The sequence below is a fragment of the Pseudomonas sp. GW531-T4 genome, assembly GCF_017349615.1.
GTDB lineage: Bacteria > Pseudomonadota > Gammaproteobacteria > Pseudomonadales > Pseudomonadaceae > Aquipseudomonas > Aquipseudomonas chlororaphis_I.
Genome location: NZ_JACMZT010000010.1, coordinates 1 through 54,311, shown reverse-complemented (window position 1 = coordinate 54,311; position 54,311 = coordinate 1). Strand labels below are relative to the sequence as shown.

Below are 54,311 nucleotides of genomic sequence, written 5' to 3'. Positions count from 1 at the left end.
CGTGGAGCAAGAAGCGTGGCAGATATTGATCGTCGAGGACGATCAGCGACTGGCCGAGTTGACCTGTGAATACCTGCAGAGCAACGGACTGCGCGTCGCCATCGAGGGCAATGGCGCCCTGGCTGCGGCGCGGATCATTGCCGAACAACCCGACCTGGTGATCCTCGATCTGATGCTGCCCGGCGAGGATGGCCTGAGCATCTGCCGCAAGGTCCGCGATCGTTACGACGGGCCGATCCTGATGCTGACCGCGCGCACCGACGACATGGACCAGGTGCTGGGGCTGGACACCGGCGCCGACGATTACGTGTGCAAGCCGGTCCGTCCGCGTCTGTTGCTGGCCAGGATCCAGGCCCTGTTGCGGCGCAGCGAACCCGTGGACGGCGCCGCGCCGGAGAAATCCCGGCGCCTGCAATTCGGCCCGCTGGTGGTGGACAGCGCCTTGCGCGAAGCCTGGTTGCACGATGCCGGTATCGAGTTGACCAGCGCCGAGTTCGACCTGCTCTGGCTGCTGGTGGCCAACGCCGGGCGCATTCTGTCCCGCGAGGAAATCTTCACCGCCCTGCGCGGCATCGGCTATGACGGCCAGGACCGTTCCATCGATGTGCGCATCTCCCGGATCCGCCCGAAAATCGGCGACGACCCGGAACACCCGCGGCTGATCAAGACCATCCGCAGCAAGGGTTATCTGTTCGTCCCCGAAGCCGCTGCCGACCTGTCGTCGTGAACTCCATATTTCTGCGCATCTACGGCGGCATGTGCGCCGCGCTGATTCTGGTGGCGCTGTTGGGCGTGCTGGCGCTGCACCTGCTCAATCAGGTGCGCAGCGAGCAATACCGCGAGCGCCTGGCCCACGGCACGTTTTCGCTGATGGCCGACAACCTGCAACCGATGAGCGAAATCGAGCGCCGCCGCGCCCTGGCGGTATGGGAGCGCTTGTTGGGCATTCCGCTGACCCTGCAAACCTTCACCCAGACCGGCCTCGACCTCGGGCAGCGCAACCGCGTGCTGCGCGGCCAGGCCCTGGTGGAGCAGACCGGGCCTTACGCGGCGCGGGTCTATCGCCTGGTCAGCGAGCGGGAACAACTGCTGCTGACCGGTGAGGTGCAGCAGATCAGCGAACAGCTGGCGCGGGCGACTATCTATCTGCTGGCCGACGAATTGGTGCGCTTTCCAGTGGCCGAGCAGCCAGAGCGCCTGGCGGCGTTGAAAAAGGACAAGGGCTTTGGCTTCGACATGCACCTGGTCACCCAGGACGACGCGGACATGGACGAGGACCAGCGTCGCCGGGTTGCCGAGGGCGATACGGTGATGGCCCTGGGCAAGGGCGGCGATTCGATCCGCGTGTTCGCGGGCATGGTAGGCACGCCCTGGGTCCTGGAAATCGGCCCGCTGTACCAGATGAATCCCTACCCACCGCAGTGGCTGGTGTTGATCGCGGTGCTGGGCCTGAGCCTGATCGGCCTGATCGTCTATTTATTGGTGCGCCAGCTGGAGCGACGTTTGCGTGGCCTGGAATCGGCGGCCACGCGCATTGCCAAGGGCAGCCTGGAGGCCCGGGTGCCGGCCGGTGGCGCCGACTCGGTGGGGCGGCTGGCGGCGGCCTTCAACGGCATGGCCGAGCACTTGCAGCGCTTGCTGGCGATCCAGCGCGAGCTGGTGCGCGCGGTCTCCCACGAGTTGCGCACACCGGTGGCGCGCCTGCGCTTCGGCCTGGAAATGATCGGCTCGGCGACCACTCCCCAGGCCCGGGACAAATACATGGAGGGCATGGACAACGATATCCAGGACCTCGACCGGCTGGTGGACGAAATGCTCACCTATGCGCGGCTGGAGCAGGGTTCGCCGGCGCTGAACTTCCAGCGTATCGACCTGGATGCCCTGATCAACCAGGTGATCAGCGAGCTGGCGCCGTTGCGTGCGCAGGTCAAGGTGCAGCGCGGCTCATGCCTGTCCGCGGCGGATTGCGATGGCGCCTGGGTCGAGGCCGAGCCGCGCTACCTGCATCGGGCGTTGCAGAACCTGGTGAGCAACGCCATGCGTCACGCCGAGTCGCAGGTGCTGGTCAGTTACCAGGTGGGGCAGATGCGCTGTCGGGTCGACGTCGAGGACGATGGCCCGGGGGTTCCGGAAAGCGCCTGGGAGCGGATATTCACCCCGTTCCTGCGCCTGGATGACAGCCGCACCCGCGCTTCGGGCGGTCACGGCCTGGGCTTGTCGATCGTGCGGCGGATCATTCACTGGCATGACGGCCGCGCGTTGATCAGCAGGAGCAAGACCCTCGGCGGCGCCTGCTTCAGCCTGAGCTGGCCACGGCACCAGGATAAAGGTTGAGGGCCTGCGCTCAGGTTCGTCCGGGCATCAAGCCCGGATGCTGACCAGGCTCAGCAGTTGCCCGTCCTGCAGGGCGAATTGCGCGTCCAGTTCACTGCCACTGCGCCATTCGCTGGACAGGTCGGTCAGCAGGCGCAGACGGATCTGGCCGCTGGCTGTCCACTCCAGCACTTCGGCGTGTTCGAAATAGAAGCGTTGCTGGACGATCGGGTACAGCGCCTTGAACAGGCTTTCCTTCACCGAAAAGGTCAGGGTGACCCAGAGCGCCAGTTGCTCGCGCGGGGCGGCCGCCATGCGCTGCATTTCGGCCGGGATAAGGATTTCCCCCGCCAGGCGTTCCGCCCGTTCAATGTTGAGCAGGTTCTCCAGGTCCATGCCCAGCCCGCGCCAATGCTCCTTGCGCGCGACGATCGCCGCGGCACGCCCGGTGCTGTGGGTGATCGAGCCACTGATGTGCGCCGGCCAGACCGGCGCCCGGTCCTCGCCGATCGGCGGAATGCAGTCCAGGCCGTCCAGGCGTTGCAGGGCGGCGCGGGCGCAGAAGCGACCGGCGAGAAACTCGGCCTGCCGTTTCGCCACCGAACGTTGAATGCTCGCGGGCGGCTCGATGGCGCTGAGCTGGAAGTCGTCGCTGGCCAGGCGCGAGGCATCGAAATGGGTGCCGAGCAGGACGGTGTCCGGCAGGGCGTCGGGCAGCGGCCACTGGTCGTCGAGTGGGGTGCAGCAGGCGGGGAGGGTAGGGATGAGATTCATGCCAGGCATTTTGCCGGGTTGTAAGGCCGGAGGGTAGCCTGGCAACCGTCGGCCTTGAGGCCGCTGTCCCGGGAGTTGAGGCCCCCGGGGCGGTCGGTGCGGGATCAGTTGAACAGTTTCTTGAAGAGCGCCTGCATGTCCGCCCACGAGCGTTCATCGGCGGCCTTGTTGTAGCCGATGTCCAGCCCGCCATGTTCGCCGTGGCTCATGCGGTCGGCATCCGGATTGCTGAAGCTGTGCTTGGCGCCCTCGAGGTTGACGAACTGGTAGTCGGCGCCGGCCTTGTCCATTTCTGCCTTGAAGGCGCTGACGTTATCGGCGGTGACCATGCTGTCGAGGGCGCCGTGTTCAACGAGAATCTTCGCCTTGACGCTGCCGGGGGTGGCTGGGGTGTTGGTGACCAGGGCGCCATGGAAGCTCACCACCCCGAGCAGGGGCAGGCCCTGGCGCGCCGCGTCCAGCACCACCTTGCCGCCGAAGCAGTAGCCGATCGCGGCCAGCTTGTCCGGGTCGGTCTGCGGTTGTTTCTTCAGCAGGTCGAGCCCGGCCTTGAAGCGTGCGCTGGCGGCGGCACTGTCTTTGGAGGCGGCCTGCATGAAGGCCATGGCGTCTTTCGGGTGCTCGGTGTGCTTGCCGTCGCCGTACATATCGATGGACAGGGCGCTGTAGCCCAGGGCTGCAAGGTCCCGGGCCCGGCGTTTGGCGTAGTCGTTCAGGCCCCACCATTCATGCACCACCACTACCCCTGGGCGTGGCCCTTTCAGCGCGTCGTCATAGGCGTAGTAGCCGATGAGCCGGGTACCGTCGGGGCTCTGGTAGGGGATTTCCTGGGTCTTGATGGCCGCCTGGCTCATTGCGCAGAAGGTCAACAACAAGCAAGCAAAAAGCGCGCGCATAGTCCGTTCTCCTTTAAAAGACTGCCAGACAGCCTAGTCGATTTGATTCAGCCGAGGTTCAGAGTGTGTTCAGGGGGAGTTCAGGGCGGGGTCGGTAGTCTGGCCCCGTACCCAAAAACACATAGCGAATGAGGAAATACCCCCATGACTACTTTCAAGAAGATGATCCTGGCCTTCACTGTTCTCGGCGCCAGCGCTGTCGTCCAGGCCGCCGACAGCAACTTCGCCAGCCTTACCTACGGCCAGACCAGCGACAAGGTGAAGAAGTCCAGTCTGCTCAACAGCAACCTGAACAACCCGAACGCCGACGGTGTGATCGGCAAGGACAACACCTGGGGCGTGCGCCTGGGTCAGCAGAATGACCAGCACCGCTACTACGCCACCTACGACAATGTCTCCGGTTCCCACAATGGCATTAAACTGCGCCAGGAAAACCTGCTCGGCAGCTACGATGTGTTCCTGCCAGTGACCAGCAGCACCAAGCTGTTCGGCGGCGGCACCGCGGGCCTGACCAAGCTGACCCAGGATTCCCCAGGCTTCAGCCGCGACAGCGATATCGGTTACGCCGTCGGCGTGCAGGCCGGTGTCCTGCAGCAGGTTTCACAGAACACTTCGGTCGAACTGGGTTACCGTTACCTGCGCAGCAATGCCAGCACCGAGATGAGCGAGCGCAGTGGCAGCAAGCAGGGTTCGCTGAGCCTGACCAGCAGCGCCCAGACGTACCTGTCGGCCAACTACGCTTTCTAAAATACCGTCCTGGTTCTGACCGCGCCGGATCTGCCAAGGTAGGATCCGGCGTTGCCATATATACGATCAGGGCGCCTGAGCGCCCTTGGAGATGTCGAATTTTGCCTGGGAGAGCTGCATGAAACTGCTCGTCGTTGAAGATGAGGCGCTGCTGCGCCATCACTTGCAAACCCGCCTCACGGACAGCGGCCATGTGGTCGAGTCCGTGGCCAATGCCGAGGAGGCGCTGTATCAGACCGAGCAGTTCAACCATGATCTGGCGGTGATCGACCTGGGCCTGCCGGGCATGGGCGGGCTGGACCTGATCCGCCAGCTGCGCTCAAGGGGCAAGGCATTTCCGATCCTGATCCTGACGGCTCGCGGCAACTGGCAGGACAAGGTCGAAGGGCTGGCCGCCGGCGCCGACGACTATGTGGTCAAGCCCTTCCAGTTCGAGGAACTGGACGCGCGCCTGAATGCCCTGCTGCGCCGCTCCAGCGGGTTCACCCAGTCGACCATCATCGCTGGTCCGCTGCTGCTCGACCTGAATCGCAAGCAGGCCTCGCTCGACGAACAGCCGCTGGCGCTGACCGCCTACGAATACCGGATTCTCGAGTACCTCATGCGCCACCATCAGCAGGTGGTGGCCAAGGACCGCTTGATGGAGCAGCTGTACCCGGACGATGACGAGCGCGATCCGAACGTGATCGAGGTGCTGGTCGGCCGCCTGCGGCGCAAGCTGGAAGGCCCTTCGGGCTTCAAGCCCATCGATACCGTGCGTGGCCTGGGTTATCTGTTCAACGAGCGCTGCCGATGATTCGATCGTTACGCCTGCGCCTGATGCTGGCGGCCACGACGCTGGCGGTGCTGTTCATGCTGGCGTTGTTGCCGGCCATGCAAGGCGCGTTCAGCCTGGCGCTGCAGGATTCCATCGAGCAGCGCCTGGCCTCCGATGTGACCACGCTGATCTCGGCGGCCCGGGTCGAGAACAATCACCTGCAAATGCCGGCGCAACTGCCGGACGAGCGTTTCAACCTGACCGACAGCCGTCTGCTGGGCTACATCTATGACCGGGAGGGGCGGCTAGTCTGGCGTTCCAAGGCGACCCAGGAAGAGAACATCAACTACAAGCCGCGTTATGACGGCCGCGGCAATGAGTTCGCGCGTATCCGCGAGGCCAACGGCCAGGAGTTTTTCGTCTACGACGTCGAGGTCAAGCTGCTCGGCGGTAAGAGCGCGGCGTTCAGCATCGTCGCCTTGCAGCCGGTGCGTGAGTACCAGCTGACCCTGGAAGGGGTGCGGGAAAACCTCTACCTCGGTTTCGGCGCCGCGTTGCTGGTGCTCCTGGCGCTGCTCTGGCTCGGCCTGACCTGGGGCCTGCAGGCCTTGCGCCGGCTGAGCCAGGAGCTGGACGAAATCGAAAGCGGCACCCGGGAAAGCCTCAGTGAAGAACACCCGCGCGAGCTGTTGCGCCTGACCGGTTCGTTGAACCGCCTGTTGCACAGCGAGCGCGAGCAACGCAGCCGTTATCGCGATTCCCTGGACGACCTGGCCCACAGCCTGAAAACCCCGCTGACGGTGTTGCAAGGGGTCAGCGAGGACATGGCCCTGCGCCCCCAGGATCGCGAACAGGCCTGGGTGCTGCAGACTCAGATCGAACGCATGAGCCAGCAGATCAGCTACCAGTTGCAGCGCGCCAGCCTGCGCAAGAGCGGCCTGGTGCGTCATCAGGTGCGTCTGCGTCCGGTGCTGAAAAGCCTGTGCGACACCCTGGACAAGGTCTATCGCGACAAACAGGTGCGGGTATCGTTCGATCTGCCGGAGCGCTGCTATGTGCCGATCGAACATGGGGCCTTGCTCGAGCTGCTGGGCAACCTGCTGGAGAACGCCTACCGCCTGTGTTTGAGCGAAGTGCGCATCAGTGTCCGCCAAGACCTTCACGGCGCGCAGTTGTGTGTCGAGGACGACGGGCCGGGTGTGCCGCCGGACCAGCGGGCGCGGATTCTCCAGCGTGGTGAACGGCTGGATCGCCAGCATCCGGGGCAGGGGATCGGCCTGGCGGTGGTCAAGGACATCATCGACAGCTACGGCGCGCAGCTGACCCTTGGCGATTCCGCCCTGGGCGGGGCGGCGTTCCGCATTCACTTCCCGGCGATCTGAGCGGCGCGCTCAGGTTTCCTGGGCGCGGTAGGCGCCCGGCGTCAGCCCGGTCCACTTCTTGAACGCGCGGTGAAAGGCCGAGGGCTCGGAAAAGCCGGTCTGCTCGGCGATCTGTTGCAATGACAGGTCGGCCCGACGCAGATGGTAGATGGCGATATCGCGCCGCAACTGATCCTTCAATTCCTGAAAGCTCGTGCCTTCTTCGCGCAAATGCCGGCGCAGAGTCTGCGGGCTGATGTGCAGGTGCTGGGCGATGCTTTCCAGGTCCGGCCAATGGTTGCTGTCGCGGCTGAGCAGGCGGCGCAGCTGGCTGCTCAGGCTGTCGCCGTCATCCGGGCGGGCCAGCAGGTCGGCGGGGGAGCGCTCGAGAAAGTGCTTGAGGGTTCGTTCGTCCTGCAGCAGCGGCATGCTCAGGTAGCGGCTGTGGAACAACAGGCTGCTGCAGTCGCGGGAAAACACCAGGGGGCAGGGGAACAGCAGGTCGTACTCGTTGCCATGCTCGGGTTTCGGGTAGCTGAAACAGGCCTGTTCGAGGCGGATGCGCTGGCCGATCAGCCAACTGCCGAGGCGATGCCAGATCACCAGCAGGCTCTCGCTGAGAAAGTGGTCCGGGTCCCACAGCCCAGCGTCGTCCAGGCTCAGGCGGGTCATTTCCCCTTCGCGCGTCAGGCTCAGCCGCGGCGCCTGGGGGAACAGGCTATAAAACAGCAGGCCGCGCTGCAGGGCCTTCTCCAGGTTGCTGCAGTGGATCAGGGCGTGGCACATCATGGCGAAGGTGCCGCGCTTGCTCGGGCCGTCGCCGAACCCCAGGTACTCGTCATCGAGGACTTGCCAGAGCTGTTGCAGCAGGCTGGCGAACTGCTCGGGGGCGATACGGGCCTTGGGTTCGTTCAGCAATTCGAGGCTGATGCCCAGGGTCTGCAGCAACTCCGAATAGTCGTAGCCCCGTCGGCGGGCCCCGCCCAGGGCGGCGCGGGCGAAATGACTGGCGATAGTGCGTTCGCGCATGAAGGTTGATCCGTCCATTAAGTGGCGGATGTTAACAGCCGCCAGCGACCGGACAAGGCGGATATCCGCCAAATTGTAGGACGAGGGCCGGATGATGGGCGGAAATCCGCCACTTCGTGTGGGACGAGGAGCGCGAAGGGCGAGAGCAAACCCTGATGTCCAAAGGCCTTCAGGTTTTTTGGGCAAGCTGGCACGGGCTTTGCGATAGCGAGCGAGGAGAAGGGAGCAGCGAAAGGTGTTCCCCGCAGCTCTACACAACAAATCCCTCCAGTGCAGGAGGGTTCGCACTTTAGGCGTCGTGTGCATCGATGGATGGTGTGCAACGGTGCTCTTGAGGAACTTTGCAATGACGACTCGTCAGCCACTGTACAAATCCCTGTATTTCCAGGTGATCGTTGCCATCGCCATCGGCATCCTGCTCGGTCACTTCTACCCGCAGACCGGTGTGGCCCTCAAGCCCCTGGGTGACGGGTTCATCAAACTGATCAAGATGGTCATCGCGCCCATCATCTTCTGTACCGTCGTCAGTGGTATCGCTGGCATGCAGAACATGAAATCGGTGGGCAAGACCGGTGGCTACGCGCTGCTGTACTTCGAAATCGTTTCGACCATCGCCCTGCTGATCGGCCTGGTCGTGGTCAACGTCGTGCAGCCGGGCAACGGCATGCACATCGATGTGTCGACCCTGGATGCCTCGAAAGTGGCGGCCTACGTCACCGCCGGCAAGGACCAGAGCATCGTCGGCTTCATCCTCAACGTCATTCCGAACACCATCGTCGGCGCCTTCGCCAACGGCGACATCCTGCAAGTGCTGATGTTCTCGGTGATCTTCGGTTTCGCCCTGCACCGCCTGGGTGCCTACGGCAAGCCGGTGCTGGACTTCATCGATCGCTTCGCCCACGTGATGTTCAACATCATCAACATGATCATGAAGCTCGCGCCGATCGGTGCGCTGGGTGCCATGGCCTTCACCATCGGCGCCTACGGCGTGGGTTCGCTGGTGCAGCTGGGCCAGCTGATGATCTGCTTCTACATCACCTGCGTGCTGTTCGTGCTGGTGGTGCTGGGTGCCATCTGCCGCGCCCACGGTTTCAGCGTGCTGAAGCTGATCCGCTACATCCGTGAAGAGCTGCTGATCGTACTGGGTACTTCCTCGTCGGAATCGGCCCTGCCACGCATGTTGATCAAGATGGAACGCCTGGGCGCGAAGAAATCGGTAGTGGGTCTGGTGATCCCGACCGGTTACTCCTTCAACCTCGACGGTACCTCGATCTACCTGACCATGGCGGCCGTGTTCATCGCCCAGGCGACCGACACCCACATGGACATCACTCACCAGATCACCCTGCTGCTGGTGCTGCTGCTGTCCTCCAAAGGTGCTGCGGGCGTGACCGGTAGCGGCTTCATCGTGCTGGCGGCAACCCTGTCGGCCGTGGGTCACCTGCCGGTGGCCGGCCTGGCGCTGATCCTGGGTATCGACCGCTTCATGTCCGAAGCCCGTGCGCTGACCAACCTGGTGGGTAACGCGGTAGCCACCGTAGTGGTCGCCAAGTGGGTCAAGGAGCTGGACGAAGATCAGCTGCAGGCCGAGCTGGCTTCCGGTGGCCGTGCTATCAGCGACACCCGCGAAGAAGACGACCTGGGCGTTGCCGAAGGCCCGACCCCGACGACCGTGAAGTAACTTCACCGCGTTGATGAAAAACCCGCTCCGGCGGGTTTTTTCATGCCCGGCGTTTGAGCGCAACGGTCAGCCCGGGTGGCGCTTGCGGTGATTGCCGGGCCTTGAGGCGCTGCCTACTCTGTGGGCAATCAATCGGCAAGGGAGAGTGTTCATGCAAGGGCCACTGGCGTCACTCAAGGTACTGGATTTCTCCACGCTGCTGCCGGGGCCGTTCGCCTCCTTGCTGCTGGCGGACATGGGCGCCGAGGTGCTGCGCATCGAATCGCCGACCCGCATGGACCTGCTGCGGGTGCTGCCGCCCCACGATCAGGGCGTTTCCGCCAGCCATGCCTACCTCAATCGCAATAAACGCAGCCTGGCGCTGGACCTCAAGCAGCCCGAGGCGCTGGAGGTGATCCGCCAACTGGTGCTGGAGTACGACATCGTGCTGGAGCAGTTCCGCCCCGGGGTGATGGAGCGCCTGGGGCTGGGCTACGAGGCGTTGAAGGCGATCAACCCGAAGCTGATCTATATCTCGATCACCGGTTACGGCCAGACCGGCCCGTATCGGGAGCGCGCCGGCCACGACATCAATTACCTGGCCCTGGCGGGCCTGGCCAGCTACACCGGGCGCAAGGACAATGGACCGCTGCCCCTGGGCATCCAGGCGGCGGACATCGCCGGAGGTTCGCTGCATGGGGTCATCGGCCTGCTGGCGGCAGTGATTGCCCGCCAGCACAGCGGCCTGGGGCAGCACCTGGACGTGAGCATGACCGATTGTGTGTTCAGCCTGAATGCCATGGCCGGGGCCGGCTACCTGGCGTGCGGGATCGAGCCCGCGGCGGAGCAGCAGGTGCTCAATGGCGGCAGCTTCTATGACTATTACCGCAGTCGGGATGGTCGCTGGCTGTCGGTGGGCAGCCTGGAACCGCCGTTCATGCAGGCGCTGTGCAAGGCCCTGGGGCGTCCGGAACTGGCGGCCCAGGGGCTGTCACCGCAGCCGGAGCAACAGCAGGCGCTCAAGCAGGCCTTGCAGGTCGAGTTCGAGAAACACGATTTTGCCGAGCTCTGCGAATTGTTTGCCGGGGTCGATGCCTGCGTCGAACCGGTGCTGGGCCTGGCGGAGGCGGTGGTGCATCCGCAGTTGCAGGCGCGGCAGCTGGTCAGCCAGGTGCCGCGTGGCGATGGCAGCTACCAGGCGCAGATGGCCTGTCCGTTGAAGTTTTCCCAGGGGCTGCCGGAGCCGCGGCATATCGGGGCGGCGCTGGGGGCGCATAGCGACCAGGTGCTGACCGAGCTGGGTTACAGCACGCAGCGCATCGCTGAGCTACGCCAGGGCCGGGTCATCCTGTAGGGCCGGGTTCACTCCACCCGCATCTCGCCGCTGAACACCAGGGTGTGCCGGCAACGCCGGCACAGATAACGCCGGCCCTGGGCGACCAGGCGGTGGCGCTGGGCGGAAAACGGGAAATCGTTGTCGCAGGGGCAGCGATAGATGTAGCGCGTCACGCTGCGACGCTGGATCTCGTAGGTGTGGCAGCGATTGGGCGGCAGTTCGTACACCCCGCGCATGATCAGTTGCCATTCTTCGCCGTGGGGCTGGATGCGCTCGCCGAACAGTTGGTGGGCGATCAGGTGCGCGACTTCATGGGCCACGGTCTGCTTGAGGAAGTCTTCGGTGTTTTCCCGGTACAGCTGCGGGTTGAAGCGCAGCAGGTTCTCGTGCAGGTGGGCGACACCGGCTTTCTGGCCACGCAACTTGAGGCTGACCACCGGGCGTTTGAAAGGTCGTTTGAAAAAGGATTCAGCGAGTTGGAAACAGTCTTCGACGCGGGTATTGAGTTGCTCGGGCATGCTTAACGGCTCTCCAGAGCGGGTGAGTATGCCGCAAAGCTGATGCATTCCGAATCGTCCAGGCGCCGAATGGTCGTTGCGCAGATTAGAAGGCCGCCTTGCGGCGGCCTGTGTTGGCAGATTGTGTTTGTTTTTTGAGCAGCGTCAGTTGGTGTAAACGGGGCCGACGCCAAGACCCCAGACGATCACGGTGAACGCCATGATCGCGACCAGCACCACCAGCCCAACGGCCAGTACGGAGCTTGAGAACAGGAAACCTTCGTCCGATGGAATGTTCATGAAGGTCGGCAACCCGACATACAGCAGGTAAACGGTGTAACTGATGGCGGCCGTGCCGACGATCATGCCGAGCCACATGTGCGGATACAGCGCCGCCAGGCCGCCGATGAACAGCGGCGTCGCCGTGTAGGTGGCAAATGCGATGCAGCGTGCAAGGCTCGGGCTGGCGTCGTAGGTGCGAGCCATCCAGTGGACGAAGGCGCCCATGACCGCGACCCCGCCGAGCATCGCCAGGTACGACATGATGGTCATCCACAGCGCGCTTTCCATGGTCAGCATGACCGGCGCTCGATTACCAATGACCCAACCGACCTGGGTGGTGCCGATAAAGGCCGAAATCGCTGGAATCGCCGCGAGAATCAGCGTGTGGGTGAGGTACATGTGGCTGATGCTTTCCTCTTCGTCGCCACGTATTTCTCGCCATTCCTGATCGGGGTGGGTGAAGAGTCCCACGACATGATGAATCATAGTCAGTCACTCCTTTGTTATTGCCATCGCCCCCCAACGGAGCGCCTACGGGCCAGTGGCCAAGTAAGTAAAGGTCTGAATATGTGTGCGACCTTATGTCGCAGTATAGAAAGGACTGCCTTGCAAAAGGCGCAGGCGTTAGAGCAAATCGCGCTGTCGACGCAGCTGGTAATCGCATTCGGTGATTTGATCGGTCGACTGGCGCCCGGCGCTTCGCCCGCGCGCGGTTTTTGCGTAAAATGACCGGCTTTTCGTCACACACCGCGGATTTCAAGCGCCATGGGCACTCTTACGGTCAACCAGAACAAACTGCAGAAACGCTTGCGCCGCCAGGCCGGGGAAGCGGTCGCCGACTTCAACATGATCGAAGACGGCGACAAGGTCATGGTCTGCCTGTCCGGCGGCAAGGACAGCTACACCATGCTCGACGTGCTGATGCACCTGCAGAAGGTTGCACCGATCAAGTTCGAGATCGTCGCCGTGAACATGGACCAGAAGCAGCCCGGGTTCCCCGAGCACGTGCTGCCGGCCTACCTCGAGACACTGGGTGTGGAGTACCACATCGTCGAGAAGGACACCTACTCGGTGGTCAAGGAACTGATCCCGGAAGGCAAGACCACCTGCTCGCTGTGCTCGCGCCTGCGTCGCGGCACCCTGTACACCTTCGCCGACGAGATCGGCGCGACCAAGATGGCCCTGGGACACCATCGCGACGACATCGTCGAGACCTTCTTCCTCAACATGTTCTACAACGGCTCGCTCAAGGCCATGCCGCCCAAGCTGCGGGCCGACGACGGGCGCAACGTGGTAATCCGCCCGCTGGCCTATTGCAGCGAGAAGGACATCCAGGCCTATTCCGACCTCAAGCAGTTCCCGATCATCCCGTGCAACCTCTGCGGCTCCCAGGAAAACCTGCAGCGCCAGGTGGTCAAGGAAATGCTCCAGGAATGGGAACGCAAGACCCCGGGCCGTACCGAAAGCATTTTCCGCGGCCTGCAGAACGTGGTGCCGTCGCAGCTGGCGGACCGTAACCTGTTCGACTTCACCAGCCTGAAGATCGATGAAACCGCGGCCTCGCGTTTCGTCAATGTGGTGAACCTCTGAGTCGTTTCGCGGCTCTGTATCGTGGAATCACGGCGCTCCTCTGAGCGCCGTTTCTTTATCGTCATTAGGAGAGGGCATGCGCGATTACAAGTGGCTGCACGAATACTGTCTGAACCGTTTCGGTTCGGCGGCCGAGCTGGAAGCCCATCTGCCGGTGCCGAAAACCCCGGCGCAATTGCGCAAGATCAGCGATGACCGTTATCTCTCGACCCTGGCCCTGCGGGTGTTTCGCGCCGGCTTGAAGCACAGCCTGGTGGACGCCAAGTGGCCGGCTTTCGAAGAAGTGTTCTTTGGTTTCGACCCGGAGAAAGTGGTGCTGATGGGCGCCGAGCACCTCGAGCGGCTGATGCAGGACACGCGGATCATTCGCCACCTGGGCAAGCTCAAGAGCGTGCCGCGCAACGCGCAGATGGTGCTCGACGTGGAAAAGGAGAAGGGCAGCTTTGGCGCCTTGATCGCCGACTGGCCGGTGACCGACATCGTCGGCCTGTGGAAGTACCTGGCCAAGCACGGTCACCAGTTGGGCGGCCTGTCGGCCCCGCGCTTTCTGCGGATGGTCGGCAAGGACACCTTCGTGCCGACCTATGACGTGGTGGCGGCGCTGAATGCGCAGCAGATCATCGACAAGGTGCCCAGCAGCCTCAAGGACCTGGCCACCGTGCAGGGCGCCTTCAACCAGTGGCACGCCGAAAGTGGCCGGCCGCTGTGCCAGATCTCGATGATGTTGGCCTATACGGTCAACCACTGATTCGGGGTTGATCTCATCGCGGGCAAGCCTCGCTCCTACAGAAGCATGCGGTTTTCTGTAGGAGCGAGGCTTGCCCGCGATGGCGTACCGTCAGGCGGCGCTGACCTCGCCTTCGCCCGCCAGCTTGCGGTTGAGCTGGAAGCGCCAGCGCACATAGAGCAGGGCCGAGCAGAACACCGCCAGGCTGGCGAGCATTTCCAGGACGCCGAACAGCTGGCGGTTCGGATCGTAGGCGGCCAGCGCGCCCTTGATGAAATACAGGTTCACCACAAAGCACATCCACGAATGCCCGCGCGCGCTGCCCACCAGCATGCCCGGCGCCATCAGCAGCAGCGGTACCAGTTCGATCAGCAGGATCACCCAGGGCCGGGCGCCGTGCAGGTCGGCGACGAACAGGTAGTAACCGCAGAGCAGGCCGACCAGGCCGAAAAAGCAGATCAGGCTCAGCACTCGGGTGATGCGTACGCGCGGCTCCAGCCATTCGATGGCCGGCAGGATCTTCGGCTTTTTAGCCACGGCTGCTCTCCAGTTGCAGGGCCGTCTTGGCCAGGCGCAGGCCCAGGGCGCGGCAGAGGGCGACCTCGTGCTCGTTCAGCGGGCTCTTGCCGTCGGCGCCGGCATGGTGGCTGGCCCCGTAAGGCGTGCCGCCGCCACGGGTTTCCAGCAGGGCCGATTCGCTGTAGGGCAGGCCGGTGATCAGCATGCCGTGGTGCAGCAGCGGCAGCATCATCGACAGCAGGGTGGTTTCCTGGCCGCCGTGCAGGCTGGCGGTGGAGGTGAACACCCCGGCCGGCTTGCCCACCAGGGCGCCGGTCAGCCATAGGTTGCTGGTGCCGTCGAGGAAATACTTCAGCGGCGCGGCCATGTTGCCGAAGCGCGTCGGACTGCCTAAAGCCAGGCCGGAGCAGTGCTTCAGGTCATCGAGGCTGGCATACAGCGCGCCGTCTTCCGGGATGCTCGGGGCCACGGCCTCGCAGTCGGCGGATATCGCCGGCACGGTGCGCAGGCGCGCCTCCATGCCACCTTGTTCGATACCCCGGGCGATCTGCCGGGCCATCTCGGTGGTCGAGCCGTTGCGGCTGTAGTAGAGAACCAGGATGTACGGCGTACTCAAGGCAGGATCTCCAGTACGTTCTCTGGCGGCCGGCCGATGATGGCCTTGTCGCCGACTTCGAGAATCGGCCGTTCCATGAGTTTCGGGTGCGCGGCGATGGCGGCGATCAGCTGCGCTTCGCTCAGGCTGGCGTCGGCCAGGTTGAGGCTCTTGTACTCGTCTTCGCCGGTGCGCAGCAGCTGGCGGGCGCCGATCCCGAGCTTGCCCAGCAGGCTTTGCAGCTGGGCGGCATCGAGCGGGGTTTCCAGGTAGCGGACCACGGTCGGGGTCAGGCCACGGGCTTCCAGCAGTTCCAGCGCACCGCGGGATTTCGAGCAGCGCGGGTTGTGATAAAGCGTCAGATCGGTCATGGGCGGGTCGCATCTTGCGTAAGGTGGCGGCTATTCTACCTGTGCGACGGGCAGTCCTGAACCTTGCGAGGCGATGGGTCGCACGAGAAAGCGGGTTTGAGTGGTTTTTTTCAATACAAGGATCAAGGCATGGCAAGGCAACTGGCAGCGGCATTGGCGATCATCGGCACCTTGTTGCTGAGCGGCTGCGGTAACGATTACGGGGTCGATCAATATGGCCGGCAAGTCGCCGCCGAGCGCGTGGACAAGCAGTGGCTGGTGCTCAATTACTGGGCCGAATGGTGTGGGCCGTGCCGCACCGAGATCCCCGAACTCAATGCATTGGCCGAAGGGCTCAAGGGCCAGCCGGTGAGTGTGCTGGGGGTCAATTTCGATAACGTCCAGGGCGAAGAGCTGAAAAGCGCCAGTGAAAAACTGGGCATCAAGTTCACCGTGCTGGCGCAGAACCCGGCGGAGATTTTCGATTTGCCACGCAGCGAAGGGTTGCCGGTGACCTACATCATCGATGACCAGGGCAAGGTGCGTGAGCAACTGATGGGCGAGCAGACCGCGGCGGGCGTGATGGCGAAGCTGGAAGCCCTGCGCGGGCATTGATCCGTAGCCGCTGCCGCAGGCTGCGAACGGCTAGCAAGGCCGTTGCGATCTCGGGATCGCTGAAGGCCTGCGGACCTTATCGCAGCCTGCGGCAGCGGCTACAGGGGGCGGTCAGCCTTCCTCGAGCCACCAGCGCAACGGCTTGCCTTCGGCCGGCCAGAAGCGCACTTGTTCGATCGGGGAAATGTCCCAGCGCTGGACGGTTTCCAACGCCTGCAGGAAGCGTCGTTCCTGCTCCATCAGGGCGGGCGCGCACATCTTGCGGGTGCTGCCGACCTTGCCGAAGCTGAGCTTGTCGCCGTCCAGGGTGTAGGGCGCGAACCAATGGTTGCAGCCACCGTTGCCGTAGGCGCGACCGTCTTCCCCGAGGGTGATGGTCAGGTGGCTGTAGTCGATCAGCGGACGCTCGCCGATCCACTCCAGGATGTAGCTGCGATCCTGCTGCAGTTTCACCGGCTCCGCCGCGCAACCCAGCAGGCCGGCGCCGAGCGCGGCGGTCAACGCCAGGCGTTTCATTGGGCGGCTCGCTGGCATTTCGGGCAGAGGTGTTTTTCCCCTTCACTGATCCAGCCCAGCTCGGCGATCCGCGCGCTGGCCGCGGGTTTTTGCGCCTTGCTGCCCAGCTTGGCATCCACCGCGAACTCGAAGTTCAGCTCGGCCGCGCAGCTATCGCAGTTGACCTGCCACTGATGGATCGCCAGCTCGCCGAATACCGGGCCGCGGGCCACGGCGACCCATTGGCCGACCGGGTTGATCAGGTGCCGCACGGTTTCCACCGTCAGGCGCATCGACAGGTCCTTGCTGCCCTTGAGGGTGACGATCAGCACGTCGTCGTTGCGGATGGAACCACCGTTGCCGGTGACCTGATAACGGCCGGGCACCAGGGCGCGGCATTCGATCAGGGTGTGTTGCGGGTTCATCAGGCTGTAGCGGAAATCGTGTTCGACCATGGGTCCTCCAAATCTGGCGCGTATGCTAGCACGCACCCTGATATCTCAGGTTGCAGGCAGATGACCTTCGCTTACCGCCGGTCCGTCGACTCAACCTTCCACCTGGTTGCAGGGCGTGCCGGCGGCCCAGGCAGCGATGTTGTGCAAGGTGGTGTCGGCGATCGCCGCCAGGGCTTCGCGGGTGAGGAAGGCCTGGTGGGCGGTGACTATCACGTTGGGGAAGGTCAGCAGCCGCGCCAGCACGTCGTCCTGCAGCGGCAGGTCGGAGCGGTCCTCGAAGAACAGCTGCGCTTCCTCTTCGTAGACATCCAGCCCCAGGTAGCCCAGTTGGCCGTTCTTCAGGGCCTCGATCAGCGCCGGGGTATCCACCAGGCCGCCGCGGCCGGTGTTGATCAGCATCGCCCCCGGTTGCATCCGGGCCAGGCTCTGGCGGTTGATCAGGTGTTTGCTGTCGGCGGTGAGCGGGCAGTGCAGGCTGATGATCTGCGCCTGGGCCAGCAGCTCCGGCAGGCTCAGGTAACGCGCGCCCAGGGCCTCGACTTCTGGGTTGGGGAAGGGGTCGTGGGCCAGCAACTGGCAGCCGAAACCGGCCATGATCCGGGCAAAGGTGGCGCCGATCTGCCCGGTGCCGACGATGCCGACGGTTTTTCCCACCAAGTCGAAACCGGTCAGGCCGTGCAGGCTGAAGTCGCCTTCGCGGGTGCGGTTGTAGGCGCGGTGCAGGCGGCGGTTCAGCGCGAGGATCAGGGCCACGGCATGCTCGGCCACGGCATGGGGCGAGTAGGCCGGGACCCGCACCACGCTCAGGCCCAGGCGCTTGGCTGCGGCCAGGTCGACATGGTTGTAGCCGGCCGAGCGCAGCGCGATCAGGCGCGTGCCGCCGGCGGCCAGCTGTTCCAGCACCGGGGCGCTCAGGTCGTCGTTGATAAAGGCGCAGACCACTTCGTGGTGCTCCGCCAGGGCCGCGGTGTCCAGGCTCAGGCGCGCGGCCTGGAACTGTAGCTCGAGGCCCGGCGGCAGCTCGGCGCCGAGGAAGCTGTCGCGGTCATAGTTCTGGCTGCTGAAGAGAATCGTGTGCATGGCGTCGTCCTTGTGGGTGGTTGCCCCCAGCATGAACCTTCGGGGCAACCGGGTCGTTGCCCTGAGTCAGGCGTTGATGCGGGCCTCCGTGGCCAGGCGGTTGATCGCCCGTTCGAGTTCGTCGAGGGCGGCGAAGGCCTTGATGTCTTCCTGCTTGAGCAGGGTTTCGCTGCGCTGGCAGGCGGCGCGCAATTGCGGCACTCCGCAGTAGCGGGTAGCCCCGTGCAGGCGGTGGACCCGTTCGATCAGGGCATTGTGGTCGTTGGCGGCACGGGCGGCGCGAATCGCTTCGCGATCGGCCTCCAGCGAGGCCAGGAGCATCGCCAGCATGTCGGCGGCCAGGTCCGCCTTGCCGGCGGCCAGGCGCAAACCTTCGTCGTGATCCAGCACTTGCAGCTCAAGGCCGTTGCCGGACGGTTCGCCTGTGCGTTCCGGGCCCTGGTTGCGCAGGGCCAGACCGGTCCACTTCAGCACCACCTGAGCCAGCTGCCGTTCGCTGATGGGCTTGGTCAGGTAGTCGTCCATGCCGCTTTGCAGCAGCGCGCGTTTTTCGTTGGCCATGGCGTGGGCGGTGAGGGCGATCACCGGCAGCGGCGTGCAGTTGCGCTCGCTTTCCCACTGGCGAATCGCCTCGGTGCTCTGGCGACCGTCCATGCCGGGCATCTGCACGTCCATCATCACCAGGTCGAAGGATTCGTTCTGCACTGCCTTGACCGCCGCGTAACCGCTGTCGACCGCGAGCACCTTGGCGCCCATGTCCTCGAGCAGGGTCTGCACCAGCAGCAGGTTGGCCGGGTTGTCATCGACACACAGCACCCGCGGCGGGCGACTGGCGATCGGTTCGCTCGGCTCGCTCGGCTCGCTGCGCACCGCCTTGGGGTTGACCAGGTCGGCCAGGGCGCGCCGCAGTTTGCGGGTGCAGGCCGGTTTGGCCTGCAACTGGCTGTGAGGGTTGGGCACCGACAGGTGGAACAGCGTCTGTTCGGTGGTCGGGCACAGCACCAGCACTTTGCAGCCCAGGTGTTCGAGGTCCCAGATGTGCTGGTTGAGGCGTTCCGGCGGCATGTCATTGGTGGTGATGCCGAGAACCGCCAGGTCGATCGCCTGTTCGGTCTGGTGCACCCCGGTCACCCCGTTGGTCAGGGCTTCCAGGGTATTGAACGGCGTGACTTCCAGGCCGCAATCCTCGAGTTGATGCTGCAGGGCCTGGCGCGCCAGCTCATGGTTCTCCAGCACCGCGACCCGCCTGCCGAGCAGCGGCGGGGCGGGCAGGTCTTCAGCGTCGTCGCGGGTTTTCGGCAGGCGCAGGCTGATCCAGAACTCCGAACCTTCGCCGGGCGTACTGTCGACGCCGATCTCGCCACCCATCTGTTCGATCAGGCGCTTGGAGATCACCAGCCCCAACCCAGTACCGCCGGGTTGCCGTGATAGCGAGTTGTCGGCCTGGCTGAAGGCCTGGAACAGGGCGCGCACGTCCTGGTTCGACAGGCCAATGCCAGTGTCCTGAATGCTGATGCGCAGTTGCACGCTGTCTTCGTGTTCTTCTTCGAGCATGGCGCGGGCGACGATGGTGCCTTCGCGGGTGAACTTGATGGCGTTGCTCACCAGGTTGGTGAGGATCTGCTTGAGGCGCAGTGGGTCGCCCACCAGCGACAGCGGCGTATCGCGATACACCAGGCTGACCAGTTCCAGCTGCTTGGCGTGGGCGGCCGGGGCGAGGATGGTCAGGGTGTCCTGCAACAGATCGCGCAGGTTGAACGGAATGCTGTCGAGCACCAGCTTGCCGGCTTCGATTTTCGAGAAGTCGAGAATTTCGTTGATGATCCCCAGCAGACTGTCGGCGGATTTTTCGATGGTGCCCAGGTAATCCAGCTGGCGCGGGGTCAGCTCGCTTTTCTGCAACAGGTGGGTGAAGCCGAGGATGCCGTTGAGCGGGGTACGGATTTCGTGACTCATGTTGGCCAGGAATTCCGACTTGATCCGGCTGGCCTCCAGGGCCTCCTTGCGCGCCAGGTCCAGTTCGATGTTCTGGATCTCGATGGTCTCCAGGTTTTGCCGGACATCCTCGGTGGCCTGGTCGATGCTGTGTTGCAGTTCTTCCTGGGCATTCTGCAGGGTGCCGGCCATGCGGTTGATGCCCGAGGCCAGTTCGTCCAGCTCCTGGCTGCCGAGCAAGGGCAGGCGGGTTTCCAGATTGCCGTCCTTGAGTTGGGTGACGGCCTGTTTGATCTGGCTCAGCGGGTTGTTGATGGTGCGCCCCATGCGCAGCGCCAGCAGGCCGGTGCAGATCAGCCCGGCGGTAATCAGCATCAGGCTGGCGAACAGGCTGCGGTAGCCGCGCAGCAGCATGCTGTTGTGGGACAGTTCCAGCTCGACCCAACCGAGCAGGCGGTCGGACTCGTCGGGAATCAGGTCGCCGGCCAGGTTGCGGTGGCGGCCGAACACCGGCAGCAGATAGCGGGTGGCGTCGCTGCCGGTGCGTTGCAGCATCTGGCTGCCGTTACCGGTGGGCGCCTGGTTGAGCATGCTCGGGCCGGCATGGGCCAGGGGCGTGCGGTCGGGCGCAAGGAAGGTCACCGCGCGTACGTCCTGCTGTTCCAGGGACTGGGTGGCGATGCGTTCCAGCAGGGCGGTGTTCTGGTGGGCCAGGGCCGGTGCCACCAGGGGCGCCAGTTGTTCGGCGATCATTTCGCCGCGTTGCAGAAGTTGGGTTTGCAGGTCCGACTGCTGCATCCAGGTGAAATAACCGCCCAGCACCAACGCCATCAGGCTGGTTGGCAGCAAGGTCAGCAACAGCACGCGGCCTTTGATCCCCAGTTTCTTAAGCACGCAACTCTCCTGCTAACACGCCATGTTGAATGAACCCTGCGCACATCCGGTGCGCACCACCTGCGCAGTGTAGCCATTTGCTTTGCCGCAATCTTCGCAAAATTAACCGTCGAACCGCTCCGATGCCCCGGGTCAGCGAGCGCTTTGTCGGCCGGTGTCGGTTGCCCGGCCGCGGACAATCTTGAATAATCGCCCAACTGAGAATTACTTGCAGAAGCTAATGAATCCCGTATCTGTCGGCCATCCCCGGATCCTGAGCATCGAAGACGACCTGGTGCTCGGTGCCTATGTGCACGAGCAATTGGGCCGTTGTGGGTTTGATGTCACCTGGTGCCAGAACGGCCAGGAAGGGCTAGCGATGGCTCGCCAGCAGCCTTTCGATGTGGTGCTGATGGACATCCTGCTGCCGGGGATGGATGGGCTGACGGTGCTCACGCATTTTCGCCAGAGCCATTCCACGCCGGTGCTGCTGATGTCGGCGCTGGGGGCCGAGGCCGATCGCATCAGCGGTTTTCGCCTGGGCGCCGACGACTACCTGCCCAAGCCCTTCAGCATGGCCGAGTTGCGGGTACGGATCGAAGCCATCCTGCGGCGCGTGGCCCTGGATCGCCGGCCGGCCCCGGCGCCGCTCAGGCAGGAAGCCCAGGGGCTGCGTTTCGACGACGAGCTGTGCGACGTGTATTACGGGCAACAGTGGGCCGGGCTGACCCGCAGCGAGTACCGCCTGCTGGAGACACTCAACCGCAACGACGATGAGGTCCTGAGCAAACCCTTCCTTTATCAGCATGTGCTGCAGCGCGGCTACGCGCCCCATGATCGCAGCCTGGACATGCACATCAGCCAGATTCGCCGCAAACTCAAGGCGGTCGGTTATGTCGCGCGGGAAGTGCGCACGGTCTGGGGCAAGGGTTATGTGCTGAGCGCCGTCGATGAAATGGCCTGAGCTGCCCGGTAGGCATTCACTGTTCTGGAAGCTGGCCTGTCTGTTGGTCGCCTTCTGCCTGCTGATGATCTGGCTGAGCTGGTCCTGGGGCCGCTACATGGAACAGAAGAACCTGTTCCTCTCCGATGAGGCCCGCGGCACGCTGACCGGTTACGCCGCCGAAGCCGAGCAGGCCTGGAACCAGGGGCAGAGCGCCGGGGTCGATGCCTGGTTGCAGGGCATGGCCGGACGCGAGCGGCATTGGATCGGGGTCATCGGCCGCGACCTGCAGTCGCTGAGCAGTTATCCGCTGAGCGAAGCCGAGAGCCAGCACCTGACATTCCTGCGCGGCCTGGATTGGCCGGTCAGCCGCCATACCCGTGGTTTGCCCTGGCTGAAGATTCCGTTTCCCAACGACCCGTCCGCCGGCAGCCTGGTGATCGAGCTGCCCCAGCGCTTCATGCCCGGGCGCTATCGGGTGTTCTGGCGGGTGCTGACCAACGGGGTGATTCCCGGCCTGTTCACCCTGTTGCTGTGTGTCGGGCTGTATCGACTGTTGGTGGTGCCGCTGAACCAGTTGCGCGAACAGGCCAACGCCTGGCGCGCCGATCAACTGAATGCGCGGCTGTCGAGCCAGACCACCAGTCGCCAGGACGAGCTGGGTGAACTGGGCCGGGCGTTCGACCAGATGTCCGAGCGCCTGCAGGGCACCGTGGCCTTGCAACAGCAATTGCTGCGCGACCTTTCCCATGAATTGCGCACGCCCTTGAGTCGACTGCGGGTGGCCTGCGACGGCGAGCAGAGCCTGCCGGCATTGCGCGAGCGGTTGGCGCGGGAAGTCGATGGCATGCAGCGGCTGGTGGACGACACCTTGCAACTGGCCTGGCTCGACACCGAGCGGGCACCGTTGGCCGAGGAAGACATCCAGATCCAGGCCCTGTGGGAAATGCTCACGGAAAACGCCTGCTTCGAAAGCGCCTGGTCCAGCGCGCAACTGCACTGCGCGCTGGATGCCTCGTGCTGGGTCCGGGGCAACCTCAATACCCTGGCCCAGGCCCTGGAGAACATCCTGCGTAATGCCATTCGTCATTCACCCGCGGGCGGTCGTGTGCTGCTGGACGGCCAGCGTCAGGGCGAGCATTGGCTGCTGTGGCTGGAGGATGAGGGGCCTGGCGTGGCCGACGCCGATCTGCAGCGGATCTTCGATCCCTTTACCCGCCTCGACGGCTCGCGTCCGGGCAATGGCGGTTTTGGCCTGGGGTTGAGCATCGCGCGCAACGCCGTGCAGCGTCAGGGCGGCCAGCTGTGGGCGGAAAATACCGGGCGTGGCTTGCGCCTGAACATGCGTCTGCGGGCTGCCGTTAGGGTGCAAGCGCCTTCGAGCGAGGCTGATTCGCTGCCTTATATCGTTAAGCCATAAGACCCTCACTTTGCGTGATATGGCCTGCGAACGTTTGCCGGTATGATAGTCGCCCCCGCAGTCCGGATTGCGAATACGCCATGACCTTGCAGTACCCCACCATCGCCGATTGCGTCGGCAACACCCCGCTGGTCCGTTTGCAGCGCCTGCCTGGCGTCACCAGCAACACCCTGCTGCTCAAGCTCGAGGGCAATAACCCGGCGGGTTCGGTCAAGGACCGCCCGGCGCTGTCGATGATCACTCGCGCCGAGCTGCGTGGGCAGATTCACCCCGGCGATACGCTGATCGAGGCGACCTCGGGCAACACCGGGATTGCCCTGGCCATGGCTGCGGCGATCAAGGGCTACAAGATGATCCTGATCATGCCCGACAACTCCAGTGCCGAGCGCAAGGCGGCGATGACCGCCTATGGCGCCGAGCTGATCCTGGTCAGCCAGGAAGAGGGTATGGAAGGCGCGCGCGACCTGGCCGAGAAGATGCAGGCCGAAGGTCGCGGCAAGGTGCTCGACCAGTTCGCCAACCTGGATAACCCGGAAGCGCACTACACCGGCACCGGCCCGGAAATCTGGCGCCAGACCGAGGGCACCATCACCCATTTCGTCAGCTCCATGGGCACCACCGGCACCATCATGGGCACCTCGCGTTATCTGAAGGAACAGAATCCGAACGTGCAGATCATCGGCCTGCAACCGATGGAAGGCTCGGCCATCCCCGGCATTCGCCGCTGGCCGCAGGAATACCTGCCGAAGATCTACCAGGCCACTCGCGTCGATCGCATCGTCGATATGACGCAGAGCGAAGCCGAAGACGTGACCCGGCGCCTGGCCCGCGAAGAAGGCATCTTCTGCGGCGTGTCCTCGGGCGGTGCGGTGGCGGCGATGTTGCGCCTGTCCCGCGAAGTCGAAAACGCGGTGATTGTCGCGATCATCTGTGACCGTGGCGACCGTTACCTGTCGACCGGCATCTTCGATGCGCCCAACTGATGGCTAAGCCAGTCAGAGGCCTGCGCTTCCAGCCTTCGGGCGGGAGCCGGGCGGCGCAGATCCCCGTTGGAAAAAAACAGCGCCTGACCATCGAGCGCCTGGCCAACGACGGTCGTGGCATCGCCTTTCTGGAGGGGCGTACCTGGTTCGTCGTTGGTGCACTGGCGGGCGAAGAGGTCGAGGCGCGAGTGCTGGGCGCCCACGGCAAAGTGGTGGAAGCCCGTACCGAGCGGGTGTTCAGCGCCAGCGATCTGCGCCAGCCAGCGCCTTGCGCCCATGCCGGCCGTTGTGGCGGCTGCAGCGTGCAGCACCTGCCCCATGACGAACAGCTTGCCCTGAAACAGCGCATGCTCGCCGAGCAGCTGTCGCGGGTTGCCGGTGTCGAGCCAGAGGAGTGGGCGCCACCTTTGAGCGGTCCGGAGTTCGGCTACCGACGCCGGGCGCGGGTCGCGGTGCGCTGGGACGCCAAGGCGAAAAAACTCGAAGTGGGCTTTCGCGCCGCCGGCAGCCAGGACATAGTCGCCATCGACGAATGCCCGGTGCTGGTACAGCCCTTGCAACCGATCATGAGCCGCTTGCCGGCCATGCTGCAGCGCCTGAGCAAACCGCAGGCGCTGGGGCATGTGGAGTTGTTCAGCGGTTCGGCGATTGCTGTGCTGCTGCGCCATATGGCGCCGTTGTCCGCGGCCGACCTGGAGATTCTCCAGGCGTTCTGCGCGTTCCATGAGGCCCAGCTGTGGCTGCATGGCGAAGGCGAGCCGCAACCGGTGGACCCGGACCAGGCCCTGGGCTATCGCCTGGAACCGTGGAATCTGCAGCTGGCTTATCGGCCGGGGGATTTTGTCCAGGTCAATGCCGGGGTCAACGAGGCGATGGTGGCCCAGGCCCTGGAGTGGCTGGCGCCACAGGCTGACGAGCGCGTGCTGGACCTGTTTTGCGGCCTGGGCAACTTTGCCCTGCCACTGGCGCAGAAGGTTCGTGAAGTGGTGGCGGTCGAAGGGGTGGCGACCATGGTCGCGCGTGCCGCGGAGAATGCCGCTAGCAACAATTTGCATAACACCCGGTTTTTTCAGGCCGATTTATCGCAGCCCCTGAGCGACGCCGAGTGGGCCCGCGAAGGCTTTTCTGCGGTACTCTTGGACCCACCTCGGGACGGGGCTTTCGAGGTGGTACGCAAGCTGGCGAGCCTGGGCGCCAAGCGCCTGGTTTATGTGTCATGCAACCCTGCCACTCTGGCGCGTGACACAGTCGAACTGGTCAGGCAGGGCTACCGGTTAAAACGTGCCGGGATCCTCGATATGTTTCCTCAGACGGCACATGTCGAGGCCATGGCGTTATTTGAAGCGAGCTAGGATGGCTCGTCTAATCCGTTGGCCCGTCAGGCAGCACTCGCCGGCCCAGCGAGGAAATACTGGCAGTGAAGGTCAGCGATTTGACGCATTGAATGTGCGTCGTAGGGAAGGTAAAGCAAGATGGTACAGGTGAGAGCGCACCAGCCGATCAACACCGACGGCAGTATCAATCTCGAGGCGTGGCTCGATCATGCGGTCAGCGTCGACATGGCACTGGACCGTGAAGCCTTGAAAGAAGCCTGCGAGTTCGCTCGTGAGGCAGAGCAACAACACATCGCCGCGAAGAATCTCAGTGGCGAAGACATGTCGAGTTTCAGCACCGGCCTCGAGATCGCGGAGATCCTCGCCGACCTCAAGCTGGATCAGGATTCGCTGGTGGCCGCGGTACTCTACCGTGGCGTCCGTGAAGGCCAGATCCCGCTGCCGGCCGTCAGCCAGCGCTTCGGCCCGGTGGTGGCCAAGCTGATCGACGGCGTGCTGCGCATGGCGGCGATCAGCGCCAGCCTCAGCCCCCGCCAATCCCTCGTGCTCGGCACCCAGGCCCAGGTGGAAAACCTGCGCAAGATGCTGGTGGCGATGGTCGATGACGTGCGTGTGGCACTGATCAAGCTGGCCGAGCGGACCTGCGCGATTCGCGCGGTGAAAAACGCCGACGACGAGAAGCGCAACCGGGTCGCCCGGGAAGTCTTCGACATCTACGCACCGCTGGCTCATCGCCTTGGTATCGGCCATATCAAGTGGGAGCTGGAGGACCTGTCCTTCCGTTACCTGGAGCCTGAGCAGTACAAGCAGATCGCCAAGTTGCTGCACGAGCGGCGCCTCGATCGTGAGCGCTTCATCTCCGATGTGATGAACCAGCTGCAGAACGAACTGCAGGCCACCGGCGTCGACGCCGACATCAGCGGCCGGGCCAAACACATCTATTCGATCTGGCGCAAAATGCAGCGCAAGGGCCTGGAGTTCAGCCAGATCTACGATGTGCGCGCGGTGCGCGTGCTGGTCCCGGAAATGCGCGACTGCTACACCGCGCTGGGGATCGTCCACACCCTGTGGCGGCACATTCCGAAAGAGTTCGACGACTACATCGCCAACCCCAAGGAGAACGGTTACCGCTCGTTGCACACGGCGGTCATCGGCCCTGAGGGCAAGGTGCTGGAAGTGCAGATCCGTACCCACGCGATGCACGAAGAGGCTGAGCTGGGGGTCTGCGCCCACTGGCGCTACAAGGGCACCGACGTCAAGTCCGGCTCCAACCACTACGAAGAGAAAATCTCCTGGCTGCGCCAGGTGCTCGAGTGGCACGAGGAACTGGGGGATATCGGCGGCCTGGCCGAGCAACTGCGGGTGGATATCGAGCCGGACCGGGTGTACATCTTCACCCCCGACGGCCATGCGATCGACTTGCCGAAAGGCGCGACGCCGCTGGACTTCGCCTACCGCGTGCACACCGAGATCGGCCACAACTGCCGGGGCGCGAAGATCAACGGGCGCATCGTGCCGCTCAACTACAGCCTGCAGACCGGCGAGCAGGTCGAGATCATCACCAGCAAGCACGGCACGCCGAGCCGCGACTGGCTGAACCCGAACCTGGGGTATGTCACCACCTCAAGGGCACGGGCGAAGATCGTCCACTGGTTCAAGCTGCAGGCGCGCGATCAGAACGTGGCGGCGGGCAAGACTTTGCTCGAGCGCGAACTCAATCGCCTCGACCTGCCGCAGGTGGATTTCGACAAGCTGGCCGACAAGGCCAACATGAAAACCGCCGAGGACATGTTCGCCGCCCTGGGCGCGGGCGACCTGCGCCTGGCGCAACTGGTCAACCTGGCGCAGCAGTTGGTGGAGCCGGAACGCGGCAACGAACAGTTGGAGCTGATCCCGCGCAAGGCCACCGGCTACAAGCCGGGCAAGCGCGGCGACATCCAGATCCAGGGCGTCGGCAACTTGCTGACCCAGATGGCCGGTTGCTGCCAGCCGCTGCCGGGGGATGCGATCGTCGGTTACATCACCCAGGGCCGCGGGGTGAGCATTCACCGTCAGGACTGCGCCTCGGTGCTGCAACTGGCCGGCCGCGAGCCGGAGCGGATCATCCAGGTCAGCTGGGGCCCGGTGCCGGTGCAGACCTATCCGGTGGACATCATCATTCGCGCCTACGACCGCTCCGGCCTGCTGCGTGACGTCTCCCAGGTGCTGCTCAACGAGCGGATCAACGTGCTGGCGGTCAACACCCGCTCGAACAAGGAGGACAACACTGCGCTGATGTCCCTGACCATCGAGATTCCGGGGCTGGACGCGTTGGGGCGGTTGCTGGGGCGTATTTCCCAGTTGCCGAACATCATCGAGACCCGCCGTAACCGTACCCCTTGAAATCCGGAGCGTAGGAGCGAGCGGACGGCGATCCGGTTTGCCCGCGATAGCGGTATGTCAGACAAATCGCCATCGCGGGCAAGCCTCGCTCCTACAGAAAACATGGTTTGGCAATGAGAGTGACCGATGTACAGCCTTGAAGACCTGTTGCACCTGATGGCGCGGCTGCGGGATCCGCAGTACGGCTGCCCTTGGGATATCAAGCAGAGCTACGCCACCATCGTCCCCCACACCCTGGAAGAAGCCTACGAAGTGGCCGATGCCATCGAACGAGGCGATTTCGAGCACTTGCAGGGCGAGCTGGGCGATCTGCTGTTCCAGGTGGTGTATTACAGCCAGCTGGCGCGGGAGGAGGGGCGTTTCGAGTTCGACGGCGTGGTCGACAGCATCACCCGCAAGCTGATCCGTCGCCATCCCCATGTATTCCCTACCGGGGACCTGTACGCGCCGCTGGATACGCCACGGCTGGATGAAGAACAAGTCAAGCAGCGCTGGGAAGAGATCAAGGCCGAGGAGCGCGCTGAGAAATCGGCAGAGCCTTTGCAGTTGTCCTTGCTCGACGATGTACCCGCGACGCTGCCGGCCCTGTCCCGTTCGGCCAAGTTGCAAAAGCGCGCGGCCCAGGTCGGTTTTGACTGGCCGGACGCCTTGCCGGTGGTGGACAAGATCCGCGAAGAGCTCGATGAAGTGCTCGAAGCCATGTCCGAGAATGACCCGCAGGCGATCGCCGACGAGGTGGGCGACCTGCTGTTCGCCGTGGTCAACCTGGCCCGGCATCTGAAGGTCGATCCGGAAACCACCTTGCGTGGCGCCAATGCCAAGTTCGAGCGGCGCTTTCGATTTATCGAGCAGGCATTGCGCGATACCCGCCGACCCATGGAAGATTGCACCCTCGAAGAGTTGGACGCCTTGTGGGGCGAAGCCAAATGTCAGGAAAAGAATTTGCCCAGCTGTGGCTGAGGCTGTTGCCTAAGTGAGTGAGCACCAATGAGCCTTTCCCTTCGCGACCAGTTGCTCAAAGCAGGGCTGGTCAACCAAAAGCAGGCCAAGCAGGTCAGCAAAGAGAAACAGAAGCAGCAACGCCTGGTCCATAAGGGCCAGGTCGAGGCGGACGATACCCAGGCGCGCCTGGCCCAGGAGGCGCAAGCCGAGAAGGTCAAGCGCGACCAGGAACTCAACCGCCAGCAGCAAGAGAAGGCCGAGCAGAAGGCCCGTGCCGCGCAGATCAAGCAACTGATCGAAGTGTCGCGCCTGCCAAAGCTGACCACCGAGGACTACTACAACTTCGTCGACGACAAGAAGGTCAAGCGCCTGTCGGTGAACGCCCTGATGCGCAACAAGCTGAGCAGCGGCTCGCTGGCCATCGTGCACCATGCCGGCGGTTATGAAGTCATCCCGCGTGAAGCCGCGCTGAAGATCCAGGAGCGCGATCCACGGCGCATCGTTCAGCTCAACACGCCGACCGAGGCGCCGGACGAGGACGATCCGTACGCGGCCTACCAGATCCCTGACGATCTGATGTGGTAAACCCGCAGAAACAACAAACCCCGCCATGAGCGGGGTTTGTTGTTTCTGAAGCGGCTACCGATGCGTGGCGGCAGCCGCGGCAGTCAGTGTGAGGTCAGGAGCTTTGCGGTGCGCGGTTCTGCTCCAGCTTCTCCAGTTCGGCCTTGTAATTATGGGCATCGCTCTCGGAATGAAACATTCCCACCAGCAAGTCTTGTTGATGCACGTCCCAGATCCGTACACCTGCGGCTACGCCTTCATGGGACATGTGTGAATCGTCGCGTTCAGTTACTTTTACAGTCATCTGCTAGCTCCAATCTCTATTGATCTGCAGCAAGGCGTGTGCAGGACTTCGTTATATATTTTGTTAGCTGGCTAAGTAAATTGCTTTCAAATGCAACAATCTTTTGCAGATTTCGAAACAGTCCCGCAGGCCGCGGAAACTGTGGCATTCGGTCGCAGGGGCCGGAGTTTCATGACAAAAGTTTCATGTTGGGCGGCTGTTGTGCCGGGCATTTTTGCTCGGCGAGCGAGCCTGTCGGGTCGCCAGGAGGGCTGTGCTTGAGCGGCCAAATAGAAACACCAGGCGAAAAAAAGCCCCGCATCGGCGGGGCTTTTTCATTGTCGTGCGGCTTAGCTGCCTTTGACGGTCTTGCCGTTGACGGTGCCGTTCAGGAGCATGATGTTGTACTCCTTGCCGTCGGTTTCGACCTGTTGCAGGCGAACCAGCAGGTAATCCCAGTCCTTGGCGAACCACATGACGGTGATGCGTTTGCTTTGTGTCGGGTCGCGCACGCGCTCGACCTTGATCGCGTCGATCTGGCCGGCCTTGGTGTCGACTTTTTCCGAGCCCAGGACACGGAAGTCGTAGGTGTCGACTTCGCCATCATCGACGACCTGATAGCTCATGCTTTTCTTGCCGGCGGCCACATCGTGCTGCAAGGCGAGCTGGTAGGTGGATTTGTCGACCATGCCGCGATTGAGCGGGATCTTGACCGCATCGCCGCGATCGGTGCCGGTGACCATCTTGGCGTTCCAGTCAAAGTCCAGGTCGGCCTTCTTGGCTTTGCCCAGGCCGCCGCGCTCGAAGTGATAGGACTGCGGCAGCAGGGTGTCCTTGTCGAGCGTCAGGGTGCTTTCTTCAGTCAGGCTGGCGATCATCATCGAAGCCTTGAAGCTCAGCTTCCAGGTGCCGTCGCCTTTCTTTTCCAGGCTGCGTTCGGCGGTACCGCTCATCGGCAGCTGTTTCCAGTCGGCGGTATAGCTGGCGGAGAAGGGTTGAAGGTCTGCAGCCTGCGCGAAAGGCAGGGCGAGCAGAGCACAAGCGAAGAGCAGGGCGCGACGCATAAAATCTCCTAATTACGAATCAAGTGGCCACTGGCGGCCAGTAACTGACCATCCAGTAAAGCACCCTGTTCGCCGAGTGTGAGTCGACCTTCGGCAAACCAGCGTACGGCCATCGGGTAAATCCGGTGTTCCTGGACGTGGACCCGCTGCGCCAGGCTTTGCGGCGAGTCGTGCAACTCTACCGGGATCACTGCCTGTACGACCAGTGGTCCGCCATCGAGTTCCTCTGTCACAAAGTGCACGCTGCAGCCGTGCTCGGTGTCTCCGGCCTCCAGCGCTCGCTGATGAGTGTGTAACCCTTTGTATTTGGGTAGCAGCGAAGGATGGATATTGAGCAGGCGACCCTGGTAGTGCCGAACGAAATCCGCGCTGAGAATGCGCATGAATCCGGCAAGCACCACGAGCTTGGGCTGGAAGGCGTCGATCAGTTCGATCAGTGCGGCATCGAAGGCCTCGCGACCTTCGAATGCCTTGTGATCGAGGGCGCGGGTATCGATACCCGCATCCTGGGCGCGTTGCAGGCCGTAGGCATCGGCGCGGTTGGATATCACCGCGCGGATGCGTACCGGGCTGTCGTCGGCCCGGGTACTGTCGATCAGGGCCTGCAAGTTGCTGCCGGTACCGGACAACAGCACCACTACATCACAGGTGGCTGGCATCGGCTCTTGCATCAATGTGCCTTGAGGTTTTTCAGCTCGACCTGGGCAGCGCCTTCGGCGGCGCTAGCGATCTGACCAATGACCCAAGGCTGTTCGCCGGCTTCGCGCAGGACGTTCAGGGCAGTTTCAACGTGCTCCTGAGCCACGCAGATCACCATGCCCACGCCGCAGTTCAGCACGCGGTGCATTTCGTGTTCTTCGACATTGCCCTTCTCTTGCAGCCAGTCGAATACCGCCGGACGCTGCCAGCTGGCCACGTCGACCACGGCCTGGGCGCCTTTTGGCAGAACGCGTGGGATGTTGTCCAGCAGGCCGCCGCCAGTGATGTGGGCCATGGCTTTGACTGCGCCAGTGTCCTTGATCAGCTTGAGCAGTGGCTTGACGTAGATGCGGGTCGGGGCCATCAGCAGTTCGGTCAACGGCTTGCCGTCGAGCTGGACGGTTTCGATGTCGGCGCCGGAGACTTCGATGATCTTGCGGATCAGCGAGTAGCCGTTGGAGTGCGGACCGGAAGACGGCAGGGCCAGCAGGGCGTCGCCGGTGGCAACCTTGGAGCCGTCGATGATTTCGGCTTTTTCCACCACGCCGACGCAGAAGCCGGCCAGGTCGTAGTCTTCGCCTTCGTACATGCCTGGCATTTCAGCGGTTTCACCGCCAACCAGGGAGCAGCCAGCCAGTTCGCAGCCGGCACCGATGCCGGTAACCACGGTGGCGGCGACGTCGACGTTCAGTTTGCCGGTGGCGTAGTAGTCGAGGAAGAACAGCGGCTCGGCACCGCAGACCACCAGGTCGTTGACGCACATGGCGACCAGGTCCTGGCCGATGCTGTCATGCTTGTTCAGGTTCAGTGCCAGGCGCAGCTTGGTGCCCACGCCGTCGGTGCCGGAGACCAGTACCGGCTGCTTGTAGCCGGCCGGGATTTCGCAGAGGGCGCCGAAACCGCCCAGGCCGCCCATGACTTCCGGGCGCGCAGTGCGCTTGGCGACGCTCTTGATGCGTTCGACCAATGCTTCACCGGCGTCGATGTCTACACCGGCGTCTTTGTAGCTCAGGGAGGGTTGCTTGCTCATGATCCAGGCCTTTAGGGGGGATTCAGGGGGTATCGACCGAGTCCAGGGAGGCCATTGAAACAGTCGCGGCGGCAATGCCACGCAATCATTTCAGCGACCCCGGCTGTTGCCGGTCTGCGAAGGCGCGCGATTTTATCAGGCTTGAGGTGTAGCGGCCATCCTCGGGCCGACGGGCAGGGCATATCCGCTTAAAAAAACTGCAATTGCGTGTGTCGATCGCGTCGCTCAGGACTGTATAAGGTATAGCCTTGTACTCGCTGTCGTTATGACAGCACGAAAACTTCCATCGATCGGGTGAATGTTTGCCTGGGCTTTGTGGTCACAGCCTGGGTCAATCCTGTTCATGCGGTCCGTTCCAGCCGCCTTTTGTCGTCGGGAATCCTCCATGCGTTTGTGCAAATTTCTTTTTATGGGCTGTTTGTCATTGTTCAGCCTGGCGAGTCATGCCGAAACCCTCAATAACCTGTATCAGGTCCGTGAACCGGTCAGCAGCCAGTCCCCTGGCGAGCGCGATCAGGCCACCCAGCGGGCCCTGGAAACCCTGGTGCTGCGCCTGACCGGCGATAGCAAGGCCTTGCAGAACCCGGGGCTGGCGGCGATCCGCAAGGACCCGCAGCAGATCATCAGCCAGTACGGCTACGACGCCGGTCCTCCCGAGAGCCTGCAGGTCGACTTCGATCCGGCCAGCACCGATCGGGCGTTGCGCCAGGCTGGCCTGTCGCTGTGGGGCAGTAATCGCCCATCGATTCTCGGCTGGTGGCTGACCGACTCCAGTGAAGGTTCCAGCCTGGTCGGCGATGGCCAGGCCAGTGCCACGCCGTTGCGCCGTGCAGCCCTGCATCGCGGCTTGCCGCTGCGTTTGCCGCTGGCTGACCTGAACGAACAGATCGTCGCCACGGCGCCGAATCTCGAAGGTTCCGATTCGGCGCCATTGCGTGCTGCGTCGGAGCGTTACGGCGCGGACGCCCTGCTGGCGGTGCATGCCAGTGAAGAGGGCGGTCAGTGGCAGGCCAAATGGCGCCTGTGGATGGGGGACCAGAAGGAGCAGGGCAGCGTCCAGGGCGCCGATGTGCCGGCCTTGGCCGATGCCGTGCTATTGGCGGTCAGCCAGCGCCTGGCGCCGCGGTTCGTGGTCAAGCCGGGCGCATCCAGCGAGCAGTTGCTGGAAGTGCAGGGCATGAATCTGGAACGTTATGCGGCGTTGGGGCGTTTGCTCGAACCCTTCGGTGGGCGTTTGCAGAGCGTCGATGGCGATCGCTCGGTGTACCGGGTCAGCGGCAGTGCCGAGCAATTGCGCGCGCAGCTGAGCCTGGCTCGGTTGCAGGAGGTCCCAGCGGGCGCTGCGCCTGTCCAGCCGGTTGTCGAAGGCGCGACACCAGCGCCCGCGCCTGCACCGGCCGCGCAACTGCATTTTCGTTGGTAGGTTTTCTTTCTTTATATAGAAGCAATGGAGTGGTTCATGGCTGATACGCGTCGATGGGTCTGGTTGGGTGGGTTGGTCCTGCTCGGTGGTTTTGTGTACCTGTTGCATCCGATCCTGACGCCGTTCCTGGTGGCCTTGCTGTTGGCCTATCTGTTCGATCCGCTGGTGGACCGCCTGGAAAAGCTCGGCTTGTCGCGCACCTGGGGCGTGGTGGCGGTATTTGCCCTGTTCACCCTGATCGTCATGGCGTTGTTGTTGGTGTTGGTGCCTATGCTCGCCAAGCAGCTGCTGCGCCTGTACGAGCTGGCGCCGCAGATGCTCGACTGGTTGCAGCATACGGCGATGCCCTGGGCGCAGTCCAAGTTGGGCTTGTCCGACGGTTTCTGGAAGTTCGACAAGGTCAAGGCGGCGATCAGCGAACACATGGGGCAGACCACCGATATCGTCGGCGTGGTCCTGAGCCAGGCAACGGCCTCCAGCCTGGCGTTGATCGGCTGGCTGGCCAACCTGGTGCTGATTCCGGTGGTCAGCTTTTACCTGCTGCGCGACTGGGATCTGATGATGGCGAAGATCCGCAGCCTGTTGCCTCGTGATCGCGAGGAGCGGGTGGTGGCGCTGGCCGGGGAATGCCATGAGGTGCTGGGGGCGTTCGTCCGTGGTCAGCTGCTGGTGATGGTCGCTCTGGGAATGATCTATGCCGCCGGCCTGATGCTGGTCGGGCTTGAGCTGGGCCTGTTGATCGGCCTGATTGCCGGTCTGGCGGCGATTGTGCCGTACATGGGCTTTGTCATCGGCATCGGCGCAGCGCTGATTGCCGGATTGTTCCAGTTCGGCGGCGACCTGTACCCGATGATCGGCATCGTGGCGGTGTTCATGGTTGGCCAGGCCCTGGAGGGCATGGTGCTGACCCCCTTGCTGGTGGGGGATCGGATCGGCCTGCACCCGGTGGCGGTGATCTTCGCGATTCTCGCGGGGGGCGAGTTGTTCGGTTTTACCGGCATCCTGCTGGCCTTGCCGGTGGCGGCGGTGATCATGGTGCTGGTGCGCCATGTGCACGACTTGTACAAGGATTCGGACATCTATAGCGGTGTAGAGGAGTCCGAGCAGTAACGCCTACTGTTGATGCTTTAGGGGCGCCCGTGTTTCAGGCGGGCGCCTCTGAGAGTCTTTACAGCTGTCACATCCACCGTCAAAGAACCCCCCGTGATTTCATCAGGCTAACGCAAACCTTTGATTTTGCTTGTGGTCTGCTGCATTGTGCGCCCGGCGTCACGGGTATAAACTTTGCAAACTTTACACAGAGGCCACTAACGGTTCGTTTGGAACTGTTCAGTCAGCATGAAACCGATTCAGCTGCCCCTAGGTGTGCGTCTGCGTGATGACGCCACCTTCATCAACTACTACCCAGGCGCCAATGCCGCTGCACTCGGCTATGTCGAGCGGCTTTGCGAAGCCGACGCCGGCTGGACCGAAAGCCTGATCTACCTCTGGGGCAAGGATGGGGTAGGGCGTACGCACTTGCTGCAGGCGGCCTGCCTGCGGTTCGAGCAACTGGGGGAGCCAGCGGTCTATCTGCCCCTGGCGGAATTGCTGGATCGCGGCATCGAAATCCTCGACAACCTGGAACAGTACGAGCTGGTCTGCCTGGACGACTTGCAAGCGGTGGCAGGCAAGGCCGACTGGGAAGAGGCGCTGTTTCATCTGTTCAACCGCCTGCGTGACAGCGGCCGGCGCCTGTTGATCGCGGCCTCGACCTCTCCCCGGGAGTTGCCAGTGAAGCTGGCGGACCTCAAATCCCGCCTGACCCTGGCGCTGATCTTCCAGATGCGCCCGCTCTCTGACGAAGACAAATTGCGTGCATTGCAATTGCGCGCCTCGCGTCGCGGGCTGCACCTGACCGACGAAGTCGGGCACTTTATCCTGACCCGCGGCACCCGCAGCATGAGCGCCTTGTTCGAACTGCTGGAGCGCCTCGATCAGGCGTCCTTGCAGGCTCAGCGCAAGCTCACCATTCCCTTCCTCAAGGAAACCCTGGGCTGGTAAATCCGCGGGCGGTAGTGGCTTTTTGGTATATTTCAGGCGCCAGAAAACCCGCATCCGGAAGCGTTTCCAGAGGCGCGTGCGTTTAAATTGGGCTTAAGGCCTTAGATGTTGAGTAGAAACCGATAAGTCACATTTCAATCGATTGAATTTGCAAATTAGAGCGATAGAAGGCATAGTCGCGGCTTCTTTATAACTTTAAGCCACGGTCGTGCCCATGCTGAAGCGCTTCGCACCCCTCGTGCCTCTTGCACTCGTCACCCTGTTGTTTGGTTGCGCCACCCACTCTCCGGTGAGCCAACAAGAGCAGCAACAGGCTCAAAACTCTTCAAAAGCCCAGTCTTCCGCTATTTTCCAGGAAGAGCTGGCAACCGAAAAAGAACTCGCCGAGTTCGCTGACAGCAAGCCTTACCAGCTGCCAGTCTTGGCCGACAGTATCCTCGAGCGTGGCATGTCCCTGATCGGTACCCGTTACCGTTTCGGCGGTACCTCTGAAGCCGGTTTCGATTGCAGCGGTTTCATCGGCTACCTGTTCCGTGAAGAAGCCGGCATGAATCTGCCGCGTTCCACCCGTGAAATGATCAACGTTGACGCTCCGCTGGTTGCGCGTAACAAGCTGCAGCCGGGCGACCTGCTGTTCTTCGCCACCAATGGCCGCCGCGGTCGCGTAAGCCACGCTGGCATCTACCTGGGCGATGACCAGTTCATCCATTCCAGCAGCCGCCGTAGCGGTGGTGTGCGGGTGGACAGCCTGGGCGACAGCTACTGGAGCAAGACCTTCATCGAAGCCAAACGCGCCCTCGCAATGGCCCCGACTGTGGTCACCGCACGCAAGTAAGCGGACTTTTTGTAAGGTGAAGTTAAAGTCTTACTTGAAGTTTGGCGCGTAGGCGCTAGAATCCTGATCTATTGTTGAAAACTAACCGCGTAAGCCCTGCTTACGCGGTTTTGTTTTCGGCCTCACGGCAGAGAAAGCCGCATCCAGATCAGGATTGTTCTGCATATGTCGACGTCGGCCCGCCTCGCATTGATCGTTCTCGCCGCGCTGCTCAGCGCGTGTGCCAGCCGTACCCCGCCACCCGCGCCTGTGGTACGTGCTCCCGTTTTCAATACTCCCCAGACCTTCTCGCCCGCTGCCGAAGACGTGCTGTTTCGTGCGTTGGGCCTGGTGGGCACGCCTTATCGCTGGGGCGGCAACACGCCGGATTCCGGTTTCGATTGCAGTGGCCTGATCGGCTACGTCTATCGCGACGCGGCCGGTATCTCTTTGCCGCGCTCGACTCGCGAAATGATCGGCATGCGTGCGCCGAATGTCGGCAAGAACGCCTTGCAGACCGGCGACCTGATATTTTTTGCCACCAATGGCGGTTCTCAGGTCAGTCACGCGGGCATCTATGTCGGTGAAGGCCGCTTCGTCCATGCACCGGCCACCGGCGGTACGGTGAAGCTGGACAGCCTGTCCAAGGCCTATTGGCAAAAAGCCTACCTGAGCGCCAAGCGCGTGTTGCAGCCAGAGCATCTGGCGCACAACCCTTAGGTCCTATCTCAATGTTGAGGTTGCCATGACCGCTCGTACCCTCAACCTCGACGACGCCCTCTATCACTACCTGCTCGACGTTTCCCTGCGCGAAACGCCGCTGCTGCGCCGTCTGCGTGACGAAACCCAGGCACTGCCCATGGCGCGCTGGCAGGTGGCGCCCGAGCAGGGGCAGTTCCTCGCCTTGCTGGTCAAACTGATCGGTGCCCGGCGTGTGCTGGAGGTGGGGACCTTCACCGGCTACAGCGCCTTGTCCATGGCCGCGGCCTTGCCGGACGATGGCCAGTTGATCTGCTGTGACATCCCGGGCGACTACAACGCCACCGCGCGCCGCTACTGGCAGGAAGCAGGTGTCGCCGGGCGGATCGAGTTGCGTCTGGCGCCGGCCCTGGAGACCTTGGCCAAGATCGAGCAGGAGGAGGGCGAGGGTGGTTTCGACCTGGTCTTCATCGACGCCGACAAGGCCAATTACCCGGCTTATCTGGAAAGTGCCCTGCGCCTGCTGCGCGTGGGCGGGCTGGCGGTGTTCGATAACACGCTGTGGAGCGGTCGGGTGCTGGAGGAGAATCCCCAGAGCGAAGACACCCGGGCCATCCAGGCACTCAATCGTGCCTTGAAGGATGACCCGCGTGTCGACCTGTCGCTGCTGCCCCTGGGGGATGGCTTGACCCTGTGCCGCAAGCGTTGAACCTATTGCGCCTTGGCTGCTGACACACGCCAGACCTTGTTGCCGACATCATCGGCCACCAGCAGATCCCCTTGCTTGTCGATCACTACGCCGACCGGCCGGCCCATGGCTTTCTCATCGGCGCTGAGGAAGCCGGTCAGGACGTCCACCGGTTGGCCCACCGGCTTGCCATTGGCGAAGGGCACGAAGATCACTTTGTAGCCGCTGTGGGGCTTGCGGTTCCACGAGCCATGCTGGCCGATGAACACGCCCTGGGTGAACGGCGCCGGCAGCTTGCTGCCTTCGGCGAATGCCAGGCCGAGGGAGGCGGTATGTGGGCCGACGGCATAATCCGGGGCGATGGCCTTGGCCACCAGGTCCGGGTTCTGCGGAGTGACTCGCACGTCCACATGCTGGCCGTAGTAGCTGAATGGCCAGCCGTAGAAAGCGCCGTCCTTGACCGAGGTGATGTAGTCCGGCACCAGATCGCTGCCGATCTCGTCGCGCTCGTTGACCGCGGTCCACAGCTGGCCACTTTGCGGTTCCCAGGCCATGCCGTTGGGGTTGCGCAGGCCCGAGGCGAAAATCCGTTGCTTGCCGGTGGCGCGGTCGACTTCCCAGATGGCGGCGCGACCTTCCTCCTGGTCCATGCCGTTTTCGCCGACGTTGCTGTTGGAGCCTACCGTGACGTACAGCTTGCTGCCGTCCTTGCTGGCAATCACGTTTTTGGTCCAGTGGTGGTTCAGCTTGCCACCAGGCAGGTCGACCACCTTGGTCGGCTGGGCGTTGATCTTGGTGTCGCCGTCCTTATAGGGGAAGCGCAGCAGGCGATCGGTGTCGGCGACGTACAGGTCATTGCCCACCAGGGTCATGCCGAACGGCGAGTTGAGGTTTTCCAGGAACACCGTGCGGGTTTCCGCCACGCCATCGTGATCCTTGTCCCGCAGCAGGGTGATGCGGTTCGGGCTGGGCACGCCAGCGCCGGCACGGCTCATGATCTTGCTGGCGATCCAGCCGCGGAAACCTTTGCTGTCATCGGGGGAGGGCGGGGCGTTGGTCTCTGCCACCAGTACGTCGCCATTGGGCAGCACGTACAGCCAGCGCGGATGGTCCAGGCCTTCGGCGAATGCGGCCACCTGGGTGCCGGTGGCGGCCACCGGTTTGGCGCCTTGCGGCCAGCCGATCGCGGGCGCGATGTTCACGGTCGGGAACAGGGTCTTGTTCGGTTCGGGCAATTTCGGCGAGGGGCCGGTGCCGTCGGAGACCTGGAGGGTGGAAGTTTCGCCACAGGCGGCGAGGCCTGCGGCGACGGCGACAAGGATGGCGTATCGAAGCTTGAGCATGCTGATTTCCCTATGAATGCACGAAGTCGGTGTAGTCATAGAGAAGCACAGATAGACGATGGTTCCACCTGCTCAGCGTGCTTCCTTGAACAGCACGGCAACGCCGGGGTGATAGTTGCCGGCTTCGTTGCGCAATTTGCGGTACGCGTAGGGGAAGTACCAGGCGACGGCGCAGCAGTGTTCCTTTTGCAGGTCGTCGACCATGTCCTGCAGTTCTTCCGGGGTGGCGCTGTGCTGGGTTTTCTGCGGCGTGACGAACAGGCAGCCGAGTTTCAGGTCGCTGGGGTAGCTGGCTTTTTTCGCGTCGCTGGCGGCATCCAGCAACGGTTGGGTCAGGTGCAGGCTATTGACCCGGGGCCAGCGCTGGGTGGTCTGGATATAGACACGCTCCTCCTGCGTGGCGATGTACAGGTCGGTGCGGCCGCTGCGGTCGCCGTCCTCGACCTGTTTTTTGCTCGGTGTGTGTTCCAGGGTGACCATCTCCGCCATCCAGGCCGCCGCCGAGAGCAATCCCAGGTTGGCTTTTTCGTCGAACCAGTAAGGGCTTTCGTTATCGCCGCGCACGGCGTTGTAGCGGTCGATGCAATCGAACCAGCGTTCCAGGGCAGGGCGCAGGAATTCCAGTTTCGGATTGCTGATGATCATGCCTTGCATCGGACTTTTCCTATTATTGTTGAGATATTGGAGTTTTTTAACGCGATTATGGCTATTTGATATCACTGCGTTGAGTGTGGCACAAGATTGGCGTCACTTTTCCGATATGGCAGCCATTCGTCGATCTGCCGGGCCCCGGCTTTAATTGACGCTCCACCCCCAACCCTCTAACCTTCGCGACTTGTTTCAGGTGCTCTGTGGCCGCAGGTCGACAGAGTGAAACAGGGAAGCCGGTGAGTACGCGTGCCGAAGGCGCACGCACGACGATTCCGGCGCTGCCCCCGCAACGGTAAATGAGTCAAGACTGCGCCTGATGCCACTGTGTCGACTGTCGACATGGGAAGGCGCGCAGTTGGGCATCCCAGCCACTCACAAGCCCGGAGACCGGCCTGATCCATCCAACGGCATCACGGTGGGCGATGCCAGGCTTGCGCCGTCTATTCCTATTCCTGCCCCCCGTTATCCAGCCCCAACGGAGAGCTGCCCCATGACTGAATCCCCTGATCGTGACGAACGCCATCTGGCGCGCATGTTGCGCAAAAAAGCCGTGATCGATGAACGCATCGCCAACTCGCCGAACGAATGCGGCTTGCTGCTGGTGCTGACCGGCAACGGCAAAGGCAAAAGCAGCTCGGCCTTCGGCATGCTCGCGCGCGCCATGGGCCACGGCATGCAGTGCGGCGTGGTGCAGTTCATCAAGGGCCGCAACAGCACCGGCGAGGAATTGTTCTTCCGGCGTTTCCCGGAGCAGGTGCGCTTCCATGTCATGGGCGAAGGTTTCACCTGGGAAACCCAGGACCGCCAGCGCGACATCGCCGCTGCCGAAGCCGCCTGGGCGGTTTCCTGCGAGCTGCTGAGCGACCCGAACATCGGCCTGGTGGTGCTCGACGAATTAAACATCGCCCTCAAGCACGGCTATCTGGACCTGGACCAGGTGCTCAGCGACCTGCAGGCCCGGCCGCCAATGCAGCATGTGGTGGTCACCGGGCGTGGCGCCAAGCCGGAGATGATCGAACTGGCCGACACCGTCACTGAAATGGGCATGGTCAAGCATGCCTTCCAGGCCGGGATCAAAGCGCAAAAAGGCGTCGAACTGTGAGTGATGCCCGTCATTGCCCGGCGGTATTGATTGCCGCGCCGGCTTCCGGTCAGGGCAAGACCACCGTGACCGCCGCGCTCGCCCGACTGCATCGCAATCAGGGGCGCAAGGTGCGCGTGTTCAAATGCGGCCCGGACTTTCTCGACCCGATGATCCTCGAACGCGCCAGTGGTGCGCCGGTGTATCAGCTGGACATGTGGATGGTCGGCGAACAGGAAAGCCGCCGCCTGTTGTGGGAGGCCGCCGGCGAGGCGGACCTGATCCTGATCGAGGGCGTGATGGGGCTGTTCGACGGCACGCCGTCCAGCGCCGACCTGGCGCGGCATTTCGGGGTGCCAGTGCTCGCGGTAATCGATGGCACCGCCATGGCCCAGACCTTTGGTGCCCTGGCGTTGGGGCTGGCGCGCTATCAGCCGGACCTGCCGTTCGCCGGCGTGTTGGCCAACCGGGTCGGCACCCTGCGTCATGCGCAGTTGCTCGAAGGCAGCCTGACCGAAGGCCTGCGCTGGTACGGCGCGCTGTCCCGGGAAACCGGCATCGAACTGCCCAGCCGCCATCTGGGGCTGGTGCAGGCCAGCGAACTCAACGATCTGGATCTGCGTCTCGACGCCGCCGCGGCCGCCTTGGCTGACAGCTGCGAAGTGGCCTTGCCGCCCGCCGTGGCGTTTGCCGCTCCCCAGACGGTTGCCGTCGAGCCGCTGTTGGCCGGGGTGCGCATTGCCGTGGCCCGCGACGAAGCCTTTGCCTTTACCTATGGCGCGAGCCTGGATCTGCTGCGGGCCATGGGCGCCGAGCTGGGCTTTTTCTCGCCGATCCATGACGCGGTACTGCCCGAGGCAGACAGCCTGTACCTGCCAGGCGGTTACCCGGAGCTGCATCACCGGGCGCTGGCGGCGAACGGCTCGATGCTCAGCGCGATCCGCGCGCATCACGCCGCCGGCAAACCCTTGCTCGCCGAGTGCGGCGGCATGTTGTATCTGCTGGACTCCCTGACCGACGTCGACGGCGAGCGCGCCGAACTGCTGGGCCTGTTGCCCGGCGATGCGGTGATGCAAAAGCGCCTGGCGGCCCTGGCCTTGCAGGCGGTGGAGCTGCCGGAAGGCTCGCTGCGCGGCCATACCTACCACCACTCGTTGACCAGCACCGAGCTTGCGCCGATCGCCCGGGGCCTGAGCCCGAATGGCGGGCGCGGCGCGGAAGCGGTTTACCGCGAAGGGCGGATGACCGCCTCCTATGTGCATTTCTATTTTCCGTCCAACCCCGAAGCGGTGGCGGCCCTGCTGGCGCCGGCAGGAGCGAGCGTGCTCGCGCGGTGCCCATGACCGACAACGCCTTTTCCGCGGCCGAACGCGACGCGGTCTATCGCGCGATCGCCGAACGTCGTGACATGCGCCACTTCGTCGGGGGCACGGTCGAGCCGCCGGTCTTGCGTCGCCTGCTGGAGGCGGCGCACCAGGCGCCCAGCGTCGGCCTGATGCAGCCTTGGCGTTTCATCCGTATCAGCGACCGACCGTTGCGTGGGCAGATCCAGCAACTGGTGGAAGAGGAACGGGTGCGCACCGCCGAGGCCCTGGGCGAACGCTCCGATGAGTTCATGAAGCTCAAGGTCGAAGGCATCAACGACTGCGCCGAGGTCCTGGTGGCGGCGCTGATGGACGACCGTGAGCGGCATATTTTTGGCCGGCGTACCTTGCCGGAGATGGACCTGGCTTCGCTCTCCTGCGCGATTCAGAACCTCTGGCTGGCGGCCCGGGCCGAAGGGCTGGGCATGGGCTGGGTGTCGCTGTTCGAGCCCATTGCCCTGGCCGAGCTGCTTGGCCTGCCGGCCGGAGCCAAGCCGCTGGCGGTGTTGTGCCTGGGCCCGGTCGGTGAGTTTTACCCAGCGCCGATGCTGGTGCTCGAAGGCTGGGCGCGGGAGCGTTCGCTGAGTGAATTGCTGTATGAAAATTACTGGGGAGTGAGTCAATGAGTGTGGCGTTGCTGAGTGTCGCCGGGGTAGCGCTGGACGCGTTGCTGGGCGAACCCAAACGCTGGCATCCGCTGGTGGCGTTCGGTCGTTTTGCCGACCGCATCGAGCAACGTTTCAACTCCGGCGGTCGCGGCTGGCGCAGTCATGGCGTCACTGCCTGGGTCATCGCGGTGCTGCCGCTGACCCTGCTGGCGACGTTGTTTTCCTGGCTGCCCTATATCGGCTGGTTGTTCGAGATCCTGGCGCTGTACTGCGCCCTCGGCCTGCGCAGTCTCGGCGAGCATGTCGAGCCGGTGGCCCAAGCCTTGCGCAGCGACGACCTGGACCAGGCGCGGCAGCGGGTCGGCTATCTGGTCAGTCGCCAGACCAGCGAACTGGATGCCACCGAGGTCGCCCGCGCCGCCACCGAGTCGGTGCTGGAGAACGGCAGCGACGCGGTGTTCGCCGCCTTATTCTGGTTTGCCGTGGCCGGCGCGCCGGGCGTTGTGCTCTATCGCCTGAGCAACACCCTGGATGCGATGTGGGGCTATCGTAATGAGCGTTTCGAGCGTTTCGGTTGGGCGGCGGCGAAGATCGACGACCTGCTCAACTATATTCCGGCCCGCCTGGTGGCCCTGACTTACGCGTTGCTGGGCAAGACCCGCCTGGCACTGAAATGCTGGCGCCGCCAGGGGCCGACCTGGGACAGTCCGAACGCCGGGCCGGTGATGGCGGCCGGGGCCGGAGCCCTGGGTGTCGAGCTGGGCGGCGCGGCGATCTATCACGGCGAGCTGCACCAGCGGCCGCAGCTGGGCGAGGGGACGGCGGCCGATGCTTCGTCCATCGATCGTGGCTGGCAACTGGTACAGCGCGGGGTCTGGTTATGGCTGCTGATTCTCTGCGTGGGAGCTGAATTCTATGCTTGAGCACGGTGGTCGCCTGCGCAAGGCGGCCGAGCAATACGGCATCGCCGAGGCCGACTGGCTGGACCTGTCCAGCGGCCTGGCGCCCTGGCCGTGGCCGATTCCCGAGATCGGCATACGGGCCTGGGCGCGCCTGCCGGAAACCGACGATGGCCTGGAGCAGGCTGCCCGCGACTACTACGGCGCCGCCCATGTGTTGCCGGTACCTGGCTCCCAGGCGGCGATTCAGCTGCTTCCGCGTTTGCGCCGCGCCGGCAAGGTCGGCGTGCTGTCGCCCTGTTATGCCGAACACGCCGAAGCCTGGCGCCGCAGCGGCTACATCGTGCGTGAAGTGCTGGAACAGGAAGTGGACTTTTTCCTCGACAGCCTGGACGTGCTGGTGGTGGTCAACCCGAACAACCCCACGGGCCTGAGCCTGACCCCGGAGCGCCTCCTGGACTGGCATGCGCGCCTGGCGCAGCGCGGTGGCTGGCTGGTGGTCGACGAAGCCTTCATGGACAACACGCCCCAGCTGAGCCTGGCGGCCCAGGCCGATCAGGTGGGGTTGATCGTCCTGCGCTCCTTCGGCAAGTTTTTCGGCCTGGCCGGTGTGCGCCTGGGCTTCGTCCTGGCCGAGCGCAAGTTGCTCAAGCTGCTGGCCGAACAGGTCGGCCCCTGGGCCGTCAGCGGACCGACCCGGGTACTGGGCCAGGTGTGCTTGCGTGACAGCCAAGGCCATGCACGGCAACGGCTGCGCAGCGAAGTGGCGAGCTTGCGCCTGGCGCACCTGCTCGAGCGCCACGGCCTGAAACCCCAGGGTGGCTGTGCGCTGTTCCAGTGGCTGATCACCGATCGCGCCGAGCTGTTGCACGAGTTCATGGCGCGCCGGGGCATCCTGCTGCGGTTGTTCACCCATAACAGCAGCCTGCGCTTTGGCCTGCCGGCCGATGAAGCCGATTGGTCGCGTCTCGAACAGGCCTTCGTCGCCTACGCCAAGGAACATCCATGACCACCCTGATGGTGCAGGGCACCACCTCCGATGCCGGTAAAAGCACCCTGGTAACGGCGCTCTGCCGCTGGCTGACGCGCCAGGGTGTCAGCGTCGTGCCCTTCAAGCCGCAGAACATGGCCCTCAACAGCGCGGTGACCGCCGACGGCGGCGAGATCGGCCGGGCCCAGGCGGTGCAGGCCCAGGCCGCGCACCTGGCGCCACACACCGACATGAACCCAGTGCTGCTCAAACCCAACAGCGACACCGGGGCCCAGGTGATCATTCACGGTCGCGCGGTGACCACCATGAACGCGGTGGCCTATCACGACTACAAGGCCATCGCCATGCGGGCGGTGCTGGCCTCTCACCAACGCCTGAGCGCGGCCTATCCGGTGGTGATGGTGGAGGGCGCGGGCTCGCCGGCGGAGATCAATCTGCGGGCCGGCGATATCGCCAATATGGGCTTTGCCGAAGCGGTGGACTGCCCGGTGCTGCTGATCGCCGATATCAACCGTGGCGGGGTTTTCGCTCATCTGGTGGGCACCCTGGAGCTGTTGTCGCCGAGCGAGCAGGCGCGGGTCAAAGGCTTCATCATCAACCGTTTTCGCGGCGATATCGCCCTGTTGCAACCGGGCCTCGACTGGCTCGAAGCGCGTACCGGCAAACCGGTGATCGGCGTGCTGCCCTACGTGCTGGACCTGCATCTGGAAGCCGAGGACGGCATCGACCAGCGTCAGGCCGACAAGGCCGAGCAGGTGCTGAAAATGCTGGTGCCGGTGTTGCCGCGCATCAGCAATCACACCGACTTCGACCCGCTGCGCCTGCACCCCCAGGTGGACCTGCAATTTATCGGTCCGGGCCAGGCGATTCCGCCGGCCGACCTGATCATCCTGCCCGGCTCGAAAAGCGTGCGCAGCGACCTGGCGTATCTGCGTGCCCAGGGCTGGGACAGGGCCATCGCCCGGCACCTGCGCTATGGCGGCAAGGTGCTGGGCATCTGCGGTGGTTTGCAGATGCTCGGCGAGCAGTTGCACGATCCCCTGGGGCTGGAAGGCGCGCCAGGTTCCAGCGCCGGGCTGGGGCTGCTGGCGTTCGAGACGGTGCTGGAAGAAGAGAAGCAACTGCGCAACGTGCGTGGACGCCTGGCGCTAGAGGAGGCCGAGGTCAGCGGTTACGAGATCCATGCCGGGGTCACCACGGGGCCTGCGCTGGAACTGCCGGCCGTGACTCTGGATGACGGTCGTTGCGACGGCGCGCGCAGCGACGATGGGCAGATTCTCGGTACCTACCTGCACGGCCTGTTCGAAGCGCCGGCGGCCTGCAGTGCGTTGCTGCGCTGGGCAGGGTTGCGCGAGGTGCAGGCGGTCGACTACCACGCCCTGCGCGAGCGCGACATCGAGCGCCTGGCCGATCTGGTGGAGCAGCATCTGGACACCGAGCACCTGCGCCAGCTTTGCGGGCTTTAGAGCGTCGGCGCCGGTATTGCGGCGCCGCTGTGGCTGTACCTCAATTCAAGGGTTTCCAAGCATGTTGCAACTGATCCTCGGCGGCGCCCGCTCCGGCAAGAGTCGCCTGGCTGAAAAGCTCGCCGGCGAGAGCGGCCTGGCCGTGACCTATATCGCTACCAGCCAGGCGCTGGACGGCGAAATGAACCAGCGCATTGAGCATCACCGCGAACGGCGTCCGGTCGAATGGGCATTGATCGAGGAACCCCTGGAGCTGGCGCGGGTGCTGCGTGAAGCTGCGAGCGCCGAACGCTGCCTGCTGGTGGATTGCCTGACCTTGTGGCTGACCAACCTGTTGCTGCTGGAGGATGCCGAGCGGCTCGCCAGTGAGCGCGAAGCGCTGTTGCAGTGCCTGGCGTCACTGCCGGGCGAAATCATTTTTGTCAGCAACGAGACCGGAATGGGTGTCGTGCCGCTGGGCGAATTGACTCGCCGTTATGTCGATGAAGCCGGTTGGCTGCATCAAGCCCTGGCCGAGCGTTGTCAGCGGGTAGTGCTGACGGTGGCCGGCCTGCCCCTGACTCTGAAAGGAACTGCGTTATGAATGACTTCTGGTGGCTGCGGCCGTGCAAGGCGCTCGACACTCAAGCCCTGGAGGCGGCGCAGTCGCGTCAGCAGCAATTGACCAAGCCCACGGGTTCGCTGGGGCAGCTGGAGCGGGTAGCGGTACAGCTGGCCGGCTTGCAGGGGCGGGTAAAGCCTGGCCTGGAGCAGCTGTGGATCGCGATTTTCGCCGGCGACCACGGGGTGGTGGCCGAGGGCGTTTCGGCTTATCCGCAGGAAGTCACCGGGCAGATGCTGCACAACTTCGTCACCGGCGGCGCGGCCATCAGTGTGTTGGCGCGACAGCTGCGGGCACACCTGGAAGTGGTCGACCTCGGCACGGTGACGCCCGGGCTGAACCTGCCTGGCGTGCGTCATTTGAATCTCGGGGCGGGTACCCGCAACTTCGTCGAGGGGCCGGCCATGACCCAGGCCCAGGGCGAGCAGGCCCTACAGGCCGGACGTGACAGTGTGCTGCGGGCTGTCGAGCAGGGCAGCGAGCTGTTTATCGGTGGTGAGATGGGCATTGGCAACACCACCGCGGCCAGTGCCGTGGCCTGTGCCTTGCTGGACATTCCGGTAGCGCTCCTGGCGGGGCCGGGCACTGGCCTGAATGTGGCGGGTGTCAGCCACAAGGCGCGGGTGATCGAGCGTGCCTTGAGCCTGCATGCGGCCCAGCGTGGCGATGCCGTGCAGACCTTGTTCAACCTTGGCGGTTTCGAAATTGCTGCGCTGGTGGGGGCGTACCTGGCCTGTGCCCAGGAAGGCGTGGCGGTGCTGGTCGACGGCTTCATTTGCAGCGTGGCGGCGCTGGTGGCGGTGCGGCTCAACCCCGGGTGCCGGCAGTGGTTGCTGTTCGGCCACCGTGGGGCCGAGCCGGGGCATCGGCATATCCTGCAAACCCTCGAGGCCGAGCCTTTGCTGGACCTCGGCCTGCGCCTGGGCGAGGGTAGCGGCGCGGCGCTGGCGGTGCCATTGCTGCGCCTGGCCTGCGACCTGCACGGGCAGATGGCGACTTTCGCCGAAGCGGCCGTGGCGGATCGCCCTGCATGACCTTGCGCCTGGACCTGCTGCGCCATGGTGAAACCGAGCTCGGTGGCGGCCTGCGCGGCAGCCTCGACGATGCCCTGACCGACGCCGGATGGCAGCAGATGCGTGCCGCGGTTGTCGGTCAGGGGCCCTGGGATCGGCTGGTGAGTTCGCCCTTGCAACGCTGCGCGCGTTTCGCCGAGGAACTGGGTGCGCGCCTGGCGCTGCCGGTGAGCCTGGACCCGGATCTGCAGGAACTGCATTTCGGCGCCTGGGAAGGGCAGAGCGCGGCGGCGCTGATGGCGACCGATGCTGAGGCGCTGGGGCAGTTCTGGGCCGATCCCTATGCCTTTACTCCGCCGCAGGGCGAGCCGGTGCTGGCGTTTTCCGAGCGGGTGCTGGGGGCGGTCGAACGTCTGCACCAGCGTCATGCCGGCGAGCGGGTGCTGCTGGTCAGCCATGGCGGAGTGATGCGCTTGTTGCTGGCCCGGGCCCGGGGTTTGCCGCGCGAGCAGCTGCTGAATGTCGAGGTCGCTCACGGTGCCTTGTTCGCCCTGACTGTCGAGGCTGGCCTGGCGTTGAGCGAAGGAGTCTGAGCATGCTGCCATTCTGGATCGCCCTGCAGTTTCTCAGCAGTTTTCCGGTGCGTTTGCCGGGCATGCCGTCGCCCGAGGAAATGGGCCGGTCATTGCTGTTCTATCCGCTGATCGGCCTGCTGTTCGGGCTGCTGCTCTGGGGCATGAACCAGTTGTTGATGGGCGCACCGTTGTTACTGCATGGGGCGCTGTTGCTGACGGTCTGGGTGCTGCTCAGTGGAGCCTTGCATCTGGATGGGCTGGCCGACAGCGCGGACGCTTGGCTGGGCGGCTTCGGCGATCGCGAGCGTACGTTGACGATCATGAAGGACCCGCGCAGCGGGCCGATCGCCGTGGTCACCCTGGGGCTGGTGTTGCTGCTCAAGTTCGCCGCGTTGGTAGCGCTGATCGAGCAGCAGGCCGGCGTTGCCTTGCTGCTGGCGCCGCTGATCGGTCGTGGTGCCTTGCTGGGGCTGTTCCTCTGCACGCCTTATGTACGCCCTGGTGGCCTTGGGCAGGCGCTGGCGAATCATCTGCCGCGTCCGGCCGGCAAGTGGGTGCTGGCGCTTACTGTGCTGGCGTGTGTAGTGCTCGGTGGTTATGACGCGGTGTGGGCGTTGCTGCTGGCGGGCGTGGTGTTTGTCGGCTTGCGCCAGCTGATGCTGCGTCGTCTGGGCGGCACCACCGGAGATACGGCGGGGGCTCTGCTGGAACTGCTGGAGGTGGCGGTCCTGGTGGGGTTGGCGTTGTTCTAGATAGGCGGGGCGTGGGTTTTATCCGCGCTCTGGGGCTTTGCAAATTTCTTGCATTCCATTAATCGCGGGTATATACACGCACCATGCTTCCTTCTCAATGTTTGTGCACCAACCTGCGTCGCGCCGCCCGTGGCGTCAGCAGGTTCTACGACGGCGCTCTCGACGGCTTCGGGATCAACGTTGCCCAGTATTCCTTGCTGAGCAACCTGCGGCGCCTGGACCAACCGAGCATTTCCAGCCTGGCCGAAGCGATGGGGCTGGATCGCAGCACCCTGGGCCGTAACCTGCGGGTGCTGGAAGGCGAGGGGCTGGTCCGGTTGTCCGAAGGCGAGGATCAACGCAATCGCATCGTCCAGCTGACCGAGGAAGGCCAGCAGCGATTGCTGGCGGCCTTGCCGGCCTGGGAGGCGGCGCAACAGCGTTTGATCGACCGTCTGGGTGCAGAGAAACGCGAAACCTTGCTGGCCTTGCTGAACGAACTGGCGTGAACGCCTTTTGTTCGATGATAAGCGGGTATATACCCGTAAATGGAGAATAACGATGACTTCGATGTGGCGTACCAGCGGTTGGGTTCTTCTCGGGAGTGCGCTGATCCTGGCCTTGTCCCTGGGGGTAAGACACGGTTTCGGTCTGTTTCTGCCGCCCATGAGCGCCGAGTTCGGCTGGGGGCGCGAGGTGTTTGCCTTTGCCATTGCCTTGCAGAACCTGATCTGGGGCCTGGCCCAGCCCTTCACCGGCGCCCTGGCCGACCGCTTCGGTGCGGCCAAGGTGGTGATGATCGGCGGCGTGCTGTACGCCGTGGGCCTGTTGTTCATGGGGTTGGCCGACTCGCCACTGTCGCTGTCATTGAGCGCCGGATTGCTGATCGGTATCGGCCTTTCGGGGACCTCGTTCTCGGTGATTCTCGGCGTGGTGGGGCGTGCACTGCCGGCGGAAAAACGCAGCATGGGCATGGGCATCGCCAGTGCGGCCGGTTCGTTCGGTCAGTTCGCCATGCTGCCGGGCACCCTGGGCTTGATCGGCTGGCTCGGCTGGTCGTCAGCGCTGCTGGTGTTGGGGTTGCTGGTGGCGTTGATCGTGCCGCTGGTGAGCATGCTCAAGGACAAGCCGCTGCCAAGCCTGGGCCATGAGCAGAGCCTTTCCGAGGCCTTGCGTGAAGCCTGCTCACATTCCGGGTTCTGGCTGCTGGCGTTCGGCTTTTTCGTCTGTGGTTTCCAGGTGGTATTCATCGGCGTGCATTTGCCGGCTTACCTGGTGGACCAGCATTTGCCGGCCACAGTGGGCACCACGGTGCTGGCGCTGATCGGCCTGTTCAATATCTTCGGGACCTACACCGCTGGCTGGCTGGGCGGACGCATGTCCAAGCCACGCTTGCTGACCGGCCTGTACCTGTTGCGCGCGGTGGTCATCGGCCTGTTCCTCTGGCTGCCGGTGACGCAACTCAGCGCATATCTGTTCGGCATGGCCATGGGCTTCCTGTGGCTGTCGACGGTGCCCCTGACCAATGGCACGGTGGCCACCTTGTTCGGGGTGCGCAACCTGTCCATGCTGGGCGGCATCGTGTTTCTGTTTCACCAGTTGGGCTCGTTCCTCGGCGGCTGGCTCGGCGGGGTGGTCTACGATCGAACCGGGAGTTATGACTTGATCTGGCAGGTGGCGATTCTCCTCAGTCTGCTGGCCGCGGCCTTGAACTGGCCGGTGCGCGAGCGTCCGGTCGCGCGTTTGCAGGCAAGCGTGGCATGAGCCGGGCTGGTCTGCGCTGGGTCGGCCTGGCGGTTGCTGCCTCGCTGTTGGCGTTGGCCTGGTGGGGCTGGCACCAGGGTGGGCTGGCGCTGATGCAGTTGGGCATGGGCGTCTGCTAGGAAGCGCTTGCTAGGGCGTCCGCCGGGCGAGTAGCTTCACCCTCTGACGGTACTTTCAAGGAGTTGAATATGTTGGCGCGCTGGCTTGCTGTTCCAGCTGTACTCATGGTGTTCGCAGGTTCGACCTGGGCGGACGAATGTCCGTCGCTGTTGCAGGGCTCGCTGCCCAAGCTACGCGCCAAGGAATCCATCGACCTGTGCCAGCGCTTTGCCGGCAAGCCGCTGGTGGTGGTCAATACCGCGAGCTTTTGCGGCTTTGCCCCGCAGTTCAAGGGGCTCGAAGCGCTGTACCAGCGTTACAAGGATCAGGGGCTGGAGCTGGTAGGCGTGCCGTCCAATGACTTCAAGCAGGAGTCCAAGGATGGCGCGGAAACGGCCAAGGTCTGTTATGTGAACTACGGCGTCACCTTCACCATGACCGAACCGCAGCAGGTCCGAGGCCCGGACGCGGTGCATCTGTTCAAGGTCCTGGCCGAGCAGAGCAGTGCGCCGAAGTGGAATTTCTACAAGTATGTGGTCGATCGCCAGGGCAAGGTGATCGCCAATTTCTCCAGCCTGACCAAGCCGGACAGTCCGGAACTGATCGAGGCGGTGGAACAGGCGCTGGCGTCCAAGCCTTGAGTGTTATCCGCGGTCAATAAAAAAGCCCCGGCATCCTTGGATGCGGGGGCTTTTTCGTTCAGGCCGTCAGGCTTCAGAAGCGGTAGGTTGCACCCACGCCAAAGCCGTTCGCGCTGTTCTCGTACTCGGAGCTGTAAGACTGGCCGAGCGTATTGTGGTTGTTGACCTTGACTTTCTCTTCCTTGAGGTAGGAGTAGGCCACGTCGATGGTCAGGTCTTCGGTTGGGCTCCAGCCGGCGCCAAGGCTGAAGATGGTCCGGTCACCGGTAGGAATGCGTGGCGAACGGTTGGTGTTGTTGGCTGGCGACTGGTCGAAGCTCAGGCCGGTACGCAGTACCCACTGCTTGTTCAACTGGTAGGAAGTACCGATGGCGTAGGCCCAGGTGTCGTGCCAGTTCTGCTCTTCCTTGATGCTGCTGAGCGCACCCGGGGCCAGAAGACCGCCGGCGCTGGCAGTTACACCTTCGTTTTGCACGGTGATGTCTTTCAGGCGGCTCCAGCGGGTCCAGGTCGCACCGGCATAGAGTTTCCAGGCATCGTTGAGGTCCTGGGTCACCGACAGGTCGGCCGATTCAGGGGTGGTGATGTCCAGCGAGGCATCGTAGCGAGCGCCACGCAGCAGAGCGCCTGGAGTACCGGCGCCTGGGCTGACTTCGGTGTGGCCTTCCAGCTTGTACTTGACCTTCGAGTGGTAGGTCAGGCCCACGCGGGTGGTGTCGGTTGCCTGGACCAGCAGCCCAATGTTGTAGCCGTAGCCAATGTCGTCACCCTTGATTTGCACACGGCCGTCGTTAGGCGAAAGAGGGGTGGTCAGTGCCGATTCCAGGGTGCCGGAGATACGGTTGATGGTCGGACCGAAACCGATCGACACCTTATCGTTGAAGGCGTAGCTGACGGTTGGCTGGAAGGTGATGACTTTAACTTCGCTCTTGCTGCCGAAGTTACGGCCCTGGAAGCCGTTTTCGTAGTCGGTGATCAGGCCGAATGGGGCATAGACACCCAGACCGAAGGCCCACTGATCGTCGATAGGCTTGACGTAGTAGCCCATCGGCACGGCAGTGAAAGGCACCATGTCGCCTTTGTTGGTGCCGCTACGGCTGCCGCTGGCATCGTTGATGTCGGTGGATGCATCAATGGCCGCGACGCCACCAGTGATTTGCTGGCGTTTCAGGCGCGACATACCGGCAGGGTTGCCAAAAACTGTGCTTGCATCGTCCGCAGCAGAGGATCGACCGGCGAAACCAGTACCCATGCCGCTGATGCTTTGTTCGTTCAGGGCAAAACCACTTGCGAAAAGTTGGGTGGATGCCATGGCAACGGCAAGGCTAAGACTGGTTTTGAGTATTACTTTTTTCATTATTAGAACTCCTGGTGATCACCGGAGCGAAAATTACCAACATTTCCTCCTCAGCGCTATAGCCTGTATGGCTTGAGATAGAGCGGTTTTGTAGGACAATCAGACCAAAATTGCCGTTGTTTGCACGAACTTGCAAAAAGTCCGATCAGCAGGCGACCTGATTCAGTGGTGCAACACAGGTTTGCCAGGCATCGGCAAAGTCCCGCAAGCGTCCTTGTGGCTGGAAGATCTGCTTCCAGATGCGAGCCATGCCGAGCAGGTCGCCGGCTTCGGGGAGCGGGGTGTTCTGCTCTTCTACCAGCAGCCAGGCGATGGCGGTGGCGTAACGCAGGTTGACGGTCAATTCCAAGTGCGGGCCGCTGAGGAATGCGTGCTGGCTGGCCAGGCCGCGAACCAGGCTGGCGCGTTCCGGATCCAGCGCCAGATAGTGGTCCCAGAGTGCCTGGTGGCGGGGTTCGGCGATGCGGTAGAGGCCGTGGCCCCTGCGGTCGTGCAGGGCGGAGCCGAGGGCGGATTGGCTGGCGGCGATGCCTAGCAGCAGTGATTCTGCGGTGCGACTGTGGTTGCCCAGATAGATCAGGGTCGGGCGGATCACGTAGCGGCACAGTTCGCTGGCGGCAATACCCATAAAGCCCTCGAAGCGTGAAAGTGGCCGGCGAGGCCTGATGGGGGAGCTTGGCAGCGGTGGATCGGTCAGACTCGCCGGAAGCGGATCATGCCGCTTGAGTTGAAGTGTAGTGTCATATCGTTGCTGTAAAGGACTGTTTTTAAAATATTTCCAGCTTCGAGTTATAACCGTTATATCGGATGGTGCTTTAGCCGACGGCGGAAAAACCGAAATAACAGGCAATAAAAAAGGTTCTTCACGGAATACCGGGAAAGACGCTCTTGATCTTCATGAAAAAGAATTCGCTATCCCGGTAACCGTAT

General features: G+C 63.5%; 58 protein-coding genes and 1 riboswitch. Of the genes, 38 read left to right on the top strand and 20 right to left on the bottom strand.

Annotation, left to right across the window (positions count from 1 at the left end; translation table 11 throughout):
• Position 1 precedes the first annotated feature (1 nt).
• Positions 2–727 (top strand): winged helix-turn-helix domain-containing protein, encoded by a 726-nt coding sequence (locus J4D28_RS10480; RefSeq protein WP_016702519.1) that lies wholly within the window; start codon positions 2–4, stop codon positions 725–727.
• Entirely contained in the window at positions 724–2,334 is a 1,611-nt protein-coding gene (locus J4D28_RS10475; RefSeq protein WP_009050296.1) for an ATP-binding protein, read from the top strand. Before J4D28_RS10480 ends, J4D28_RS10475 begins: the two co-directional genes overlap by 4 nt.
• Positions 2,335–2,361: 27 nt before the next feature.
• On the opposite strand, the gene J4D28_RS10470 is transcribed toward J4D28_RS10475, so the two are convergent.
• On the bottom strand, positions 2,362–3,087 hold the full coding sequence (locus tag J4D28_RS10470; protein ID WP_038634305.1) for a 4'-phosphopantetheinyl transferase: 726 nt from the start codon (positions 3,085–3,087) through the stop codon (positions 2,362–2,364).
• 104 nt (positions 3,088–3,191) lie between these two features.
• Positions 3,192–3,983: a dienelactone hydrolase family protein gene (locus J4D28_RS10465; RefSeq protein ID WP_053269718.1), complete on the bottom strand. Its 792-nt coding sequence runs from the start codon at positions 3,981–3,983 to the stop codon at positions 3,192–3,194.
• A 144-nt stretch (positions 3,984–4,127) separates the two neighbouring features.
• Between J4D28_RS10465 and J4D28_RS10460 the strand changes: the two genes are divergently transcribed.
• From J4D28_RS10460 to J4D28_RS10450, 3 genes are all read left to right on the top strand, one after another.
• On the top strand, positions 4,128–4,730 hold the full coding sequence (locus tag J4D28_RS10460) for a hypothetical protein (protein WP_007931772.1): 603 nt from the start codon (positions 4,128–4,130) through the stop codon (positions 4,728–4,730).
• A 118-nt stretch (positions 4,731–4,848) separates the two neighbouring features.
• On the top strand, positions 4,849–5,526 hold the full coding sequence (locus tag J4D28_RS10455; protein WP_007931776.1) for a response regulator: 678 nt from the start codon (positions 4,849–4,851) through the stop codon (positions 5,524–5,526).
• On the top strand, positions 5,523–6,869 hold the full coding sequence (locus J4D28_RS10450) for an ATP-binding protein (RefSeq protein WP_103330920.1): 1,347 nt from the start codon (positions 5,523–5,525) through the stop codon (positions 6,867–6,869). The genes J4D28_RS10455 and J4D28_RS10450 overlap by 4 nt, the downstream gene beginning before the upstream one ends.
• 9 nt (positions 6,870–6,878) lie before the next feature.
• Here the strand turns inward: J4D28_RS10450 and J4D28_RS10445 are convergent, their stop codons facing one another.
• Positions 6,879–7,877, bottom strand: a complete 999-nt coding sequence (locus J4D28_RS10445) for an AraC family transcriptional regulator (protein ID WP_009050292.1) — start codon at positions 7,875–7,877, stop codon at positions 6,879–6,881.
• Positions 7,878–8,223: 346 nt separating this feature from the next.
• Between J4D28_RS10445 and J4D28_RS10440 the strand changes: the two genes are divergently transcribed.
• Both J4D28_RS10440 and J4D28_RS10435 read left to right on the top strand, forming a co-directional pair.
• Positions 8,224–9,558 (top strand): dicarboxylate/amino acid:cation symporter, encoded by a 1,335-nt coding sequence (locus J4D28_RS10440; RefSeq protein WP_009050291.1) that lies wholly within the window; start codon positions 8,224–8,226, stop codon positions 9,556–9,558.
• A 151-nt stretch (positions 9,559–9,709) separates the two neighbouring features.
• Complete coding sequence (locus tag J4D28_RS10435; protein ID WP_103330919.1) at positions 9,710–10,891, top strand: CaiB/BaiF CoA-transferase family protein; 1,182 nt, start codon at positions 9,710–9,712, stop codon at positions 10,889–10,891.
• Positions 10,892–10,899: 8 nt separating this feature from the next.
• Here J4D28_RS10435 and J4D28_RS10430 read toward each other — a convergent pair whose 3' ends face one another.
• Together J4D28_RS10430 and J4D28_RS10425 are read right to left on the bottom strand one after the other, a co-directional pair.
• A complete protein-coding gene (locus tag J4D28_RS10430; RefSeq protein ID WP_007931787.1) occupies positions 10,900–11,391 on the bottom strand; it encodes a SprT family zinc-dependent metalloprotease in 492 nt (163 codons plus the stop codon).
• A gap of 144 nt (positions 11,392–11,535) precedes the next feature.
• The gene (locus tag J4D28_RS10425; RefSeq protein WP_009050289.1) at positions 11,536–12,138 is read right to left on the bottom strand and encodes a Yip1 family protein; all 603 of its coding nucleotides are present in this window, start codon (positions 12,136–12,138) and stop codon (positions 11,536–11,538) included.
• Positions 12,139–12,417: 279 nt separating this feature from the next.
• Here J4D28_RS10425 and ttcA point away from each other — a divergent pair, with 279 nt between their 5' ends.
• Complete coding sequence (gene ttcA / locus J4D28_RS10420) at positions 12,418–13,242, top strand: tRNA 2-thiocytidine(32) synthetase TtcA (protein ID WP_009050288.1); 825 nt, start codon at positions 12,418–12,420, stop codon at positions 13,240–13,242.
• Positions 13,243–13,318: 76 nt separating this feature from the next.
• Positions 13,319–13,990 (top strand): DNA-3-methyladenine glycosylase I, encoded by a 672-nt coding sequence (locus tag J4D28_RS10415; protein ID WP_009050287.1) that lies wholly within the window; start codon positions 13,319–13,321, stop codon positions 13,988–13,990.
• Between the two features lie 90 nt (positions 13,991–14,080).
• Here the strand turns inward: J4D28_RS10415 and J4D28_RS10410 are convergent, their stop codons facing one another.
• From J4D28_RS10410 to arsC, 3 genes are read right to left on the bottom strand one after another with little or no spacing between them, the layout of a single operon-like run.
• Positions 14,081–14,506 carry a DUF2069 domain-containing protein gene (locus J4D28_RS10410; RefSeq protein ID WP_009050286.1) on the bottom strand — a complete coding sequence of 142 codons (426 nt, stop codon included), beginning with the start codon at positions 14,504–14,506 and terminating at the stop codon, positions 14,081–14,083.
• Positions 14,499–15,104, bottom strand: coding sequence for an NAD(P)H:quinone oxidoreductase (wrbA, locus tag J4D28_RS10405; protein ID WP_009050285.1), 606 nt, complete (start codon positions 15,102–15,104; stop codon positions 14,499–14,501). Before wrbA ends, J4D28_RS10410 begins: the two co-directional genes overlap by 8 nt.
• The gene (gene arsC, locus J4D28_RS10400) at positions 15,101–15,454 is read right to left on the bottom strand and encodes an arsenate reductase (glutaredoxin) (RefSeq protein WP_009050284.1); all 354 of its coding nucleotides are present in this window, start codon (positions 15,452–15,454) and stop codon (positions 15,101–15,103) included. The genes wrbA and arsC overlap by 4 nt, the downstream gene beginning before the upstream one ends.
• A gap of 129 nt (positions 15,455–15,583) precedes the next feature.
• Here arsC and J4D28_RS10395 point away from each other — a divergent pair, with 129 nt between their 5' ends.
• A complete protein-coding gene (locus J4D28_RS10395) occupies positions 15,584–16,048 on the top strand; it encodes a TlpA disulfide reductase family protein (protein WP_009050283.1) in 465 nt (154 codons plus the stop codon).
• A 111-nt stretch (positions 16,049–16,159) separates the two neighbouring features.
• On the opposite strand, the gene J4D28_RS10390 is transcribed toward J4D28_RS10395, so the two are convergent.
• From J4D28_RS10390 to J4D28_RS10375, 4 genes are all read right to left on the bottom strand, one after another.
• Positions 16,160–16,564 (bottom strand): META domain-containing protein, encoded by a 405-nt coding sequence (locus J4D28_RS10390; protein ID WP_009050282.1) that lies wholly within the window; start codon positions 16,562–16,564, stop codon positions 16,160–16,162.
• Positions 16,561–16,998 carry a hypothetical protein gene (locus tag J4D28_RS10385; RefSeq protein ID WP_103330918.1) on the bottom strand — a complete coding sequence of 146 codons (438 nt, stop codon included), beginning with the start codon at positions 16,996–16,998 and terminating at the stop codon, positions 16,561–16,563. Before J4D28_RS10385 ends, J4D28_RS10390 begins: the two co-directional genes overlap by 4 nt.
• 90 nt (positions 16,999–17,088) lie before the next feature.
• On the bottom strand, positions 17,089–18,078 hold the full coding sequence (locus tag J4D28_RS10380) for a 2-hydroxyacid dehydrogenase (RefSeq protein ID WP_038634294.1): 990 nt from the start codon (positions 18,076–18,078) through the stop codon (positions 17,089–17,091).
• Between the two features lie 66 nt (positions 18,079–18,144).
• Positions 18,145–20,907 (bottom strand): response regulator, encoded by a 2,763-nt coding sequence (locus tag J4D28_RS10375; protein ID WP_103330917.1) that lies wholly within the window; start codon positions 20,905–20,907, stop codon positions 18,145–18,147.
• Positions 20,908–21,127: 220 nt separating this feature from the next.
• Between J4D28_RS10375 and J4D28_RS10370 the strand changes: the two genes are divergently transcribed.
• From J4D28_RS10370 to J4D28_RS10340, 7 genes are all read left to right on the top strand, one after another.
• Positions 21,128–21,850, top strand: coding sequence for a response regulator transcription factor (locus J4D28_RS10370; RefSeq protein ID WP_028683152.1), 723 nt, complete (start codon positions 21,128–21,130; stop codon positions 21,848–21,850).
• Entirely contained in the window at positions 21,837–23,249 is a 1,413-nt protein-coding gene (locus J4D28_RS10365; protein WP_103330916.1) for a sensor histidine kinase, read from the top strand. The genes J4D28_RS10370 and J4D28_RS10365 overlap by 14 nt, the downstream gene beginning before the upstream one ends.
• 80 nt (positions 23,250–23,329) lie before the next feature.
• The gene (cysM, locus tag J4D28_RS10360; RefSeq protein ID WP_009050276.1) at positions 23,330–24,232 is read left to right on the top strand and encodes a cysteine synthase CysM; all 903 of its coding nucleotides are present in this window, start codon (positions 23,330–23,332) and stop codon (positions 24,230–24,232) included.
• Positions 24,232–25,584 (top strand): 23S rRNA (uracil(1939)-C(5))-methyltransferase RlmD, encoded by a 1,353-nt coding sequence (rlmD, locus tag J4D28_RS10355; RefSeq protein WP_103330915.1) that lies wholly within the window; start codon positions 24,232–24,234, stop codon positions 25,582–25,584. The genes cysM and rlmD overlap by 1 nt, the downstream gene beginning before the upstream one ends.
• Positions 25,585–25,704: 120 nt before the next feature.
• Positions 25,705–27,948 (top strand): GTP diphosphokinase, encoded by a 2,244-nt coding sequence (gene relA / locus J4D28_RS10350; protein WP_009050274.1) that lies wholly within the window; start codon positions 25,705–25,707, stop codon positions 27,946–27,948.
• Positions 27,949–28,074: 126 nt separating this feature from the next.
• A complete protein-coding gene (gene mazG, locus J4D28_RS10345; RefSeq protein ID WP_038634288.1) occupies positions 28,075–28,908 on the top strand; it encodes a nucleoside triphosphate pyrophosphohydrolase in 834 nt (277 codons plus the stop codon).
• A gap of 27 nt (positions 28,909–28,935) precedes the next feature.
• Positions 28,936–29,475: a DUF2058 domain-containing protein gene (locus J4D28_RS10340; RefSeq protein WP_038634286.1), complete on the top strand. Its 540-nt coding sequence runs from the start codon at positions 28,936–28,938 to the stop codon at positions 29,473–29,475.
• 94 nt (positions 29,476–29,569) lie between these two features.
• Here the strand turns inward: J4D28_RS10340 and J4D28_RS10335 are convergent, their stop codons facing one another.
• From J4D28_RS10335 to purM, 4 genes are all read right to left on the bottom strand, one after another.
• Positions 29,570–29,758 (bottom strand): hypothetical protein, encoded by a 189-nt coding sequence (locus tag J4D28_RS10335; protein WP_016702508.1) that lies wholly within the window; start codon positions 29,756–29,758, stop codon positions 29,570–29,572.
• 329 nt (positions 29,759–30,087) lie between these two features.
• Positions 30,088–30,801 (bottom strand): DUF3108 domain-containing protein, encoded by a 714-nt coding sequence (locus J4D28_RS10330; RefSeq protein ID WP_007927772.1) that lies wholly within the window; start codon positions 30,799–30,801, stop codon positions 30,088–30,090.
• 8 nt (positions 30,802–30,809) lie between these two features.
• Entirely contained in the window at positions 30,810–31,460 is a 651-nt protein-coding gene (gene purN / locus J4D28_RS10325; RefSeq protein ID WP_009050271.1) for a phosphoribosylglycinamide formyltransferase, read from the bottom strand.
• A gap of 11 nt (positions 31,461–31,471) precedes the next feature.
• Entirely contained in the window at positions 31,472–32,530 is a 1,059-nt protein-coding gene (purM, locus tag J4D28_RS10320) for a phosphoribosylformylglycinamidine cyclo-ligase (RefSeq protein ID WP_038634283.1), read from the bottom strand.
• A 385-nt stretch (positions 32,531–32,915) separates the two neighbouring features.
• Between purM and J4D28_RS10315 the strand changes: the two genes are divergently transcribed.
• The 6 genes from J4D28_RS10315 (at position 32,916) to J4D28_RS10290 (ending at position 38,218) form a co-directional block, all read left to right on the top strand.
• Complete coding sequence (locus J4D28_RS10315) at positions 32,916–33,953, top strand: DUF2066 domain-containing protein (protein WP_009050269.1); 1,038 nt, start codon at positions 32,916–32,918, stop codon at positions 33,951–33,953.
• Between the two features lie 36 nt (positions 33,954–33,989).
• Positions 33,990–35,063, top strand: coding sequence for an AI-2E family transporter (locus tag J4D28_RS10310; protein WP_009050268.1), 1,074 nt, complete (start codon positions 33,990–33,992; stop codon positions 35,061–35,063).
• Positions 35,064–35,291: 228 nt separating this feature from the next.
• The gene (gene hda, locus J4D28_RS10305) at positions 35,292–35,996 is read left to right on the top strand and encodes a DnaA regulatory inactivator Hda (protein WP_007898944.1); all 705 of its coding nucleotides are present in this window, start codon (positions 35,292–35,294) and stop codon (positions 35,994–35,996) included.
• Positions 35,997–36,210: 214 nt separating this feature from the next.
• Positions 36,211–36,831, top strand: a complete 621-nt coding sequence (locus tag J4D28_RS10300) for a C40 family peptidase (RefSeq protein ID WP_009050267.1) — start codon at positions 36,211–36,213, stop codon at positions 36,829–36,831.
• A gap of 165 nt (positions 36,832–36,996) precedes the next feature.
• Positions 36,997–37,530, top strand: a complete 534-nt coding sequence (locus J4D28_RS10295) for a C40 family peptidase (protein WP_007927778.1) — start codon at positions 36,997–36,999, stop codon at positions 37,528–37,530.
• A 25-nt stretch (positions 37,531–37,555) separates the two neighbouring features.
• Positions 37,556–38,218: an O-methyltransferase gene (locus J4D28_RS10290; RefSeq protein WP_009050266.1), complete on the top strand. Its 663-nt coding sequence runs from the start codon at positions 37,556–37,558 to the stop codon at positions 38,216–38,218.
• A 2-nt stretch (positions 38,219–38,220) separates the two neighbouring features.
• On the opposite strand, the gene J4D28_RS10285 is transcribed toward J4D28_RS10290, so the two are convergent.
• Both J4D28_RS10285 and J4D28_RS10280 read right to left on the bottom strand, forming a co-directional pair.
• On the bottom strand, positions 38,221–39,540 hold the full coding sequence (locus J4D28_RS10285; protein ID WP_009050265.1) for a sorbosone dehydrogenase family protein: 1,320 nt from the start codon (positions 39,538–39,540) through the stop codon (positions 38,221–38,223).
• Between the two features lie 72 nt (positions 39,541–39,612).
• Positions 39,613–40,194 (bottom strand): hypothetical protein, encoded by a 582-nt coding sequence (locus tag J4D28_RS10280; protein ID WP_009050264.1) that lies wholly within the window; start codon positions 40,192–40,194, stop codon positions 39,613–39,615.
• A 171-nt stretch (positions 40,195–40,365) separates the two neighbouring features.
• Positions 40,366–40,602: riboswitch (cobalamin riboswitch) on the top strand.
• Positions 40,603–40,681: 79 nt separating this feature from the next.
• Between J4D28_RS10280 and cobO the strand changes: the two genes are divergently transcribed.
• The 14 genes from cobO (at position 40,682) to J4D28_RS10215 (ending at position 52,024) form a co-directional block, all read left to right on the top strand.
• Positions 40,682–41,293 (top strand): cob(I)yrinic acid a,c-diamide adenosyltransferase, encoded by a 612-nt coding sequence (gene cobO, locus J4D28_RS10275; protein WP_009050263.1) that lies wholly within the window; start codon positions 40,682–40,684, stop codon positions 41,291–41,293.
• A complete protein-coding gene (locus J4D28_RS10270; protein ID WP_009050262.1) occupies positions 41,290–42,615 on the top strand; it encodes a cobyrinate a,c-diamide synthase in 1,326 nt (441 codons plus the stop codon). The genes cobO and J4D28_RS10270 overlap by 4 nt, the downstream gene beginning before the upstream one ends.
• The gene (bluB, locus tag J4D28_RS10265) at positions 42,612–43,262 is read left to right on the top strand and encodes a 5,6-dimethylbenzimidazole synthase (RefSeq protein ID WP_009050261.1); all 651 of its coding nucleotides are present in this window, start codon (positions 42,612–42,614) and stop codon (positions 43,260–43,262) included. Before J4D28_RS10270 ends, bluB begins: the two co-directional genes overlap by 4 nt.
• A complete protein-coding gene (gene cbiB, locus J4D28_RS10260; protein ID WP_009050260.1) occupies positions 43,259–44,167 on the top strand; it encodes an adenosylcobinamide-phosphate synthase CbiB in 909 nt (302 codons plus the stop codon). The genes bluB and cbiB overlap by 4 nt, the downstream gene beginning before the upstream one ends.
• On the top strand, positions 44,160–45,152 hold the full coding sequence (cobD, locus tag J4D28_RS10255; RefSeq protein ID WP_009050259.1) for a threonine-phosphate decarboxylase CobD: 993 nt from the start codon (positions 44,160–44,162) through the stop codon (positions 45,150–45,152). Before cbiB ends, cobD begins: the two co-directional genes overlap by 8 nt.
• Complete coding sequence (locus J4D28_RS10250; protein WP_009050258.1) at positions 45,149–46,600, top strand: cobyric acid synthase; 1,452 nt, start codon at positions 45,149–45,151, stop codon at positions 46,598–46,600. The genes cobD and J4D28_RS10250 overlap by 4 nt, the downstream gene beginning before the upstream one ends.
• 61 nt (positions 46,601–46,661) lie before the next feature.
• Positions 46,662–47,183 carry a bifunctional adenosylcobinamide kinase/adenosylcobinamide-phosphate guanylyltransferase gene (gene cobU, locus J4D28_RS10245; RefSeq protein WP_038634265.1) on the top strand — a complete coding sequence of 174 codons (522 nt, stop codon included), beginning with the start codon at positions 46,662–46,664 and terminating at the stop codon, positions 47,181–47,183.
• Positions 47,180–48,235: a nicotinate-nucleotide--dimethylbenzimidazole phosphoribosyltransferase gene (gene cobT, locus J4D28_RS10240; RefSeq protein WP_009050256.1), complete on the top strand. Its 1,056-nt coding sequence runs from the start codon at positions 47,180–47,182 to the stop codon at positions 48,233–48,235. The genes cobU and cobT overlap by 4 nt, the downstream gene beginning before the upstream one ends.
• Positions 48,232–48,807, top strand: coding sequence for an alpha-ribazole phosphatase family protein (gene cobC, locus J4D28_RS10235; RefSeq protein ID WP_009050255.1), 576 nt, complete (start codon positions 48,232–48,234; stop codon positions 48,805–48,807). Before cobT ends, cobC begins: the two co-directional genes overlap by 4 nt.
• A gap of 2 nt (positions 48,808–48,809) precedes the next feature.
• Positions 48,810–49,541, top strand: coding sequence for an adenosylcobinamide-GDP ribazoletransferase (locus J4D28_RS10230; protein ID WP_009050254.1), 732 nt, complete (start codon positions 48,810–48,812; stop codon positions 49,539–49,541).
• Between the two features lie 83 nt (positions 49,542–49,624).
• Positions 49,625–50,029, top strand: a complete 405-nt coding sequence (locus J4D28_RS10225; protein WP_009050253.1) for a MarR family winged helix-turn-helix transcriptional regulator — start codon at positions 49,625–49,627, stop codon at positions 50,027–50,029.
• A 52-nt stretch (positions 50,030–50,081) separates the two neighbouring features.
• Complete coding sequence (locus J4D28_RS10220; protein WP_009050252.1) at positions 50,082–51,284, top strand: MFS transporter; 1,203 nt, start codon at positions 50,082–50,084, stop codon at positions 51,282–51,284.
• Positions 51,281–51,403, top strand: coding sequence for a hypothetical protein (locus J4D28_RS30415; protein WP_009050251.1), 123 nt, complete (start codon positions 51,281–51,283; stop codon positions 51,401–51,403). The genes J4D28_RS10220 and J4D28_RS30415 overlap by 4 nt, the downstream gene beginning before the upstream one ends.
• 69 nt (positions 51,404–51,472) lie before the next feature.
• A complete protein-coding gene (locus tag J4D28_RS10215; RefSeq protein ID WP_009050250.1) occupies positions 51,473–52,024 on the top strand; it encodes a glutathione peroxidase in 552 nt (183 codons plus the stop codon).
• A gap of 73 nt (positions 52,025–52,097) precedes the next feature.
• Here J4D28_RS10215 and J4D28_RS10210 read toward each other — a convergent pair whose 3' ends face one another.
• Together J4D28_RS10210 and J4D28_RS10205 are read right to left on the bottom strand one after the other, a co-directional pair.
• Positions 52,098–53,381: an OmpP1/FadL family transporter gene (locus J4D28_RS10210; RefSeq protein ID WP_103330914.1), complete on the bottom strand. Its 1,284-nt coding sequence runs from the start codon at positions 53,379–53,381 to the stop codon at positions 52,098–52,100.
• A 145-nt stretch (positions 53,382–53,526) separates the two neighbouring features.
• Entirely contained in the window at positions 53,527–54,009 is a 483-nt protein-coding gene (locus tag J4D28_RS10205) for a hypothetical protein (RefSeq protein WP_009050248.1), read from the bottom strand.
• A 109-nt stretch (positions 54,010–54,118) separates the two neighbouring features.
• Between J4D28_RS10205 and J4D28_RS10200 the strand changes: the two genes are divergently transcribed.
• Positions 54,119–54,311: hypothetical protein (locus J4D28_RS10200; protein WP_207246417.1), on the top strand; the 193-nt coding region annotated here is incomplete at its 3' end.

What these genes read in the sequence shown, in the direction of transcription:
- J4D28_RS10315 (WP_009050269.1), top strand. Translation starts at nt 32,916, where the DNA reads ATGCGTTTGTGCAAATTTCTTTTTATGGGCTGTTTGTCATTGTTCAGC.
- J4D28_RS10225 (WP_009050253.1), top strand. Translation starts at nt 49,625, where the DNA reads ATGCTTCCTTCTCAATGTTTGTGCACCAACCTGCGTCGCGCCGCCCGT.
- arsC (WP_009050284.1), bottom strand. Translation starts at nt 15,454, where the DNA reads ATGACCGATCTGACGCTTTATCACAACCCGCGCTGCTCGAAATCCCGC.
- J4D28_RS10230 (WP_009050254.1), top strand. Translation starts at nt 48,810, where the DNA reads ATGCTGCCATTCTGGATCGCCCTGCAGTTTCTCAGCAGTTTTCCGGTG.
- J4D28_RS10450 (WP_103330920.1), top strand. Translation starts at nt 5,523, where the DNA reads ATGATTCGATCGTTACGCCTGCGCCTGATGCTGGCGGCCACGACGCTG.
- J4D28_RS10380 (WP_038634294.1), bottom strand. Translation starts at nt 18,078, where the DNA reads ATGCACACGATTCTCTTCAGCAGCCAGAACTATGACCGCGACAGCTTC.
- J4D28_RS10415 (WP_009050287.1), top strand. Translation starts at nt 13,319, where the DNA reads ATGCGCGATTACAAGTGGCTGCACGAATACTGTCTGAACCGTTTCGGT.
- hda (WP_007898944.1), top strand. Translation starts at nt 35,292, where the DNA reads ATGAAACCGATTCAGCTGCCCCTAGGTGTGCGTCTGCGTGATGACGCC.
- J4D28_RS10390 (WP_009050282.1), bottom strand. Translation starts at nt 16,564, where the DNA reads ATGAAACGCCTGGCGTTGACCGCCGCGCTCGGCGCCGGCCTGCTGGGT.
- J4D28_RS10460 (WP_007931772.1), top strand. Translation starts at nt 4,128, where the DNA reads ATGACTACTTTCAAGAAGATGATCCTGGCCTTCACTGTTCTCGGCGCC.
- J4D28_RS10300 (WP_009050267.1), top strand. Translation starts at nt 36,211, where the DNA reads ATGCTGAAGCGCTTCGCACCCCTCGTGCCTCTTGCACTCGTCACCCTG.
- cysM (WP_009050276.1), top strand. Translation starts at nt 23,330, where the DNA reads ATGACCTTGCAGTACCCCACCATCGCCGATTGCGTCGGCAACACCCCG.
- J4D28_RS10455 (WP_007931776.1), top strand. Translation starts at nt 4,849, where the DNA reads ATGAAACTGCTCGTCGTTGAAGATGAGGCGCTGCTGCGCCATCACTTG.
- cobC (WP_009050255.1), top strand. Translation starts at nt 48,232, where the DNA reads ATGACCTTGCGCCTGGACCTGCTGCGCCATGGTGAAACCGAGCTCGGT.
- mazG (WP_038634288.1), top strand. Translation starts at nt 28,075, where the DNA reads ATGTACAGCCTTGAAGACCTGTTGCACCTGATGGCGCGGCTGCGGGAT.
- J4D28_RS10385 (WP_103330918.1), bottom strand. Translation starts at nt 16,998, where the DNA reads ATGGTCGAACACGATTTCCGCTACAGCCTGATGAACCCGCAACACACC.
- J4D28_RS10250 (WP_009050258.1), top strand. Translation starts at nt 45,149, where the DNA reads ATGACCACCCTGATGGTGCAGGGCACCACCTCCGATGCCGGTAAAAGC.
- J4D28_RS10395 (WP_009050283.1), top strand. Translation starts at nt 15,584, where the DNA reads ATGGCAAGGCAACTGGCAGCGGCATTGGCGATCATCGGCACCTTGTTG.
- J4D28_RS10430 (WP_007931787.1), bottom strand. Translation starts at nt 11,391, where the DNA reads ATGCCCGAGCAACTCAATACCCGCGTCGAAGACTGTTTCCAACTCGCT.
- rlmD (WP_103330915.1), top strand. Translation starts at nt 24,232, where the DNA reads ATGGCTAAGCCAGTCAGAGGCCTGCGCTTCCAGCCTTCGGGCGGGAGC.
- J4D28_RS10425 (WP_009050289.1), bottom strand. Translation starts at nt 12,138, where the DNA reads ATGATTCATCATGTCGTGGGACTCTTCACCCACCCCGATCAGGAATGG.
- J4D28_RS10335 (WP_016702508.1), bottom strand. Translation starts at nt 29,758, where the DNA reads ATGACTGTAAAAGTAACTGAACGCGACGATTCACACATGTCCCATGAA.
- J4D28_RS10205 (WP_009050248.1), bottom strand. Translation starts at nt 54,009, where the DNA reads ATGGGTATTGCCGCCAGCGAACTGTGCCGCTACGTGATCCGCCCGACC.
- cobO (WP_009050263.1), top strand. Translation starts at nt 40,682, where the DNA reads ATGACTGAATCCCCTGATCGTGACGAACGCCATCTGGCGCGCATGTTG.
- cobD (WP_009050259.1), top strand. Translation starts at nt 44,160, where the DNA reads ATGCTTGAGCACGGTGGTCGCCTGCGCAAGGCGGCCGAGCAATACGGC.
- J4D28_RS10370 (WP_028683152.1), top strand. Translation starts at nt 21,128, where the DNA reads ATGAATCCCGTATCTGTCGGCCATCCCCGGATCCTGAGCATCGAAGAC.
- purN (WP_009050271.1), bottom strand. Translation starts at nt 31,460, where the DNA reads ATGCCAGCCACCTGTGATGTAGTGGTGCTGTTGTCCGGTACCGGCAGC.
- J4D28_RS10290 (WP_009050266.1), top strand. Translation starts at nt 37,556, where the DNA reads ATGACCGCTCGTACCCTCAACCTCGACGACGCCCTCTATCACTACCTG.
- J4D28_RS10330 (WP_007927772.1), bottom strand. Translation starts at nt 30,801, where the DNA reads ATGCGTCGCGCCCTGCTCTTCGCTTGTGCTCTGCTCGCCCTGCCTTTC.
- cbiB (WP_009050260.1), top strand. Translation starts at nt 43,259, where the DNA reads ATGAGTGTGGCGTTGCTGAGTGTCGCCGGGGTAGCGCTGGACGCGTTG.
- J4D28_RS10340 (WP_038634286.1), top strand. Translation starts at nt 28,936, where the DNA reads ATGAGCCTTTCCCTTCGCGACCAGTTGCTCAAAGCAGGGCTGGTCAAC.
- J4D28_RS10440 (WP_009050291.1), top strand. Translation starts at nt 8,224, where the DNA reads ATGACGACTCGTCAGCCACTGTACAAATCCCTGTATTTCCAGGTGATC.
- J4D28_RS10220 (WP_009050252.1), top strand. Translation starts at nt 50,082, where the DNA reads ATGACTTCGATGTGGCGTACCAGCGGTTGGGTTCTTCTCGGGAGTGCG.
- J4D28_RS10215 (WP_009050250.1), top strand. Translation starts at nt 51,473, where the DNA reads ATGTTGGCGCGCTGGCTTGCTGTTCCAGCTGTACTCATGGTGTTCGCA.
- J4D28_RS10365 (WP_103330916.1), top strand. Translation starts at nt 21,837, where the DNA reads ATGAAATGGCCTGAGCTGCCCGGTAGGCATTCACTGTTCTGGAAGCTG.
- J4D28_RS10445 (WP_009050292.1), bottom strand. Translation starts at nt 7,877, where the DNA reads ATGCGCGAACGCACTATCGCCAGTCATTTCGCCCGCGCCGCCCTGGGC.
- cobT (WP_009050256.1), top strand. Translation starts at nt 47,180, where the DNA reads ATGAATGACTTCTGGTGGCTGCGGCCGTGCAAGGCGCTCGACACTCAA.
- J4D28_RS10210 (WP_103330914.1), bottom strand. Translation starts at nt 53,381, where the DNA reads ATGAAAAAAGTAATACTCAAAACCAGTCTTAGCCTTGCCGTTGCCATG.
- relA (WP_009050274.1), top strand. Translation starts at nt 25,705, where the DNA reads ATGGTACAGGTGAGAGCGCACCAGCCGATCAACACCGACGGCAGTATC.
- J4D28_RS10435 (WP_103330919.1), top strand. Translation starts at nt 9,710, where the DNA reads ATGCAAGGGCCACTGGCGTCACTCAAGGTACTGGATTTCTCCACGCTG.
- J4D28_RS10285 (WP_009050265.1), bottom strand. Translation starts at nt 39,540, where the DNA reads ATGCTCAAGCTTCGATACGCCATCCTTGTCGCCGTCGCCGCAGGCCTC.
- cobU (WP_038634265.1), top strand. Translation starts at nt 46,662, where the DNA reads ATGTTGCAACTGATCCTCGGCGGCGCCCGCTCCGGCAAGAGTCGCCTG.
- J4D28_RS10280 (WP_009050264.1), bottom strand. Translation starts at nt 40,194, where the DNA reads ATGCAAGGCATGATCATCAGCAATCCGAAACTGGAATTCCTGCGCCCT.
- J4D28_RS30415 (WP_009050251.1), top strand. Translation starts at nt 51,281, where the DNA reads ATGAGCCGGGCTGGTCTGCGCTGGGTCGGCCTGGCGGTTGCTGCCTCG.
- purM (WP_038634283.1), bottom strand. Translation starts at nt 32,530, where the DNA reads ATGAGCAAGCAACCCTCCCTGAGCTACAAAGACGCCGGTGTAGACATC.
- J4D28_RS10295 (WP_007927778.1), top strand. Translation starts at nt 36,997, where the DNA reads ATGTCGACGTCGGCCCGCCTCGCATTGATCGTTCTCGCCGCGCTGCTC.
- J4D28_RS10465 (WP_053269718.1), bottom strand. Translation starts at nt 3,983, where the DNA reads ATGCGCGCGCTTTTTGCTTGCTTGTTGTTGACCTTCTGCGCAATGAGC.
- bluB (WP_009050261.1), top strand. Translation starts at nt 42,612, where the DNA reads ATGACCGACAACGCCTTTTCCGCGGCCGAACGCGACGCGGTCTATCGC.
- ttcA (WP_009050288.1), top strand. Translation starts at nt 12,418, where the DNA reads ATGGGCACTCTTACGGTCAACCAGAACAAACTGCAGAAACGCTTGCGC.
- J4D28_RS10310 (WP_009050268.1), top strand. Translation starts at nt 33,990, where the DNA reads ATGGCTGATACGCGTCGATGGGTCTGGTTGGGTGGGTTGGTCCTGCTC.
- J4D28_RS10470 (WP_038634305.1), bottom strand. Translation starts at nt 3,087, where the DNA reads ATGAATCTCATCCCTACCCTCCCCGCCTGCTGCACCCCACTCGACGAC.